General features: G+C 61.8%; 54 protein-coding genes (2 of these 54 cut by a window edge). 35 read left to right on the top strand and 19 right to left on the bottom strand.

The annotated features are described in order from the left end of the window. A protein-coding gene (cydB, locus tag I6E56_RS09645) for a cytochrome d ubiquinol oxidase subunit II (protein WP_197137672.1) crosses the window boundary here: on the bottom strand, window positions 1-1,051 show its 5' portion. The gene continues 14 nt to the left of window position 1, outside the view; the window shows 1,051 of its 1,065 coding nt (coding positions 1-1,051); its start codon is at window positions 1,049-1,051; its stop codon lies off the left edge, out of view. Window positions 1,052-1,069: 18 nt separating this feature from the next. Further along, window positions 1,070-2,659, bottom strand: coding sequence for a cytochrome ubiquinol oxidase subunit I (locus I6E56_RS09650; RefSeq protein ID WP_197137673.1), 1,590 nt, complete (start codon window positions 2,657-2,659; stop codon window positions 1,070-1,072). A gap of 123 nt (window positions 2,660-2,782) precedes the next feature. Between I6E56_RS09650 and I6E56_RS09655 the strand changes: the two genes are divergently transcribed. From I6E56_RS09655 to I6E56_RS09665, 3 genes are all read left to right on the top strand, one after another. After that, entirely contained in the window at window positions 2,783-3,145 is a 363-nt protein-coding gene (locus tag I6E56_RS09655) for a BlaI/MecI/CopY family transcriptional regulator (RefSeq protein WP_197137674.1), read from the top strand. Window positions 3,146-3,147: 2 nt separating this feature from the next. Beyond that, entirely contained in the window at window positions 3,148-3,984 is an 837-nt protein-coding gene (locus tag I6E56_RS09660) for a M56 family metallopeptidase (protein WP_197137675.1), read from the top strand. Window positions 3,985-4,204: 220 nt separating this feature from the next. After that, entirely contained in the window at window positions 4,205-4,468 is a 264-nt protein-coding gene (locus tag I6E56_RS09665; protein ID WP_197137676.1) for a hypothetical protein, read from the top strand. Between the two features lie 12 nt (window positions 4,469-4,480). On the opposite strand, the gene I6E56_RS09670 is transcribed toward I6E56_RS09665, so the two are convergent. Further along, window positions 4,481-5,707: an MFS transporter gene (locus tag I6E56_RS09670; protein WP_307842819.1), complete on the bottom strand. Its 1,227-nt coding sequence runs from the start codon at window positions 5,705-5,707 to the stop codon at window positions 4,481-4,483. Between the two features lie 203 nt (window positions 5,708-5,910). On the opposite strand from I6E56_RS09670, the gene I6E56_RS09675 reads away from it, so the two are divergent. Further along, entirely contained in the window at window positions 5,911-7,026 is a 1,116-nt protein-coding gene (locus I6E56_RS09675; protein WP_197137677.1) for an enolase C-terminal domain-like protein, read from the top strand. 29 nt (window positions 7,027-7,055) lie between these two features. Here the strand turns inward: I6E56_RS09675 and I6E56_RS09680 are convergent, their stop codons facing one another. Continuing rightward, complete coding sequence (locus I6E56_RS09680) at window positions 7,056-8,366, bottom strand: alpha-L-fucosidase (RefSeq protein ID WP_197137678.1); 1,311 nt, start codon at window positions 8,364-8,366, stop codon at window positions 7,056-7,058. 96 nt (window positions 8,367-8,462) lie between these two features. Between I6E56_RS09680 and I6E56_RS09685 the strand changes: the two genes are divergently transcribed. The 4 genes from I6E56_RS09685 (at window position 8,463) to I6E56_RS09700 (ending at window position 12,636) form a co-directional block, all read left to right on the top strand. Next, entirely contained in the window at window positions 8,463-9,479 is a 1,017-nt protein-coding gene (locus I6E56_RS09685) for a LacI family DNA-binding transcriptional regulator (protein WP_197137679.1), read from the top strand. A gap of 66 nt (window positions 9,480-9,545) precedes the next feature. Beyond that, window positions 9,546-10,850: an ABC transporter substrate-binding protein gene (locus I6E56_RS09690; RefSeq protein WP_197137681.1), complete on the top strand. Its 1,305-nt coding sequence runs from the start codon at window positions 9,546-9,548 to the stop codon at window positions 10,848-10,850. Then, window positions 10,847-11,794 (top strand): carbohydrate ABC transporter permease, encoded by a 948-nt coding sequence (locus I6E56_RS15030; protein ID WP_197137682.1) that lies wholly within the window; start codon window positions 10,847-10,849, stop codon window positions 11,792-11,794. The genes I6E56_RS09690 and I6E56_RS15030 overlap by 4 nt, the downstream gene beginning before the upstream one ends. A 2-nt stretch (window positions 11,795-11,796) precedes the next feature. Next, the gene (locus tag I6E56_RS09700) at window positions 11,797-12,636 is read left to right on the top strand and encodes a carbohydrate ABC transporter permease (RefSeq protein WP_197137683.1); all 840 of its coding nucleotides are present in this window, start codon (window positions 11,797-11,799) and stop codon (window positions 12,634-12,636) included. A 10-nt stretch (window positions 12,637-12,646) separates the two neighbouring features. Here the strand turns inward: I6E56_RS09700 and I6E56_RS09705 are convergent, their stop codons facing one another. From I6E56_RS09705 to I6E56_RS09715, 3 genes are all read right to left on the bottom strand, one after another. Beyond that, a complete protein-coding gene (locus I6E56_RS09705) occupies window positions 12,647-13,648 on the bottom strand; it encodes a LacI family DNA-binding transcriptional regulator (RefSeq protein WP_197137684.1) in 1,002 nt (333 codons plus the stop codon). 207 nt (window positions 13,649-13,855) lie between these two features. Continuing rightward, window positions 13,856-15,172, bottom strand: coding sequence for an alpha-hydroxy acid oxidase (locus I6E56_RS09710; protein WP_197137685.1), 1,317 nt, complete (start codon window positions 15,170-15,172; stop codon window positions 13,856-13,858). 9 nt (window positions 15,173-15,181) lie between these two features. Then, complete coding sequence (locus tag I6E56_RS09715) at window positions 15,182-15,814, bottom strand: GntR family transcriptional regulator (RefSeq protein WP_197137686.1); 633 nt, start codon at window positions 15,812-15,814, stop codon at window positions 15,182-15,184. A gap of 115 nt (window positions 15,815-15,929) precedes the next feature. Between I6E56_RS09715 and I6E56_RS09720 the strand changes: the two genes are divergently transcribed. Beyond that, a complete protein-coding gene (locus tag I6E56_RS09720) occupies window positions 15,930-16,922 on the top strand; it encodes a Gfo/Idh/MocA family protein (RefSeq protein WP_197137687.1) in 993 nt (330 codons plus the stop codon). A gap of 16 nt (window positions 16,923-16,938) precedes the next feature. On the opposite strand, the gene leuC is transcribed toward I6E56_RS09720, so the two are convergent. Next, window positions 16,939-18,360, bottom strand: a complete 1,422-nt coding sequence (leuC, locus tag I6E56_RS09725; protein WP_197137689.1) for a 3-isopropylmalate dehydratase large subunit — start codon at window positions 18,358-18,360, stop codon at window positions 16,939-16,941. Between the two features lie 387 nt (window positions 18,361-18,747). On the opposite strand from leuC, the gene I6E56_RS09730 reads away from it, so the two are divergent. The 13 genes from I6E56_RS09730 (at window position 18,748) to I6E56_RS09790 (ending at window position 30,506) form a co-directional block, all read left to right on the top strand. Beyond that, entirely contained in the window at window positions 18,748-20,478 is a 1,731-nt protein-coding gene (locus I6E56_RS09730; RefSeq protein WP_197137691.1) for a carbon-nitrogen hydrolase family protein, read from the top strand. After that, window positions 20,475-21,344, top strand: coding sequence for a branched-chain amino acid ABC transporter permease (locus I6E56_RS09735; protein WP_197137692.1), 870 nt, complete (start codon window positions 20,475-20,477; stop codon window positions 21,342-21,344). The genes I6E56_RS09730 and I6E56_RS09735 overlap by 4 nt, the downstream gene beginning before the upstream one ends. After that, window positions 21,341-22,384 (top strand): branched-chain amino acid ABC transporter permease, encoded by a 1,044-nt coding sequence (locus tag I6E56_RS09740; protein ID WP_197137693.1) that lies wholly within the window; start codon window positions 21,341-21,343, stop codon window positions 22,382-22,384. Before I6E56_RS09735 ends, I6E56_RS09740 begins: the two co-directional genes overlap by 4 nt. Next, the gene (locus I6E56_RS09745; RefSeq protein WP_197137694.1) at window positions 22,381-23,154 is read left to right on the top strand and encodes an ABC transporter ATP-binding protein; all 774 of its coding nucleotides are present in this window, start codon (window positions 22,381-22,383) and stop codon (window positions 23,152-23,154) included. Before I6E56_RS09740 ends, I6E56_RS09745 begins: the two co-directional genes overlap by 4 nt. After that, the gene (locus I6E56_RS09750) at window positions 23,151-23,870 is read left to right on the top strand and encodes an ABC transporter ATP-binding protein (protein WP_231606303.1); all 720 of its coding nucleotides are present in this window, start codon (window positions 23,151-23,153) and stop codon (window positions 23,868-23,870) included. Before I6E56_RS09745 ends, I6E56_RS09750 begins: the two co-directional genes overlap by 4 nt. Window positions 23,871-24,021: 151 nt before the next feature. Further along, window positions 24,022-25,173: an ABC transporter substrate-binding protein gene (locus tag I6E56_RS09755; protein ID WP_197137695.1), complete on the top strand. Its 1,152-nt coding sequence runs from the start codon at window positions 24,022-24,024 to the stop codon at window positions 25,171-25,173. Then, window positions 25,170-25,967 carry an SDR family NAD(P)-dependent oxidoreductase gene (locus I6E56_RS09760; protein ID WP_197137696.1) on the top strand — a complete coding sequence of 266 codons (798 nt, stop codon included), beginning with the start codon at window positions 25,170-25,172 and terminating at the stop codon, window positions 25,965-25,967. Before I6E56_RS09755 ends, I6E56_RS09760 begins: the two co-directional genes overlap by 4 nt. Further along, window positions 25,964-26,824 carry an SDR family NAD(P)-dependent oxidoreductase gene (locus I6E56_RS09765; RefSeq protein WP_197137697.1) on the top strand — a complete coding sequence of 287 codons (861 nt, stop codon included), beginning with the start codon at window positions 25,964-25,966 and terminating at the stop codon, window positions 26,822-26,824. The genes I6E56_RS09760 and I6E56_RS09765 overlap by 4 nt, the downstream gene beginning before the upstream one ends. Beyond that, entirely contained in the window at window positions 26,821-28,101 is a 1,281-nt protein-coding gene (locus I6E56_RS09770; RefSeq protein WP_197137698.1) for an NAD(P)/FAD-dependent oxidoreductase, read from the top strand. Before I6E56_RS09765 ends, I6E56_RS09770 begins: the two co-directional genes overlap by 4 nt. Continuing rightward, complete coding sequence (locus I6E56_RS09775) at window positions 28,098-28,844, top strand: aspartate/glutamate racemase family protein (RefSeq protein ID WP_197137699.1); 747 nt, start codon at window positions 28,098-28,100, stop codon at window positions 28,842-28,844. Before I6E56_RS09770 ends, I6E56_RS09775 begins: the two co-directional genes overlap by 4 nt. 32 nt (window positions 28,845-28,876) lie before the next feature. Next, complete coding sequence (locus I6E56_RS09780; protein WP_197137707.1) at window positions 28,877-29,188, top strand: Dabb family protein; 312 nt, start codon at window positions 28,877-28,879, stop codon at window positions 29,186-29,188. Continuing rightward, a complete protein-coding gene (locus I6E56_RS09785; protein ID WP_197137709.1) occupies window positions 29,185-29,811 on the top strand; it encodes an isochorismatase family protein in 627 nt (208 codons plus the stop codon). The genes I6E56_RS09780 and I6E56_RS09785 overlap by 4 nt, the downstream gene beginning before the upstream one ends. Further along, on the top strand, window positions 29,808-30,506 hold the full coding sequence (locus I6E56_RS09790) for an SDR family NAD(P)-dependent oxidoreductase (protein ID WP_197137711.1): 699 nt from the start codon (window positions 29,808-29,810) through the stop codon (window positions 30,504-30,506). Before I6E56_RS09785 ends, I6E56_RS09790 begins: the two co-directional genes overlap by 4 nt. Before the next feature lie 8 nt (window positions 30,507-30,514). Here the strand turns inward: I6E56_RS09790 and I6E56_RS09795 are convergent, their stop codons facing one another. After that, window positions 30,515-31,291: an IclR family transcriptional regulator gene (locus I6E56_RS09795; RefSeq protein WP_197137713.1), complete on the bottom strand. Its 777-nt coding sequence runs from the start codon at window positions 31,289-31,291 to the stop codon at window positions 30,515-30,517. 58 nt (window positions 31,292-31,349) lie between these two features. Here I6E56_RS09795 and I6E56_RS09800 point away from each other — a divergent pair, with 58 nt between their 5' ends. Beyond that, on the top strand, window positions 31,350-32,237 hold the full coding sequence (locus I6E56_RS09800) for an oxaloacetate decarboxylase (RefSeq protein ID WP_197137715.1): 888 nt from the start codon (window positions 31,350-31,352) through the stop codon (window positions 32,235-32,237). A gap of 33 nt (window positions 32,238-32,270) precedes the next feature. On the opposite strand, the gene I6E56_RS09805 is transcribed toward I6E56_RS09800, so the two are convergent. The 3 genes from I6E56_RS09805 to rhaI all read right to left on the bottom strand — a co-directional run bounded on the left by I6E56_RS09805 (window position 32,271) and on the right by rhaI (window position 36,936). Then, the gene (locus tag I6E56_RS09805) at window positions 32,271-33,668 is read right to left on the bottom strand and encodes a rhamnulokinase family protein (protein ID WP_197137716.1); all 1,398 of its coding nucleotides are present in this window, start codon (window positions 33,666-33,668) and stop codon (window positions 32,271-32,273) included. Further along, entirely contained in the window at window positions 33,665-35,701 is a 2,037-nt protein-coding gene (locus tag I6E56_RS09810) for a bifunctional aldolase/short-chain dehydrogenase (protein ID WP_197137718.1), read from the bottom strand. The genes I6E56_RS09805 and I6E56_RS09810 overlap by 4 nt, the downstream gene beginning before the upstream one ends. 68 nt (window positions 35,702-35,769) lie before the next feature. Further along, window positions 35,770-36,936, bottom strand: a complete 1,167-nt coding sequence (rhaI, locus tag I6E56_RS09815) for an L-rhamnose isomerase (RefSeq protein ID WP_197137719.1) — start codon at window positions 36,934-36,936, stop codon at window positions 35,770-35,772. A 209-nt stretch (window positions 36,937-37,145) separates the two neighbouring features. On the opposite strand from rhaI, the gene I6E56_RS09820 reads away from it, so the two are divergent. Next, window positions 37,146-38,168 carry a LacI family DNA-binding transcriptional regulator gene (locus tag I6E56_RS09820; RefSeq protein ID WP_197137721.1) on the top strand — a complete coding sequence of 341 codons (1,023 nt, stop codon included), beginning with the start codon at window positions 37,146-37,148 and terminating at the stop codon, window positions 38,166-38,168. Here the strand turns inward: I6E56_RS09820 and I6E56_RS09825 are convergent. Further along, window positions 38,165-38,503 (bottom strand): L-rhamnose mutarotase, encoded by a 339-nt coding sequence (locus I6E56_RS09825; protein ID WP_197137723.1) that lies wholly within the window; start codon window positions 38,501-38,503, stop codon window positions 38,165-38,167. The two genes, I6E56_RS09820 and I6E56_RS09825, sit on opposite strands and share 4 nt — an antisense overlap. A 189-nt stretch (window positions 38,504-38,692) precedes the next feature. On the opposite strand from I6E56_RS09825, the gene I6E56_RS09830 reads away from it, so the two are divergent. The 4 genes from I6E56_RS09830 to rhaS all read left to right on the top strand — a co-directional run bounded on the left by I6E56_RS09830 (window position 38,693) and on the right by rhaS (window position 43,317). Continuing rightward, window positions 38,693-40,210 carry a sugar ABC transporter ATP-binding protein gene (locus I6E56_RS09830; RefSeq protein WP_197137725.1) on the top strand — a complete coding sequence of 506 codons (1,518 nt, stop codon included), beginning with the start codon at window positions 38,693-38,695 and terminating at the stop codon, window positions 40,208-40,210. Then, window positions 40,207-41,196 carry an ABC transporter permease gene (locus I6E56_RS09835; RefSeq protein ID WP_197137727.1) on the top strand — a complete coding sequence of 330 codons (990 nt, stop codon included), beginning with the start codon at window positions 40,207-40,209 and terminating at the stop codon, window positions 41,194-41,196. The genes I6E56_RS09830 and I6E56_RS09835 overlap by 4 nt, the downstream gene beginning before the upstream one ends. After that, window positions 41,193-42,236: an ABC transporter permease gene (locus tag I6E56_RS09840; protein WP_197137729.1), complete on the top strand. Its 1,044-nt coding sequence runs from the start codon at window positions 41,193-41,195 to the stop codon at window positions 42,234-42,236. The genes I6E56_RS09835 and I6E56_RS09840 overlap by 4 nt, the downstream gene beginning before the upstream one ends. Before the next feature lie 61 nt (window positions 42,237-42,297). Beyond that, window positions 42,298-43,317, top strand: coding sequence for a rhamnose ABC transporter substrate-binding protein (gene rhaS, locus I6E56_RS09845; RefSeq protein WP_197137731.1), 1,020 nt, complete (start codon window positions 42,298-42,300; stop codon window positions 43,315-43,317). Between the two features lie 80 nt (window positions 43,318-43,397). Here rhaS and I6E56_RS09850 read toward each other — a convergent pair whose 3' ends face one another. Further along, a complete protein-coding gene (locus tag I6E56_RS09850) occupies window positions 43,398-44,354 on the bottom strand; it encodes an NAD(P)-dependent oxidoreductase (RefSeq protein ID WP_197137733.1) in 957 nt (318 codons plus the stop codon). 90 nt (window positions 44,355-44,444) lie between these two features. On the opposite strand from I6E56_RS09850, the gene I6E56_RS09855 reads away from it, so the two are divergent. Then, window positions 44,445-47,015 (top strand): LuxR C-terminal-related transcriptional regulator, encoded by a 2,571-nt coding sequence (locus I6E56_RS09855; protein ID WP_197137734.1) that lies wholly within the window; start codon window positions 44,445-44,447, stop codon window positions 47,013-47,015. A gap of 30 nt (window positions 47,016-47,045) precedes the next feature. On the opposite strand, the gene I6E56_RS09860 is transcribed toward I6E56_RS09855, so the two are convergent. Continuing rightward, window positions 47,046-47,537: a hypothetical protein gene (locus tag I6E56_RS09860; protein ID WP_197137735.1), complete on the bottom strand. Its 492-nt coding sequence runs from the start codon at window positions 47,535-47,537 to the stop codon at window positions 47,046-47,048. A 95-nt stretch (window positions 47,538-47,632) separates the two neighbouring features. Between I6E56_RS09860 and I6E56_RS09865 the strand changes: the two genes are divergently transcribed. After that, window positions 47,633-48,073 carry a nitroreductase family deazaflavin-dependent oxidoreductase gene (locus I6E56_RS09865; RefSeq protein ID WP_197137738.1) on the top strand — a complete coding sequence of 147 codons (441 nt, stop codon included), beginning with the start codon at window positions 47,633-47,635 and terminating at the stop codon, window positions 48,071-48,073. 31 nt (window positions 48,074-48,104) lie between these two features. Here the strand turns inward: I6E56_RS09865 and I6E56_RS09870 are convergent, their stop codons facing one another. Together I6E56_RS09870 and I6E56_RS09875 are read right to left on the bottom strand one after the other, a co-directional pair. Further along, window positions 48,105-48,479 (bottom strand): CrcB family protein, encoded by a 375-nt coding sequence (locus I6E56_RS09870; protein WP_197137740.1) that lies wholly within the window; start codon window positions 48,477-48,479, stop codon window positions 48,105-48,107. Continuing rightward, on the bottom strand, window positions 48,476-49,078 hold the full coding sequence (locus tag I6E56_RS09875) for a CrcB family protein (RefSeq protein WP_197137742.1): 603 nt from the start codon (window positions 49,076-49,078) through the stop codon (window positions 48,476-48,478). Before I6E56_RS09875 ends, I6E56_RS09870 begins: the two co-directional genes overlap by 4 nt. Window positions 49,079-49,169: 91 nt before the next feature. Here I6E56_RS09875 and I6E56_RS09880 point away from each other — a divergent pair, with 91 nt between their 5' ends. Both I6E56_RS09880 and I6E56_RS09885 read left to right on the top strand, forming a co-directional pair. Beyond that, the gene (locus I6E56_RS09880) at window positions 49,170-50,528 is read left to right on the top strand and encodes a TrkH family potassium uptake protein (RefSeq protein WP_197137744.1); all 1,359 of its coding nucleotides are present in this window, start codon (window positions 49,170-49,172) and stop codon (window positions 50,526-50,528) included. Then, entirely contained in the window at window positions 50,521-51,219 is a 699-nt protein-coding gene (locus I6E56_RS09885; protein ID WP_231606304.1) for a TrkA family potassium uptake protein, read from the top strand. Before I6E56_RS09880 ends, I6E56_RS09885 begins: the two co-directional genes overlap by 8 nt. Window positions 51,220-51,282: 63 nt before the next feature. On the opposite strand, the gene I6E56_RS09890 is transcribed toward I6E56_RS09885, so the two are convergent. Continuing rightward, on the bottom strand, window positions 51,283-51,927 hold the full coding sequence (locus I6E56_RS09890) for an alpha/beta hydrolase (RefSeq protein WP_197137746.1): 645 nt from the start codon (window positions 51,925-51,927) through the stop codon (window positions 51,283-51,285). Between the two features lie 85 nt (window positions 51,928-52,012). Here I6E56_RS09890 and I6E56_RS09895 point away from each other — a divergent pair, with 85 nt between their 5' ends. Genes I6E56_RS09895 through I6E56_RS09905 form a run of 3 tightly spaced genes read left to right on the top strand, consistent with a single transcriptional unit; the run spans window position 52,013 to window position 55,451 of the window. Next, window positions 52,013-53,680 carry a circularly permuted type 2 ATP-grasp protein gene (locus tag I6E56_RS09895; RefSeq protein WP_197137748.1) on the top strand — a complete coding sequence of 556 codons (1,668 nt, stop codon included), beginning with the start codon at window positions 52,013-52,015 and terminating at the stop codon, window positions 53,678-53,680. After that, window positions 53,674-54,606 (top strand): alpha-E domain-containing protein, encoded by a 933-nt coding sequence (locus tag I6E56_RS09900; RefSeq protein WP_197107043.1) that lies wholly within the window; start codon window positions 53,674-53,676, stop codon window positions 54,604-54,606. Before I6E56_RS09895 ends, I6E56_RS09900 begins: the two co-directional genes overlap by 7 nt. Then, on the top strand, window positions 54,603-55,451 hold the full coding sequence (locus I6E56_RS09905; protein WP_197109069.1) for a transglutaminase family protein: 849 nt from the start codon (window positions 54,603-54,605) through the stop codon (window positions 55,449-55,451). Before I6E56_RS09900 ends, I6E56_RS09905 begins: the two co-directional genes overlap by 4 nt. Here I6E56_RS09905 and I6E56_RS09910 read toward each other — a convergent pair. After that, window positions 55,448-56,181, bottom strand: the 3' portion of a protein-coding gene (locus I6E56_RS09910) for an MFS transporter (protein WP_197137750.1). Its footprint extends 604 nt past the window's final position; 734 of the gene's 1,338 nt are visible here — the last part of the coding sequence; its start codon lies beyond the right edge, outside the window; the stop codon is at window positions 55,448-55,450. The genes I6E56_RS09905 and I6E56_RS09910 overlap by 4 nt on opposite strands.

The following is a 56,181-nucleotide window of genomic DNA, read 5'->3' on the forward strand; positions in this document are numbered from 1 at the left end:
AAGCGGGGGGACTAGCTGAAGAGGAGGGGGCAACCGCGGGCTTCACGATGTGCGCCTCAGGGAGGTGGTGATCGCTCAGGCGGTTGCGGAAGACCCAGTAAGTCCAGCCCTGGTAGATGAAGACCAGAGGCAGGCCGAACGCGGTCACCACACTCATAACGCCGAGCGTATATTCGCCGCTCGCCGCGTTAGAGATCGTCAGGTTGAACGCGGGGTCAAGGGTCGAGGGCAATACGACCGGGTAGACGGCGGCGAAGATGGATGACGCACCCGCCACCAAGAATGCTGCGATTCCCACAAACGCCCAACCTTCACGCCCGGCTCGCGCGCTGATCCAGCCGAAGACGACCGCAACTACGGCGATGACGACGAGACCCCACGTGATGACGGTGCCGTTCTGGAACTGAATGATCAGCACCCACGCCACGATGGGCAGCAGTGCTACGGGGCTCCAGCGCACCACGAAGTTGCGGGCGCGAACGCGCACATCGCCATCGGTTTTGAGGCCGAGGAAGACGGAGGCGTGAACAAGAGAGAAGCCAACAACCGCGAGGCCACCGAGGACGGCATACGGAGTGAACCACGCGAAGGCGCCGCCAACGCGGTCACCGTTAGCGTCGATGGGAAGGCCGGTCGTGGTGAGCGCGAGCGCCGCACCGATGCCGAAGGCGGAACCCAGCGAGCCGAGGCCGAGAGCACGGTCCCACCACATGCGCCACTTGTCAGTGGAGCCCTTGCCGCGGTACTCAATTGCGACGGCGCGGAAGATGAGGCTCACGAGCACGATCGTCAGCGGGATGTAGAGCGCCGAGAACAGTGATGCATACCAAAACGGGAATGCGGCGAAGGTGGCGGCTCCGGCCGTGATCAGCCAGACCTCGTTGCCGTCCCAGACCGGGCCGATGGCATTGAGCATGAGGCGACGTTCGCGGTCTTTGCGGGTGCTGAACAGCAGCAGCATCCCGACACCGAGGTCGAAGCCTTCAAGAAGGAGGTAGCCGATCCACAAAGCCGCGATCGCGATAAACCAGATTGTCGGAAGAAGTTCCATGAGTAGTAGCCCTTCTGCTTAGTAGGCGAACGCGAGAACGTCGTCGCGATTGTCTGGTTTATTGGGATCGTCAGGGTCATTGCTATCGCCATCCGGATGCCCGAGCTCAGGCATTGCCGAGGCAACACCACCGCGCACGTACTTGACGAGCAATCTCACTTCGAAGACCATCAGGAAGGCGTAGACCAGAGCGAGGGAGACGAGCGAGAAGATGATCTCTTCGCCACTCACGCCGGGGGAGACGGCTGCCGCAGTGAACATGTAGACACCGTCAATGCCACCGGGCGTCGGGTTGGGCACGACCACGAAAGGTTGGCGGCCCATCTCGGTGAAGACCCAGCCGGCGATGTTGGCACCGAATGGGGCTGCGATGCTGAGCAACGCTGTTCCCATGAGGAACTTCGACTGCGGCACGGTGCCCTTGCGAACGATCCACAGGGTGAGTGCAGCAAACGCGGCTGCGAGCATTCCGAAGCCGATCATGAGGCGGAAGCCCCAGTAGGTGACCTCCATGAGCGGCAGGTAATCGATCTCCTGGCCGGCACGCTCGCCATACAGCGGGTCATCGGGGAGGTTGGTGCCGTACAGCTCTTGGTACTGCGGGATGAGGGTGTTCACGCCCTGAATTTCGGTATCGAAGTCACCATGAGCGAGAAACGAGAGCAGGCCGGGAATTTCAATAATGCCCACGACATCTTCACAGTCTTGGCCTCCGAGCGGCCCAATCGAGAGCACCGAGAAGCTCGTGCCGTCGTGGCACGCGGCCTCAGCGGCGGCCATCTTCAGCGGCTGCTGTTCAAACATGAGCTTGGCCTGAAGGTCACCCGTGATCGAGAGAGCACCAAATCCGAGGATCGCGATAACGGCACCGATGCGGATGCTCTTGATCCAGACGGCGTGATCCTTGCGATCGCGGCCCGGGATGCTGAGGTTCTCGCCGACGACGACACGACCTGTGGCATCCACAGAGTCGATTCCATCGCGACGGCGCTGCCAGAGCTGGTACCAGGAGATGCCGACGACGAAGCCAGCGCCAACGGCAATAGCACCGGTGACCGTGTGGGAGAAGGCGGAGAGGGCGGTGTTGTTGGTGAGCACGGCCCAGATGTCAGTCATGACGGGCCGACCATCGATGAGTTCGACACCCACCGGGTGCTGCATCCATGAGTTGGCAACAATGATGAAGAAGGCGGAGACGATCGAGCCCGCGACAGCGATCCAGAGGGTTGCGAGGTGGATTTTCTTGGGGAGACGGCTCCAGCCGAAGATCCACAGGCCGAGGAAGACGGACTCGAAGAAGAAGGCCAGCAAGCCTTCCATGGCAAGCGGTGCGCCGAAGACGTCACCGACGTAGCGGGAGTATTCGCTCCACGCCATGCCGAACTGGAACTCTTGAACGAGACCGGTGGCCACACCCATGATGAAGTTGATGAGGTACAACTTGCCCCAGAACTTGGTCATGCGCAGCCACTTTTCGTCGCCGGTGCGCACCCACTGGGTTTGCATGAGCGCAACGATAGGGCCGAGACCTAACGTGAGCGGGACCATGATGAAGTGGTAAACGGTAGTGATTCCGAATTGCCATCTGGCGATCTCTAGGGGGTCCACTCCTGGCCTCTCTAATTGTGACGACTGCTCTCTTAACAACAGCCAATGTTTTGGCTGGGTAAGTGCTGTAAGTCATTTCTACACCCTCGTAGAAGTTATTTCTACTTAGGGTAGAATTGGCTCATGAACTCGCTTGGTGAACTCGAACGCAGCGTGATGGACCTGCTGTGGGCGAGCACTGAAAGCCTCTCGGCCTACGACCTGCAGGCTGCTCTGGCATCCCCTGCATCATCCGGGCGCGAGCTCGCCGCCACCACCATTCTCACCGTGCTCTCTCGGCTCGAGAAGAAAAATTTCGTGGTGCGCGAACGCGATGTGCGCCCGCACCGTTACCGCGCCGCATCGGTGCGCGCCGAACACATGGCAGACCTCATGCACGAAGTGCTCGGTGGCGCCAGCGACCGCACCGCAGTGCTCGAACGCTTCGTCGGGCAGGTCACGAACGAAGAAGCCGAGACCCTCCGCCGCATTCTCGACGGACGATAACCGTGGTTGCCGCCGCGATCACACTCGGCTTCGTCGCAGTGCTGCTGGCGTGGCCACTGCCCGCACTGCTCACGGGTGCCACCTGGGCCTACCGTCGTCCGACTCTCGGGCTACTCGTCTGGCAACTCGTCGCCCTTGTGGGCGGCTTCAGCATGATCGGCTCCCTCGTGCTGCTCGGGGCCGCAACCTTCGCCACCGATCTTCCGGATGCCGCAACCGGCATGTGGCGCTTCGTCACCCACAATGAACTCCCCGAAGGTTCCTCGGTGTGGTCGTTACTCGCCCTTTCGGGAGCTCTCTTCCTCACCGCGCACCTGCTGCTCAATCTCCTCGTCACCGTCGTCTACGCGGAGCGTGAGCGTGCGCGCCACTCCCAACTCATCACCCTGCTGAGCGAACCGATGACCGACCGCCCCGGAACTCGGGTCATCAACACCCCCGCGCCCGTCGCCTACTGCCTCCCCGGAGCCCTCACCTCCATCACCGTGCTCAGCGCCGGACTGCTGCAACTACTCGACGAAGAAGAACTCCAAGCCGTAATCGAACACGAACGAGCCCACGTGCGCCTGCGCCACGACATCGTGCTGATCTTCTTCACCGCCTGGAAAGTCTCCCTGCCGTGGCTGCCCACCGCCCGTAACGCCTCCCGCGAAGTCGCCCTCCTGCTCGAAATGCACGCCGACGACAACGCCCTCGCGCACGTCGGCCGCGGCAGCCTCGCCCGCGCCATCACCATCGTCTCCGAAGGCGGCGCGCTACCCCAACGCAGCGAACTCTCCTCAGCAATGCCCGAATCAACGCCCAAGGAACTCCGGGCTCGGCTGCTTCGGTTGGCCTAGAGCCCGACGCGGGCTGCGACGTGCGATGCGGTCCTGAGCGGTCTGTGATCGGTTTTCAGACACCGCCACTGTGCTTATTTAAGGCGAACGAGTCCGCCTTAATGACGACTAGTTTGGCCCCCAATAGGGGTCTAGCGTTCAAGTTAAGAGAAAGTCTCAGGCTTTCTCTCACGCTACACAGTCGCACTTGACCAGGCAGAGCTGAAAGCAGGGGGCAGAAATGAACAAGAAAGTACTCGGGTGGGCCATCGTTCTTCTCGCGAGCCTCACCCTCGCAGCCGCAGCAGCCGTGTGGCTGATTGTGGTTGGAGTCGGTCCTGAGCTCGTTCTTGTCTCGGGTCTCCCGCCACTGCCCACACTCACTCTGGGCGTGTCAGCGCTCACGGCAGTGATCGCGAGCCTCGCACTGCTTCGTGCCGAGACGCCTCCCCGTCGTTCGCACACTCGCTCAACCTTTATCGCGCGTCGGCCAGGCGCCGCGTAGATCCTGGCTGCGCTACTCAGCGACTTTCGGGCCGCGGAGAAACGCGAGAGGCAGGGTCAGCAGCGTGATTGCTGCGGCCGCCAGAATGGCTGGCGAGAAAGCGAACGCCGTGGCGAGGGTTCCGATGAGCACGGAACCGAGAGCCGTGCCGAGGTCGAAGCCAATGTTCCAGACGGCACTGGCTGTGCCGTATTGCTTGCGTGGGACGGCCGCGAGCGAGATCACGAGAGTCAGGTTTTGCAGGCCACCGTAGGCAATACCGACGAGGGTCATGCCGACGAGGAATAACAGGATGCCGGTGGCCGCGGGGTTCTGCACGGCTGCGGCAATCGCGAGCAGGCCGGCGACCGCGATGATGACGAGTGGCCACAGGAAGCGGTTGGCGCCGAATCGGTCGGAGAGCCCGCCAATGGCCCACCGGGTCACAGCGGCGCTCAGGGTGAGCAGCGCGAGAGAGCCTGCGGTTGCCGCTGCCGAGGAGCTCATTTGTGGCGCAAAGGTGATCAGGGCGCCCCCGGCGAGGGTGACGCCGCTCAGCAGAATCATGGGGCGCAGAAGGGTGCTGGCGAGCATCCGCCGGGCAGATTTGCCACCGGGTGGGGGAGTGATTGGCGTCGCGCCGGTCGCCGGCAGGAGTTCGCGCTCGGCTGCTTGCGCGCGCAAAATGCGGGCCAGCCGGGGCGCCGAGCTGATGCCGAGCAGGGGGAGAGCACCCAAGGCGAACACCGCCCAGAAGCCAACAGTGTCGGCAAGAAGTGTCGCGGCTGGCACGAGCAGAATTTGGGGAATCGCGATTGAGGCGCCGTAGATTCCGACCGCGGCACCATGCTGGGTGCGATCGACGAGGTTCGCCACCACGGTCGAACCTGTGACAGTGAGGATGCCGAAGCCGACCCCGCGCACTGCTGAAATCGCGAGAATCCACGCCAGCTGATCAGAGAGAAGCAGCAGCAGTGTCGGAGCTCCGAGCAGCGCGAGCCCTGCGGCCAGCACTCGGCCCGTTCCCAATCGCGCCAGAAGGCGAGGCACAAAGGGTTGCGTCATGACGGTAACGAGCAGGAGGATTCCGTTGACCCAGCCCGAGCCGGCTTCCGTTGCTCCGCCCTGGATCGCCCACAACGGAGCGACAGGAATGAGAACAACGAACCCGCCGAATCCTGCCGCCGTCAACACCAGCAACGCGGGCATCCCGGGTGCGCGCCACACAGGCGGCGGAGTTGCGAGAGAAGGTTGAGTCACGGTGTTCAACCCTATGCCCCGCGCGCGACGAGACTCTCAGCAGCAACATCGCGTTGTCTGCTGACAATGCAGCGCCGCCTCGATACTGTTGACGCAACTTTCGCGTATAGATTCCACCAGATAGCTGTGCGACCGAGCTCAATGCAGAGATGGCGATGGATGCGTGATTCAAGAAGTTCCAAGCCAAACGAAAGGCTATCGCCGTGAACAGCGCTCCCACAGTGACATCGTCAAACATGCCCTCTCGCATCGTCTCCGTCGATGTCGTCTTGGTAGATTCACCGCCCATCACCCCGGCTTACGTGTGGAGAAAAGGGTTGCCCGGTTCAGACGGCGACACCGTCGGTGCGTGGCTAGTCATCACGGTCGAGTCAGGAATCCGGGGGTATGCCTTTACTCCCCGCGGTGTGGTGTTCAAAGACATCGTTGAGCGCCGACTTCGAGCGGAGCTGATCGGGCACGACGCTTTTTCGCGTGAGTTGCTGTGGCAACGGGTGTGGGAGATGGACCGTGTCGAACAGATCCCGCTGCACTTGTTCGGTCTCGTCGATGTCGCACTCTGGGATATCGGAGCGAAGCTCGCCGGGCTTCCGCTGCACAAATTCCTTGGTGGATATCGGGATGCAATCCCCGCCTACGCCTCCACGGTCACTTTTCGAGACATCCCCGAATACATGGATGTGGCCGACCAGTGTCGCGAACTTGGCTACCCGGCCATCAAACTCCATGCCTGGGGCGACGCGCGTCAGGATGCACAACTCATCGCCGCACTGCGCGAGCGCATGGGCGACGAGATGGACCTCATGTACGACGGTTCAGCGGGGTTCGACCTCGCAGATGCAATCTACGTTGGCCGGGCGCTGACGGATAGTGGCTACCTCTGGTACGAAGAGCCGATGCGGGAGTACAGCATCGCTGCGCACAAGGCTCTGGCAGACCGCGTTGATGTGCCGCTGTTGGTCGCCGAGACGAGCGCCGGCGCTCATATGAATGTCGCTGACTTCATCGCCTCCGGCTGTGCCAGCGCCGTGCGCACAAGCGCCGGGCTCAAGGGAGGTGTCACTGGGGCGATGCGCATTGCGCACCTCGCCGACTCGTTCCTGCTCCGTGCCGAGGTGCACACCGGGGGACTGGTCAGTGCACACCTCTGCATGGCGATCCCCAACACGACCTATTACGAGTCGTTGGTGACGAGTAGCGTCGTGACGCGAGAAGACGTTGTTGGCGCAGACGGACTCGTGCGTGCGAGCTCAGCTGTGGGCATCGGGTGGGAAGAACAATGGGCGCGCACAGAAACTCCTGCAGGGTTGCCCGCGTAGCGAACTGAGGTGCCCGCTAGGCGCTCACCTCAGGCATCGCGGATATCGACCGCGATGACGGGCATAAAGCTATCGCCGACGTCTGCCGGCAGAGTGATCTGAACCTCGCCGAGCGGGTCGGTGGCGCCTCGGTGCACTTCAGGGAGGCTTGCTGCTGTCATAAACGGCAACGGCTCATCCGTGCCAACGACGCGCACGTTGTCGACTCTGTTCACGGGAACCCCTGCGAGCGAGAGCGTGTCCCACGGGCGCATAATGCAGTAGATGTACAGCCGTTCGCCGCCGTCGACCTTTTTGTACCCGACCGGAAGCGTGCCGCGGATGTTGTCGGCAGGCCGCGTGATGCCATGAACGGCTTCGCGGTTGCGGGCGATCCATTCTCCGATGGCCTCGAGCCGCTCCGTGGCCTCAAGCGGGAAGGTGCCATCGCCTTGGGGGCCGACGTTGAGCAGCAGATTTCCGCCGGTCGCAATAATTCGCGAAAGTGACGTGAGCAGCTGGGGTGTTGTCTTCCACTGCGTATCGTCGGGCACCCATCCCCACGATTCGTTCATTGTCATGCAGACTTCCCAGGGCACGAGGGGTGACACTTCGGGCAGCTGTTGTTCTGGAGTGGCAAAGTCACCGAAGCCAACGCAGCGATCGTTGACGAGACAGTTCGGCTGAAGCGTGCGAATGTGTTCCCGTATTTGGCCGAAGTCCCACTCTTCGGCCGTGTGGTCGAAAATTCCGTCGAGCCACATGACGTCGATCGTGCCGTACTTGGTGAGAAGTTCGGTGAGCTGGTCGATGAAGAAGCTGCGATACCGCGCCCACTGTTCGGGCGAAGTGCGAACGTAGCCGCCAATCTTGAACGGTTTGGTAGCGGTTTCGTCCGTCATTCGTGGGTACTCGGGATGGTGCCAGTCGGGCAGTGAGAAATACAGGCCGATCTTGATGTCGCGCGCACGCAGCGCGCTCACCAATTCTGCAGTGATGTCTCGGCCGAACGGGGAGGTCTTCACGATCGAGTAGTCGTTGTATTCGGTGTCGAACATCGCAAAGCCGTCATGGTGTTTTGTCGTAAACACTGCGTAGCGGGCGCCTGAATTCGCGATCGCTTCTGCCCAGACATCCGCGTCAAATTCGCTGGGGTTGAATTCGCTGGCATTCGCGAAATACTCCGCACAGGCCACGGGTTTCATGGGCGGAAGTTGTCCTTCGACACCGCCGGTCATTTGCCACGACAGTTCCCAACCTCGGCGCGAGGCGTGACCAAAGTGGACGAAAACGCCAAAACCGGCGTCGGCAAACCAGTCGGTCGGTGCAATTGCAGTTGTGATGGCGACTCCTTTGTCCAATGTGTTGCGCTCTAAAAATGTTACGCGTAACATGATGGCCAATGATACGCGTAACAACCAGTTCGCGTGCAAGTGCGACCGACTCAAGGGAGAGTGATGGCCACGATCCGCGATGTTGCTCATCGTGCTCAAGTCGCTCCCATGACTGTCTCTCGGGTGCTCAACAATCCTGACTCCGTCTCGCTCCCCACCCGGGATCGCGTCGAGGCAGCTATCCGCGAGTTGTCGTACATCCCGAACATGGTCGGCCAAGCGCTCCGCAACAATACGACGGGCGCTATCGGACTCGTCGTCAGCGACATCACCAACCATTTCGCGATCGATGAGATCACCGGAGTCAGCGACGCTGCTCGCGACAAAGGGTTCAGTGTGGTGTTCGCGCACACTGAATCAGACTCTCAAGAAGAGCTCCGGCAGATCAGGTCGATGATCGAACGCCGCGTTGACGGTATCATCCTCTCCCCGGTGCACAACGGGCCAGAGTCGGTCGACTTCGTACAGAAGGCGCAACGTCCCGTCGCCGTCATCGGTTATCCCATGCCGAAAAACGATGTCGATATTGTGCGCTGTGACAGTGTGATTTCCGCGCGCGGCGCTACCGAACACTTGATCGGCCTCGGGCACACACGGATTGTGATGCTGAGCGGGCCAGCGGAGATCGTCACGGCCGCCGAGCGCGCGGAAGGCTACGAAGAGGCGATGTCTGCGGCGGGGCTGCGTGCCATAACGCGTTACGGCGCATTCACTCCGCGCAGCGGTAATGACATGGCGGCTGAAATCCTTGCCCAAGGAATTCGCCCAACGGCTTTTGTTACTGCGAACAACTTCATCGCAATGGGCGCGGCCCACGCGGCTAAGAAATTGGGGCTGTCGATTCCTGGCGACATCTCGATTACGACCTTCGATAACTCCGGCTCCGATCTCGTACTCGACCCCTTCTTCACCGGGGTCGTTCAACCCGTGAGCAGAATGGCCGCTCTCACCACCGAACTTCTCCTCGACCGGGTCGCGCAGCGATACTCCGGCGTCGGTCGGGAGATTGTGTTGCCGACATCTTTTGAAATTCATGGATCGACAGCACCACCACCGGTGTCCGAAGCTAGTAGGTATTAGCGCCAGGACCCACTGACCTCCCAATCGGGAGGCGACCCGCATCACAAGGAAGTGAAGGATAGTCACATGCAATTGAAAAGAATTGGATTGGCAGTTGGGGCGTTTGTCGCAGTCGCGGCACTAGTAGCCGGGTGCTCCCAGGCGCCGGAGTCGAACGACGGTACTACCGAAATCACCTACTGGACGTGGTTCCCGCCACAAAGCACCCTCGATGCGGCGATCGCTGCCTTCGAGGCCGAGAATCCTGACATCACAGTCACCCTCAAGACCTTTGAGGGAGCCGACTATCAAAAGCAGTTGCCGCTGGCATTGAGCGGTGGGCAAGCCGTCGACGTCGCTGGTGTGCAGATCTCGGCAATGACCAACTCGGTAAAGGACTACCTCGACCCTGCCGAGGACTGGGCCGCAGATTTCTTGCCGACGATCAACTCGACCATGGTTGATCAGACCAAGGACATCGCTTCAGACGGAGTGCTGTATTCCGTTCCCATGGGATCTATCGGTAGCCCGGTGATGTACTACAACGCAGACATCCTGGACTCCCTAGATCTCGAAGTTCCGGAAACCGCAACAGAATGGAAAGTCGCGGTCGACGCGATTTCTGAAGCGATGCCCGAGGTCACGCCAGTCGTTTTCCTCGGCGATGTGTATTGGCAAGAAGAGATGCTCTTCGCCATTGCGGAGCAGACTTCCCCCGGCCTCTCCGATGACATCATCGGTGGCGATGGTTCGTGGGATCAGGCCGGGATCGTCGACGGACTCAAGGCCTACAAGTCATTGTTCGATGACGGCATCGTCGGCACCGACGTACTGAGCCTCACCGGAACTCGACCCAACGAGCTCTTCGGTCAAGGACTCGCGGCTTTCTACATCGACGGATCGTGGAACAACTCGTTGCTCTCGGCGTCATACCGTGAAGAAAACGACATAGCGGTAGCGGATGTCGGAGCAACGACAGTGCCACTGGTCGACGGTGGTCAGCCCGCTATCCGTGCACTCGCCGAAGGCGGGCTCGCAATTCCGACAGAGTCAGAGCACAAGGAAGAAGCAGCGCGGTTTATTGAGTTCATGGTGAGCAGCGCTGGCGCAGATGTCTGGGCCAAAGACCTGATTCTCGTTCCGAGCCTTACCGGCTACGAGCTATCGGATTCGGTGCTGGAGAGTGATGCTGCGGTGGCAGGCTTCGCTGCAGCAACCGCGGCCATCTCGGCTCCCACCTCCAACCGCGACAGCCAGCAGGACTTCCTCAACACGGTTGAAGGCAACGCCATCCTCGACGTGCTGCGAGGAACCACCACGGCAGAAGAGGCAGCGGCCACGATGCAATCAGAATGGACCTCCGGTCGCTACCCGCACGGTTCGGACCAGTGACACGAGTAACAACATCGAAGCTCACCAAGCCTCGCGGAGGGAGCAAAGCGCTCCCTCCGCGGGGCGGGGTTTCGCGTGTTGCGCTGAAGGGCGGCTGGTACGCCGTCGGATTTCTCGCACCGTTGGGCATCCTCTACTCGGTGTACTTTCTCTTTAGCTTCGGGATTCTTGGCGTCGTCAGCACGCAGCGCGTCGGGCTGACCTTCCGCAACGCCGTCGACGTCGGCTTTCAAAACTTCGTTCTCGTTGCGGGCGATCCCGCCTTCCAGGGCGCGCTGATGAACACGATCGCGTTCGCGGCGTTCAGCGTTGCCGTCTCGCTTTCGCTCGGCTTCATCTTGGCGATGATGCTGGCCTCCGGCATCCGGATGCGCCGCGCCTTTTACACGATCTTCTTGCTGCCGTCGCTCATTCCGATGTCGCTCTTTGCCACCGTCTTTGGGCGGATGCTGGAAACCCGCGACGGCGCGATCAACGAGTTCTTGAGAGCAATCGGGCTTGGCTTCGCGGCGCAAGACTGGCTCGGAGATCCGACCGCGGCGTACGTCGCCGTTGGCGTGATCATCACGTACGCCATCGGTTTGCCGATCATGTATTACTCGACTGATGTTGCCCAGGTGCAGGCATCGGTCATGGAATCAGCAACCCTCGACGGTGCCAGCGTCTGGCAGATCTATCGCATCATGCTGTTTCCGCTGCTGCGGACCACCCACATCACCGTCATTCTTTCGGTGGTTCTCGGAAGCTTTCGCGCCTTCGACATCATCTACTTCTCGACCGCCGGTCAGCCGGGCGGGCGAACCGACATCACGGGAACCTACATCTACAAGGCGACTCTCGGTCTCGATCGCATCGGTTACGCAGCCGCAGCATCCATTCTCGTGCTCCTTGTTGCCCTTGCTTTCTCGGTAGTTCAGATCATTGTTCGACGGAAGGCGCTCTAACCATGGCAACACGATCCCTTGAGCAGAGTCTTCCCCTCCACTTGCGACGTGGCGAGCGAATTGCGACCTACGCATTCATCGTGATTTTCGCGCTCGCCTTCGCAGCGCCATTGATCAACGCCGTTCAAACGTCTATCGCGGTCGGTGGTTTCGAGAACTACCTCGTGGTCTTAACCCGCAGCTACAACGGGGTATCCATTCCCCTTACCTTCCTTAACAGTGCGATCGTGGCGGTGATGCACGCGACGTTGGTCTGTAGCGTCGGGGCGTTGGCGGCCTATGCATTCTCGTTCATCGACTTCCGTGGTCGTGAAGTGATGTACTACGGCGTTCTTCTCTTTCTCGCTGTGCCCGCTACCGCGCTTCTCGTGCCGGTGTACTTCTTGACGGGCACGCTCGGGTTGTTCAATACGCACCTCGGAGTTGCACTTCCGGAAGCGGTGCTGACGCTTCCGTTCGCAGTCTTGTTGCTGCGCAACCGCATGGATGACATCCCGCGCGAACTGGTCGAAGCAGCCGTGATGGACAAGGCGACTCACATCACGATCTTCCGCCATGTCGCGCTTCCGCTTTCTCGGGGCACGTTGGCCAACTTGGCCGCGTTGAGCGTGATGTGGTCGCTGCAGGACTTTCTCTTTCCGTCGATCGTGCTCAGAGATTCCCAGATGGCGACAGCGGCCCAGGCGGTGCAAACCATTCGAAGCGCTTTCGCTCCGACGCCGGTCGAGTCCGCGCAATACTATGCGGCGCTTGTCTTGCTGGGTGTGCCCGCAGTTCTGATCATCATCTTCGCGTTCAAGTATGTGACCAACGGCATCTCTGCCGGCGGCGTCAAAGAGTAGCCGCGGCGCGCTAGAGGGGTGGTGCGGAGGCAGTGGAGGAGTGAATCTCCAAGGTCGACGGGAGCACGACATCCCTCCCAGCTCCGGTGTACTCTCCGCGAATTCGTTCAATAAGCATGGTGGTTGCGCGCGATGCGATGGCTTCGACGGGCTGAACAACACCAGTAAAGAAGGGGTCGAGCACGCTGTCGGGGCTCAAGCTGTCGAAGGTCGCAATAGAGAGATCGTCGGGAATGGTGAGCCCCAGGTCGATCGCTGCCCGACCTGCTCCAAGGGCGATGAAGTTGTTGGCGGTCACGAGACCTGTGGGCCGAGTGGATGCTGACAGCAGTTCGTGAGCCACCCGATAGCCGCCCTCGGGGCTGTAGTCGCTGAAAACCACGAGTGGTTCGAGCTTGCTCGCTCGCATTGCTTTGGCGTAGCCGTCGGCGCGTTCGCGAGCGGTGACGATTGATTCCGGCCCCGAGATCATTGCGATGCGTGAGTGCCCCAGAGCGAGGAGGTGTTCGGTGAGGCCCCGAGCGGCGCTAATGCTGTCGCAGCGCACGGTATCAACATCGTTCTCGGGCATCGGGTAATCCATGATCGTGACCGGCAAGCCCTGCTTCTGCAGGAAGTCTGTGGTGTCAGGAGTATTGAGCACGGGAGAAAGCACAACGCCATCCACGCGGCGCTCGACCAAGCTGCGAAGCTGCGCTAATTCTTCAGTCGGCGACGCGCTCGTGTGCGCGAAAATGACGTTGAACCCTTGGTCGCGCGCGGCGTTACTTGCGCCGAGAATCTGCTTGATAGCGAACGGATTCGAAATGTCGCTCACGACAAGAGCGATCACCATCGTGCGTTTGAAACGCAGGCCTTGCCCGAGGAGGTTGGGAACATAGTGGAGCGCTTCGATTGAGAGCTCGACCCGCCGTCGCGTCTCGGGCGCAACGGTTTCGGGCTGGTTGATGACGCGAGAGACCGTCATCGGAGCTACCGAAGCGTGTCTCGCTACGTCGCGGATCGTGGTCATCGAAACCTTTCGCCAATACAAAAGTCTCCCACGAGATGCGAGAAACACCACGACGGGGGAACTGGGCGAGGGCGAAGGGCGCGGTGGACGGGGTTTGATTCCTCTATGCCCCGCCGGGTGCTAGCTGACGAACGTCAGAAGCCAGTCCCGGCGGGGACAGAGAACTCGCGCGGCAACCCACCACAACCTGCGGCGCGAGTGGCCTATTTATTTGGCAGCAGGCTTCTTGGCCGCGGGCTTCTTCGGTGCTGCGCGCTTAGCCGGAACCGCGGCGGCCGCACTGGGAGCTACGGCGCGGGGAGCCAGACGCTGCAGCTGGGTGACGTGCTTGGGCTCGAGCTCTTCGATGCTCGTGACTTCGAGCAGCTTCATGGTGCGTACGATCTGGCTGGAAAGAATCTCGATCGTGCGGTCGACGCCCTCGCGGCCTCCGGCCATGAGGCCATAGAGGTAGGCGCGGCCGATGAGCGTGAACTTGGCGCCGAGCGCCATCGAAGCCACGACATCCGCACCGTTCATGATGCCGGTGTCGACCATCACCTCGACGTCGTTGCCGACCTCGCGGGCGACTTCGGGCAGCAGGTGGAACGGGATGGGCGCGCGGTCGAGCTGGCGGCCACCGTGGTTCGAGAGCAGGATGCCGTCAACACCAAGGTCAGCAAGGCGCTTCGAGTCCTCAAGGTTTTGCACTCCCTTGATGACAATCTTGCCTGGCCACATGGCGCGGATAACCTTGAGGTCTTCGTAGTTGATCGACGGATCCATCGCCGAGTTGAGCAGTTCACCGACGGTGCGGCCGCCGGTAGAGGAGAGCGAGGCAAACTCCAGCGGGGGAGTTGTGAGGAAGTCGAACCACCACCACGGGCGGGGGATCGCATTAGCGATCGTGCCGAGCGTCAGCTGCGGCGGGATCGAGAATCCGTTGCGAGTGTCGCGAAGACGGGCACCGGCGATGGGGGTGTCGACCGTGAACATGAGGGTGTCGTAGCCGGCGGCGGCAGCGCGCTCGACGAGGCCATACGAGATCTCGCGCTCGCGCATCACGTACAGCTGGAACCAGTTGCGACCGTTCGGGTTCGCGGCCTTCACATCTTCAATGGATGTCGTGCCGAGCGTCGAGAGAGTGAACGGAATGCCCGCTGCCGCTGCTGCGCCCGCGCCGGCAATCTCGCCCTCGGTTTGCATGAGGCGGGTGAATCCCGTTGGCGCAATACCGAAGGGCATCGCGGAGGTGCCGCCGAGAACCTGGGTCGTGGTCGAGACGTTCGAGGCGTCACGAAGGATCGACGGGTGAAACTCGATGTCTTCGAAAGCTTGGCGCGCACGGCTGAGCGAGATTTCGCCTTCGGCCGAGCCATCTGTGTAGTCGTAGGCGGCCTTGGGGGTGCGGCGCTTGGCGATGGCTTTGAGATCGTAAATCGTGAGGGCGCTATCGAGGCGGCGCTTCTTGCCGTTGAGTTCTGGTGCCTTGAACTTCATGAGCTTGGCAAGCTCGATGGGGTTCGGGAACTGACGCTTAACCATGGGGTTCCTTTAGTTGGAGGTGTCGAGGTGGGTGAGGAGGCGATCGCGCGCCCCCAGAATGTGGTCGCGGGTGAGGCGCTCCGCTGTGACGGCATCCCCGGCAGTGATCGCATCGAGGATGCCCTGGTGTTGCTCGGCTACCTCGTGAGCGGTGATGAGGTGGGCGGATTGAACTTGTCCAATGCACAACTCGACTTCGCCCATGAGCAGTTCGTGCAGGCGAGTGAGGCGCGTGCTGGGCTGACCGGCGACGAGCGCGCGGTGGAATTGGATGTCGTGGTGCGCGAAATCGTCGGTAGCGGTGAGCGCCCGGTGGGCGGCCAACGCTTCTGCCGGAATCGCACCGGCTTCGGCGAGGGCGCCCATCGCGGCAGTTTCCACGATGGAGCGCGTGTCGAACAGGTCAAGCACGTCGTCGTAGCTGAGCTCGGGAACACGCGCGGCCCGGTGGGCTTCGCGTCGCAGGATGCCGTCGGCAACAAGGCGATCGATAGCGATCCGCGCGGTGGGGCGGGCAACGCCGAACCGGAGGGCGACGGCCGACTCGGTGATGGCGGCGCCGGGGGCATCGCGTTGCGCAATGATGTCGGCGCGAAGTTTCTGCGCGACAGTTTCGGGAAGCACTGCGGCATTGTCGATCATGGAGCACGCCTTCCGCCGTCGTTGGATTGTTAGACAATCTAGCAGACTGTCTAACAAAGTGAAATAGCGCCTTGTAGAGTGGGAAAACAGTTTTTCGAACGACAAAGGAGTTGGAATGAGCGATCAGTTGGCATGGGGAATCTTGGGCACCGGGTGGATTGCAACCCTGCAGACCAGCGACCTCCTCGAGCACGGTTTTAAGATCGCCGCGGTGGGATCCCGCACTCAAGAATCGGCCGACAAGTTCGCTGCCGAATACGGCATCCCGACCGCTCACGGCAGCTATGAAGACCTCGTTGCCGACCCCAACGTTGACGCCATCTACGTCGCAACTCCTCACCCGTTCCACGAAGAGCACGCCCTGCTGGCCCTCAACGCCGGCAAGCATGTGCTCGTGGAGAAGGCGTTCACGATGAACGCTGCCCAGGCCGAGAACGTCGTCTCCCGGGCAGCCGAACTGAACCTTGTTGTGCTCGAAGCAATGTGGACGCGCTACCTGCCGCACATGGTGCGCATCCGTGAACTCGTCAAGAGCGGTGCTCTCGGCACTATCCGCAGTGTGATGGCCGACCACAACCAGAACATCTCGATGGATCCGCTACACCGCCTCAACAACCCGCTGCTCGGCGGTGGAGCGCTGCTCGACCTCGGTATCTACCCCGTGTCGTTCACCTACGACATCCTCGGCGCACCCACGAGCATCGTCGCGGTTGCAACCAAAACCGTGACCAACGTCGACCGCCAGACCTCCATGATCTTCAGTTACGGCGACGAAGCCCAAGCCGTTATCCAGACCACCCTCGACCTGCGAGGCCCCACCCGGGCCGTGATCGTTGGCAGCGAAGGCCGCATCGAGATCGACGAGACCTGGTACGCGCCCACGACCTACACGCGTTTCGACGGGGACGGCACGATTGTCGAAGAGTTCGACGGCAGCGTCACCGGCCGCGGCATGCAGTTCCAAGCCGCAGAACTCGAGCGCCTCGTCACCGCAGGCGAGATCGCCAACGACATCCTGTCGCCGAGTGAGAGTGTGGAGATCATGCGCACGCTCGACGAGGTTCGCCGTCAGATCGGGTTGACCTACCCGATGCTCGACGAAAGCTAGCGCGCGCTAACGCGAGCTAACGCGGCGAGAGCTGCGGCAGGTCGCTCGGCTGCGCCAGTCGTCCCACGACCGCGGTTGCGGCAGCGACAACCGGTGACACCAGGTGCGTTTTGGCGTGAGCTCCCTGACGCCCCTCGAAGTTGCGGTTCGACGTCGAGGCGCAGCGTTCGCCGTTCAGAAGTTGGTCGGGATTCATGCCGAGACACATCGAGCAACCGGCAAACCTCCATTCCGCTCCGAAATCGCGGAAGACTTCAGCGAGCCCCTCAGCCTCCGCTTCGATGCGCACGCGAGCGGATCCCGGCACCACAATCATCCGAATGCCCGGTGCCAGGGTGCGCCCGTGGAGCACCGCCGCTGCCGAGCGCAAGTCCTCTAGGCGTGAGTTCGTGCACGACCCGAGGAAGACCACATCAATAGGGATGTCGCGCATCGCTGTGCCGGGTTCGAGCTCCATGTATTCGAGCGCGCGACGGGCCGAGTGCTGAGCATCGGGCGACGCGAAGTCTTGCGGATGCGGAACGGTGCCCGCAAGTGGAACGCCTTGGCCAGGATCTGTTCCCCACGTCACGAATGGGGCTATCTCGCTCGCATCGATACGGACTTCGCGGTCAAAGCGGGCGCCGGGGTCACTGCGAAGAGTCTGCCAATCAGCGACCGCCGCCGCCCACTCCTCGCCCGAGGGAGCATGCGGGCGGCCACGGAGATAGTCGAACGTGGTCGTATCGGGAGCGATGATGCCGGCCCTCGCCCCCGCCTCAGCGGACATATTGCAGATTGTCATTCGGGCATCCATCGACAGCGCTTCGATGGTCGAGCCACGGTATTCCACGATGAATCCTTGAGCACCCGTTGTGCCGATGCGGGCGATGACGCTCAGGATGATGTCTTTTGCCGTGACGCCCGCCGAGAGCTCTCCGTTGATCGTGATGGCCATCGTCGCAAAGCGGGGGAGGCTCAGCGTTTGCGTAGCGAGGATGTGCTCGACCTCGCTGGTTCCAATACCGAACCCGAGGGCACCGAAGGCTCCGTGTGTTGACGTGTGCGAGTCGCCGCAGGCGATAACGAGTCCGGGCATGGTGAGTCCCAATTGCGGGCCGACCACATGCACGATGCCTTGTTCGCGGTCCCCCAGCGAATGAAGGCGGATGCCGAAGTCGGCGCAGTTGCGGCGGAGGGTCTCTATTTGCAGACGACTAGTGAGGTCGGCGATGGGACGATCGATGGCGGTTGTCGGGGTGTTGTGATCTTCGGTTGCGATGGTCAAGTCGGGGCGGCGAACGGGCAGGCCGGCAAGTCGAAGCCCATCGAAGGCTTGAGCGCTCGACACCTCGTGCACAAGGTGGAGGTCAACATAGAGAAGGTCGGGCGCTGCCGTGGTGCCAGCGGTAACAACGTGGCGTTGCCACACTTTCTCCGCGAGAGTTGTCGCGTGCATTGAATTCCTCTTCTGAAAACAAATTTGCATAATGTGAAAACGTTGTTTCACTCGTCTCTATCCCGTGTTTTCGCGACTTTGCTGAGGCGTGATCAACAAGTGCCCGCGGTCGTGTTTCGGGAGTGTTAAGAAATGCCAGATGCGACGCGCTCGGAGGTTCGCAACCCGGCCAATGTCGGGGGCTGGTGCGCTGCGGGGTGGCCGACGATTGGGGGCTATCGGGTCACTTTTCCGCATGAAAAGGGGAGTCAGGGGGTTCATTTCCACTTTGTTTCGAACCCGGCGCGACTCTGCTCTACTAGCTTGACACGCTCTGGTGAACCTGCCTAGGGTTTCGATAATCTTACATAGAACAAATTGCATTCCCACAATATGAAAATGGTTCGAATGTCTTCACTTCCACAGTCTGTGCCGTCCGTTCGCGTTGCGGCTGCGCAGTTCTTCTCTGGGCCTGACGTCGAGGAAAACCTCGAGATCGTCAAGGGCTACATGCGCGAGGCAGCCGCTGCCGGAGTTCAGGTGCTCGTGGTGCCCGAGAATTCCAACCGGGTGCGCGACTACAAAGACCGTGCAGAGTGCTACGACAAGTGCGAGTCACTCGACGGAGCATTTGTCACCGGCATCCAAGCTGCAGCACGAGAGCTCGGAGTCATGATCGCCGTGGGCGTTGACCTCCGGGGCGAGCAATCGCCCGACGTGAACATCGCATCCGTTCTCATCGACACCATGGGCAAGATTCTTCACGTGCACCACAAGACCGTGTTCTGGGACTACGAGTACACCCTCTTCACCCCCGGCACGAAACAAGTCGAAGTAGTCGACACTCAGTTCGGCCGCGTCGGACTGCTGCTCTGCGCTGATGGAATCGTTCCCGAAGTGCCGCGCATCCTCGCCCTCAAAGGCGCAGACATGCTGCTGAATTCCCTCAACTCTCGCGGCCCAGACGAGATGCGAGTGCACGAGCCGCTCCGCGCCATTGAGAACCACGTCTGGCATGTTGCCGCGAATACCGTTGGCGGCCCTGCCAATGGTTTTCCGTGGACCGGAGGATCGCAGGTCGTTTCTCCGCTCGGCGACATCTTGGCCAATGCCGGCGAGACCGAGGAGCGGATGGTGTGGGCCGACATCACCCCATCCACGAGTCATCCGAAACGCTTGAGGGACATCGGCGATTTGACTGCATTCCGTCGCCCTGAACTCTATGGCGAGCTTCGCGCGGACATCGACAGTCACGCTGGAGCCGCGATGTATGGTCCGGTGGCGGATGACGCTGAGCCGCGCATCATCCGCAGCGCAACGCTGCAGACCTCGTGGTATCACTCGACCGAGTGGACCCTGAGCCGTGCCGTGACTCAAGTCGGTTACGCCGCCATCAAGGGCGCGCGTCTCGGTGTCTTTCCTGAGCTGTTCATCCATTCGAAAGGATCCATCGAAGCCGATCCCGGAGCGGCCGCTGCGTTAGCAGAAGAAATGCTCGACGCTCTGTGCACGGCAGCAGCCCAACACTCGGTGTGGATCGTCGCGAACCTTGTCGAGCAAGAGGGCGACCGCTACTACTCCACTGCGTATCTCATCGGCGACGATGGTCACATTTTCTCCACCTATAGAAAGGTGCACCTGAGCGAGACCGAGCGAGCGTGGGCAACACCTGGCGACACCTTCGTGGTCGCTGACACCCCGGTCGGCCGTATCGGTCTCATGATCGGCAATGAAGTCTGGTTGCCCGAGATCACTCGCATCCTGTCGCTCCGTGGTGCCGAGATCATTGCGCATCCGACCAGCTGGGATCGCCTCGAAGCTGCAACGCAAGCAGCGACAGAACGCACCGAAGAGAACCGGGTACACCTCATCTCTACCGCGCGCACCGACAACGCTGCCGGTTACGGAAGCCAGATTGTGGTTGCTGACCGCTTCATCTTCGGTCAGCCTGTCGCTCTCATGCGCTACCCGACCGCCTACACATCACGTACGGGTTTCGAAGAGGACATGTTCATTGACCTCGACCTCACCGACTCCCACAGCAAAATGCAGGGCTACCACCTCGACCCCCTCGCAACACGTCAGCCACACCTCTACGACGTGCTCGTGGACACCACCGAGGAGATCGCACACCCATGATCATCCAATCCCTCGTTAGCGGGCTAGCGATCGGCGGCATCTACGCGCTGCTGGCCGTCGCTTTTCTGCTGACCTATCGGGTCGCCGGCGTGCTGAACTTTGCGCAAGCAGAGTTCGTGATGCTCGGCGCCTTCGTTGCTTCCTCCTTGGCTGCCTATTCCGGAATCCCTCTCTTGGCCGCTGCGCTCCTCGGCATCGGTGCCTCTGCCCTTGTCGGTGTGGGGATGGAGCAGGTGACGTATCGCCCGCTTCGCAACAAGTCGCACGCGTCGATGATCATCTCCACCGTTGCGGTCGGCATCGTGTTGCATCAAGCGGCGCACCTCATTTGGGGTCCCGACCCGCGCACCCTTGATTCGCTCGTGCCCAACGTGTCGATCGACCTGTTCGGTGCGCGGATCTCGAGCGTCTCGCTATTTCTCATCGCCATCTCGCTAGTACTGATCGTCGGGCTCAACCTGCTGCTATCGAAGACGCGCCTCGGCCGCCAAATGCAAGCAACCGCCGTGGATGCTGACACCGCTCAACTGATGGGAATCCGCACCACTCGAATTGTCATCATCGCGTTCGTGATCAGCACAGCGCTCGCCGGAGCGGCCGGCATTCTCGTGGCGCCGATCTTCTCGGTGGCGATCAATGTCGGGATGCTCATTGCGCTCAAGGCTTTCGCCGCCTGTGTCATCGGAGGTTTCGGAAACCTCTCCGGGGCAGCGATCGCCGCGTTCGGCCTGGGGATCGTTGAAAACTTTGCGGGGGCCTTCATTGGCTCCGACAGCAAGGACCTCATTGCGTTCGCACTGATGATCGGATTCTTGCTCATCAGACCACAAGGCATCTTCGGATCGAAAGTCGGTGAAAAGCTGTGAGCGTCACTACTCAGGCTGGGCTCTCCACAACCCCAGCGCACGCACCCCGGTGGAAGTCACTCGTGTCGTGGCTTGTCTGGCCAGCACTGCTCATCGTTGTTATCGCCCTGGGCCTCGGCATCGACAATAACTACTGGCTGCAAGTCACCGTCAACGCCGAGATCATGGTCATCGCTGCGGTTGGTCTCTATGTGACTTTCGGTCTGAACGGCCAGGTGTCGCTTGGCCAAGCCGCCTTCTATGCCATCGGCGGATACACCACCGGCCTGTTGGTCACGAAGTTGTCGATCGACTTCGGGTTGGCACTCATTCTCGCTGTGATCGTGAGTCTCGCAGCAGGACTGCTGATCGGCATTCCGGCACTGCGACTCAAAGGTCACTACCTCGCGCTCGCAACGTTGGGCTTCGGTCAAGTTGTCGCCCTCATCCTGGTGAACTGGAGCTGGCTCTCGGGTGGAGCACTTGGCGTGAGCAACATCGTGGCTCCCCTGATTGGAGAATTCGAACTCACGACCGTCTCCGACTGGGCCGTCTTCATCGGCATCGTCATGGTTGTCGCCATCTTCGTCGTTCAACGAGTGCGGGTGTCATCCTTCGGTCGATCCATGCAGGCGGTGCGCGACAGCGATGTAGCCGCAGCGGCAATGGGAGTCTCGCTCAGCCGCGTCAAGGTGCTCGCGTTCGCCATCGGTGCGGCATTTGCCGGCCTCGCCGGAGCCCTCAACGCTGGCTTCATTACCTACATCAGCCCAGGCACCTATGACCTCGGTCTCTCGGTTTCTATGCTCGCCATGGTCGTTGTTGGTGGCGCGAAGAGCCCGTGGGGTGCCGTCATCGGTGCCGTCTTGCTGACCTTCCTTCCGGAATGGCTCCGCGGAGTGCAGGAGTACTACCTGCTGATCTACGGCCTCGTACTGCTCGTCATGGTTGCGTTCGTACCCGGGGGAATCTGGGGAGTCATCCGCGACGCGATCTCGGGAATCGCTCGACTTGTGCGTCGCCGAACAAACACTACGAACAACGAGGAGGTGACCCGATGACCGCAGCACTGCACGTGACAGGACTCGTACGCCGCTTCGGTGGCGTCACAGCGCTCGCCGGGGTTGACCTGACGGTCGAAACCGGACAAACCCGGGCGCTCATCGGGCCGAATGGTTCGGGAAAATCCACTCTTATCAACTGCGTTTCTGCCGTCGACCTCTGGGATGAGGGCTCGATTGTTGTCGACGGAAAGCCAGTGCACGGTAAGAACTCGGCGGTGGCAGCGCGTCGGGGGATCGCACGCACCTTCCAAACCCTTCGACTGTTTGATGACATGACAGTGCTCGAGAACGTCATGGTCGCCATGCATCACGCCCGTGGTTATGGGCTGTTCTCGGCGATCACTCTTTTGCCCAACTACCGCAAGCAAGAAGCGCGGATGCGAAGCGAAGCCATGGTTTTGCTTGAACGCGTCGGCGTAGCATCCGAGGCCGATCGAACCGCTGGCACACTGCCGTACGGCCATCGTCGACTCGTTGAAATTGCTCGCGCGTTGGCCCTGAAGCCAGCGCTGCTCCTGCTCGATGAGCCCGCTGCCGGTATGAACGAAAGTGAGACGCGACAGCTCGCAGACCTCGTGACATCGCTCGGAGCCGACAACGAACTCGCCATCCTCGTGGTGGAACACAACATGGACTTTGTTGCCTCGGTTGCTGACCAAGTCACCGTGCTCGATAACGGACACATCATCGCCGAGGGCACCCCGGCTGAAGTGCGCGAGCACCCCGACGTGCTCCGTGCCTACCTCGGGAGTGAAGAGACATCATGAGCAACATCCTAGAAATTGACGATCTCGTTCTCAGCTACGGTGCTGCCGCGGCAGTGCGCGGGCTCACCCTTCACATCGCTCAAGGAGAAGTCGTCACCCTGATCGGAGCGAACGGTGCCGGGAAGTCCACGACGCTGAAGGGCATCGTCGGGCTCGTGAAGCCGACATCCGGAAGCATCCGTTTTGAAGGTGCTTCGATCGTGGGTAAGCGCACCGACTGGTTGGCACGCAACGGCCTCGCACTCGTGCCAGAAGGGCGTCGCGTCTTTGCCGGACTCACCGTTCTTGAGAATCTGGATGTCGCCTCGGCCGCCAGTGGACTGCGCGGCGAAGCACTCAAGAAGGCAATCGCTGAAGTGCTCGAGATCTTCCCTCGTTTGGGCGAACGGCGCGACAGCCTGGCGTGGACCCTCTCGGGCGGAGAACAGCAAATGCTCGCGATGGGGCGGGCGATCATTTCCAAGCCCCGACTCCTGCTTCTCGACGAGCCATCGCTCGGACTCTCGCCCAAGCTCGCGATCGAAGTAGTGCAGCTCATCAGCCGCTACAGCCGCGATCACGGGCTCTCTGTTCTGTTGATCGAACAGAACGCTCGACTCGCACTGGCGTCATCCGATCGGGGTTACGTCATGGAGACAGGCCGAATCGTGGCAGAAGGACCAGCAGCCACCCTCGGCGACGAACCAGAAGTTCGAAAAGCCTACTTGGGGTCGTAGCGGCGACGATTCGTCTGCCCGCATGATCCCTCCGGACCGCACCACCGCACTAACTGCTTCACCAGCACTAACTGCTTCACCAGCATCAACCGCTTCACCTGCATCACTGCTCCACCGAAAATCCCGAATCACTACGAGTAAGGAACAGCACATGACACGCACATCAATGAAGTCGGCCGCTATCGCTGTCGCCGCAATCGGAGCGCTTACGCTCTCGGCTTGCAGCGCCGGCGACGAAGCCGTTGACGGTGAGATCGTAATCGGCGTCGCACTGCCCACCACCGGAGGCTCAGCCGTTCTCGGTGAGCCGATGTCGCAGGGCATCGAGATGGCCGTTGCAGAAATTAACGCGGCTGGAGGCATCAACGGTTCAACAGTTCGAGTCGTGCAAGAAGACACCGGTGCGGATGACGCCTCAGCCTTGAACGCCTTCAACCGTATTACCGGTGAGAACCCGGCCGCCGTCATCGGATTCCCCGTCAGCACCCAGGGATTCGCTGTGATGACTCAGGTCGACCGCACCGCTATCCCCGTCATCATGGGTGGCACAAGTGCAACGCTCGCTCTCGGTAGCGAGTGGGCATTCGACATGACGTCGCACGATGGCATCACCTCGACCGCGGCGGCTCAGTTCGCTGCGGAAGATCTCGGCGTCACCAAGGTCGCCCTGCTCCGCGAAAGTGGCGAGCTCGGCACCGGTGCCTCTGAAGTGGTGTACGACGCCGCTGAAGAATTCGGATTCGAGATTGTCGACGAAGAAATCTTCCAGTCGGGCGATGTGGACCTCTCCACTCAGGCAAACAACCTGCGCAGCTCCGATGCCGAAATGCTCTTCGTCTACGGCCAGCAGGCTGACTACATCGTCGCAGCCAACGCGCTCGCCACTGCCGGAGTCGCACTGCCGACCTTCGTCGCCGGCGTTCAGCCAGGCACCTTCGCCCAGCTCAACTACGACGGATTTGAAACTATCTACAACCGCAACCAGTGCGTGCCCTCGGCCGCAACGGAAGGCGACCTGTTCGACTGGTCAGCCGCGTACGAAGAAGAATTCGGCGGAGCCCCGACAGAGTATGCAGCAATTGCATACGACGGAGCGAACCTGTTGTTCGACGCCATCGAGAATGCCGGGTCAACCGACGCTGAAGCAATTCAGACCGCTCTTCTTGAGTTGCCAGCATCGACCGGGATTTGCGGAACGCACTCAGGAAGCGAGAGCGGCCAGTTGTCGTTCAGCGCGACCATTGGGCACTACGAGGGTGACGCTTACGTAACTGACAAGTCAATCGACGTCGACCCTCGATGACTCACATCGTCATAACGGGAGGTGCGGCAGGGATCGGAATGTCCCTGGCGCACCGCCTGGCGGCGCGCGGCGAGCGTGTCTCAGTTCTCGACCGTGCCGAGAGTGACGCCCACCAGTGGTGGGCGGAACTACCGCAAAGTTCGAGAGGTGAATGGCACGTCGTCGACGTCGCTGACACCGCCGCCATGACGAAAGCGATCGAAAGCTCACACCGCTATGCAGCCATCGACGGACTGGCCACCTGCGCCGGCGTCGTCGACCAGAGCACCGTGCTGGATGTGGGAGTCGACACCTTCACTCGCACAATGGAAATCAACGTAGGGGGAACACTGATGGCGGCTCGCGCTGTTGCCCGCCTCCTCGTGGCGGAAGGCCGCCCCGGAAGTATGGTCACGCTCGCGTCCTCCGCCGGGCTCGGTTACGTCGCGGGGCTTGGAGCCGCGTACCACGCCTCGAAAGCGGCAGTGGTGGGAATCACCCGGTCGCTGGCTGGCGATCTGGCTCGCCACGGCATCCGTGTTAATTGTGTTGCCCCTGGTCTGGTGCGTACGCCGATGACTCGTCGTCAGCGCGAAAGCATTGGTGAGGAACTGCTTGCGGCGCGGGCACCAGCTGGGCGTTTGGCGGAACCAGAAGAGGTCGCTGCGGTGGCCGACTGGTTGCTGTCGCCCGCCGCCTCGTTCACGACCGGCCACATTCTTCCCGTCGACGGTGGGCAAACTTCCGTCTCCGTTCCTCCCATCGGAGGGCATCTCGTTTCTTCAATCGACACCCGAACTTCAGGAGCATTGTGAGCCACGTTCTCGTTACCGGTGGTGCCTCAGGCATCGGTGCCGCGACTGCGAAACATCTCGCAGCTCGGGGCACCCGGGTTTCGGTGCTCGATCGCACCGAACCTGATGCAGCGCTGTCGGCGTGGTGGCACGAGCTTGCACCAGAGGTGCGCGGCCAGTGGGTTGTTGTTGATGCCTCGGATGCCGAAGCTCTTGAACTTGCCGTTGATTCCATCGTTGGCGGTGGCGACGACGGCGTCGGCGGCGTCGACGGGCTCGTCACGAGTGCCGGAATTTCTGTCAAGGAACCCTTTCTAGAATCCTCGATCGCCGCGTGGAAAAGCACGCTCGATATCAATCTTCTTGGCACGGCCATCGCTGCCCGCAGTGTTGCGCGTGGGCTTGTCAGCGCCGGCCGTGGTGGCTCCATCGTCACCGTGTCTTCTACCGCGGGCTTCGGTTACGTGAACGGGCTCGGTGCTCACTACCACGCGTCGAAGGGCGCGATCGTTGCCCTCACGCAGGCGCTCGCCACCGAGCTTGGCCCGCACGGCATTCGCGTCAACGCCGTCGCCCCTGGGCTTATCGAGACTCCCATCACTGAGAAGATCCGCGCCACGTATGGCGAACGTGCTCTCACCGCATCGGTTCCGCAGCGTGCTCTTGGTGAGCCAGCGGAAGTCGCGCGAGCGATTGAGTTTTTGCTCTCGGCATCCGCCTCCATGATCACCGGTCACACTCTCCCCGTCGACGGCGGCCAACTCGCCGTCGCAGGTCATCCCGTTGGCGGTTTTGCCGACATCGTGACCGCACGAACTTCAGGCGCGGACCAACGCGTCGACTCCCCGCACAGCACCGAAAAGGAAGCACAGCTATGACAGTTGAAACGCAGCCCACCGTCATCATCGCGGGCATGGGGCCGGTAGGAATGACTGCCGCGCTCGCCCTGGCTCTGAAGGGCATTCCTGTCACGATTCTTGAAACCGGGGATGACCTCGCCACAGAATCGCGAGCGTCGACCTTTCACCCGCCAAGCTTGGAGATTCTCAAAGACTTGGGAGTCGTTGATGAGCTGATGGAGTCTGGACTCAAGGCTCCGGGCTTTCAGTACCGCGGCCACAACCGCGAGCTCATCGCGCACCTCGATATGGCGCTCCTCGAGAATGACACCGAGTTTCCGTTCAGAATTCAGAACGAGCAGGGCACGCTGACCCGCATCATCCGTCGTCATCTTGAGGAGATGCCCCACGTAACCCTGCGCTATGGCGCTCCCGTGGAACGCGTCGAGATGGGGCGCAACTGCGCCTACGTATTCCTTCCGGGGGATGGACGCGAGCCGAGCTACCGCGCCGACTGGCTGATCGGAACGGATGGCGCAGGCTCCGCCGTGCGGCAGTCCTTGGGCATCGCTTTTGAAGGTGTGACCTACCCCGAGCGCTTCCTGGTTGCATCGACCACGCACGACTTCTTGGATGACTTCGACGACCTTGCCTACGTTAGCTATGTCTATGACCCCGACGACTGGGGCGTGCTCTTGCGCACTCCGCAGCACTGGCGTGTTCTTTTTCCGATCGACGAAGATGAATCGGATGAAGCGGCGCAGCATCCTGACCGCATCGAGGAACGGTTGCAGGGCGTTATCGCTCTCGATGAGCCGTACCCGGTAGCCCACAGCACTATCTATAAGGTGCATCAGCGGCTCGCGGCGACATTCGGTCAGGGGCGAGTCTTGCTCGCGGGCGATGCTGCGCACATCAACAACCCGCTCGGCGGCATGGGCATGAACAGCGGAATCCACGACGCCCACGCCGCGGTTGAGGCGATTTCGTTCGCGCTTGCTGGCGGGGACCCGACGCAAGCGGTCGAGACCTACGCCCGCGTTCGCTACGACGCTGCCGCTGTCGATGTTCAAAAGAACACGCAGAAGAATTACGAAGAGATGCGTCAGCAAGACGACAAGGAGCGCTCGGAACGCAAGAACGAGATGGCTGACATTGCGGCTGATCCGGTGCGCGCCCGTGAGTACTTGCTCGGCACCTCGATGATCTCGTCCTTCGAGAAGTCGAGCCGCCGGATGCGCGACGGTCTCGCTCAGGCCAACGAAACATCCCCTCCTGTTCCCTCTCTCCAGCTCGACGCAAGGACAGCATCATGACCAGCATTACTTCGCCCCGCGCCCAGTTCGGGCTCATCCTCCCGTCAACCAACACGGTCGTCGAGGCCGAATTCAACTGGATGCGCGTTGACGGCGTCTCGTGGCACACGGGTCGCATCTACATCCCCGACCCAGAGCTCGACGACGACGCGTCGTTCGTTGCGTTCTTGGAGAGCCTGCGGACCGAGATTGGGGTTGCCGTGCGCAACGTCGTCACCGCCAAGGTCGACTCGCTCGTAATGGGCATGAGTGCCGAAACATTCTGGGGCGGCAAGGATGGCGCGGCGGAGTTCGCGCGCTGGATGGGCGAGCTCTCTGACGGTCTCGACGTGACCACCGGCGCGATGGCCTGCACGATGGCGCTCGACGTTTATGGCGCCAAGAAGATCGGCGTCATCACGCCGTATCAGCCGGTTGGCGACGCTCAAGTGAGGGACTTCTTCGAGCAGATTGGTTACGAAGTTCACGATGTGCACGGGCTCAAGTGCGATTCTGCAACGTCGATCGGCGATGTGACTCCCGAGGAGATCAAGGCCGCGTTCCGGGCCGTTGATGCTCCGGATGTCGATGTGATTATCCAAGCGGGCACGAACCTCCCCGCCGCGAGGGTCGCTGCCGAGATGGAACAAGAACTCGGCAAACCTGTCATCGCGATCAACACCGCGACCGTGTGGGCGGCCTATCGCACCAACGGAATCATGGACAAACTCGACGGCTTCGGTTCGCTTTTCTCCGAACATTGATCACCCCTGCACTGCTACGGAAGGACACACTCATGGTCACCCACATCGGACTCCTCACCCTGAAGGAAGGCACCACCGACGAGAGCCGCGAGGCTATCGGGCAGGGACTGCTCGGGCTTCTTGGTCAGATCAACGGCCTCACGCGCGTGCAGATCGGCAACGATCTCGGCCTCAAAGAGGGAAATGGCAATGTCATCTTTCTGCTCACGTTCGAATCAGAAGAAGCGTGGCGAGCGTATGGCGCGCATCCCGCCCACAAAGCGGTGATCGCTGAGGCGATTGCGCCGGTGATCGCTTCGACCGCGTTCGTGCAGATTGATGGGTATCGCGAGGCCCAGTTGTGAGTGACGCGGCCGATTACGAGGATGCCGGACTTCAGGGGCGCTTGACCCCGGGCACTAGCCCGGCGCTCATCATCGTTGACCCGTGTGAGGCCTACACGAATCCGGAATGTCCGCTGTATGCCGGCGTCGAAGATGTCGCGGTGCAGATGCGCGAGTTGCGTGCTGCGGCGACGGCGGCAGGAGTGCCGGTCATCATCACTCGCGTGCTGCATGAGCCGAATGGGCGCGATGGGGGTGTCTTCGTTCAGAAGGTTCCCGCCCTCAAGTGGTTTGAACCCGGCAGTCCGTTCAGTGGCTACATTGAGGGGCTCGCCCCGGGCCAGGGCGATATTGAAATCGTGAAGCAGTACCCGAGTGCCTTCGCGGGCACGTCGTTGGCGGCAACGCTCGCGGCGCTGCGCATTGACACTCTCGTGATCACCGGACTCACAACGAGTGGGTGCATCCGTGCCACCGCTACGGACTGCATGCAGTCGGGGTTCATCCCGATCGTCGTGGATGGTGCGGTCGGCGATCGCCTGCCGGGCCCGCACGAGGCAAACCTCTTCGATATTCAGGCGAAGATCGGCGAAGTTGTTTCTGTCGATGCCGCGCGTGCGATTCTGGGCGGCGCCGCGCGATGAGCACGATCGTGATTGCTGGCGGCGCAGGTGAAGTGGGCCGTGCGCTCGCGCAGTCCTATGCTGCCGACGGTTTTCACGTGCACGTTGTCGACAAATCGGCGGCGGCCACCGAGATTGCCACAGCTGTGGGTGGCACCGCGCATATTGTGGATGCCGCCGACCCTGCGATCGCGGAGACACTCTCCGAGATTCCGGCGGTCGATGTGCTCATCAACGCGATTGGCGTCTGGCCAACGATGTCGCTCGACGAGCTAACTCCCCAAGCGTGGAAAACCTCCATGGGGATCAACCTCGACTCCGGCTACTTCGCGGTGTGGGGGTGCCGCGAGGCGCTGCGCGCAAGCAAGGGGTCGATCGTGAACATCACCTCTGCGATTGCGCTGAAGGGGCATCCACGCATGATTCAGTACGCGGCGGCGAAAGCCGGCGTGATCGGGATGACCCGTTCGCTGGCCCTAGCCTTGGGTCCAGACGGTGTGCGCGTGAACGCGGTTGCCCCCGGACTTATTGCCACCGAACGCAACGAGAGTCTCTGGACCGAGAGCGAGCGCGCGAAGTTTCGCGACGCCCGAGCGCTTCCGATCGATCTGACAGTTGAGGATGCGGTCGCTGCCGTGCGCTTCTTGGCATCGCCAGCGGCGCGAGCTATCACCGGCCAGACGCTCGTCGTCGACGGCGGCTCAGTGTTGCACTGATGAGAGTGTCAGTGGCGATCTTCGAGCAGTCGCGAGATTTCGGCTGCACCCTCGACAACGAGGTCTCGAATGGCGCGACGCTTCTTCTCGTCGTTGCGGTAGATCGGCGCAGCACAACCGAGGGCTCCGATGGTTTCGCCTCGAACACGGATGGCGGCAGAGATGCCCCAGATTCCCTCGTCGACCTCTTCGAAGCTTTCGGTCCAGCCAGTCTGGCGGACGGTATCAAGGGCTTCTTCGGTGAGGTGACCGTTGCTGCGCACGGAAGGATCGAGCTGCCCGATGTAGGCCTCGCGCTCGTCTTTGGGCATGCCTGCCAGAAGTACGCGGGCGAGGGAGCCGGTGTGCAGCGTCATTGCTTGACCTGGTTCAAATTGCAGCCGAACCGGCTTGCGGGATTCAACGCGGTCGACAGTAAAGACCCGCCAGCCGCCGCGGCGGGCAACGAGCACGGTCTCATCGATTTCATCACGCAGACGGTTGAGCACCGGGCCGGCGGCCTCGGCCAGGGGAAGGCCAGCCGCAGTCGCTGCTCCGGCGAGGGAGGCGGCGCGGTCGGTCACGCGATACGCGTTTCCCGGTGCGGCATCGACGAGGCCCACTTCGCGAAGCAGCGCGATGTAGCGGTAGACCATGGAGCTGCTCATGCTCAATTGGGTCGAAAGCTCAGCGACAGTCCACAGCGGTTTGTTGGGGTTGAAACTCAGCAGCACCGACAGCAAGCGGCGGCCACTTTCGGCTCCCGTGACGCGCGCGCTGGTGGTGGAATTCGTGTTCGTCGGCATCCCTCGATATTACCATTATGCAAAACAATAATTCGCACTATATGAGAAGCGAGGATTAATGTTGTACTCCGACGTGACACCCAAATCAAAGCGCCGCCGTCTTCGAAAGAGCCTCGACGCTGGTGGGCTCAGCATCATGCCCGGAGCTTTCAACGCCCTGAGCGCTCAACTCATCCAACAGGCTGGTGCCGACGGTGTCTATATCTCTGGCCACATGATTGCTGCGGATCTCGGCTTGCCCGACATCGGTCTCACCACCGCCACCGAGGTTGCGCAGCGGGCGCATCAGATCGCCCGCATGGTCGGCATTCCCTCGATCGTGGATGCCGACACCGGCTTCGGCGAACCAGCGAATGCGGCCCGCACGATTCAATCACTCGAGGATGCCGGAGTTGCCGGGTGCCACATCGAGGACCAGATCAACCCCAAACGGTGCGGCCACTCGGCCGGGATCGAGGTTGTAGACGAGGAGGCCAGCATCCGCCGCATCCGTGCCGCCGTCGCCGGCCGTCGTCGTAAGGACTTCGTGATCATTGCGCGCACCGATGCCCGTGCCGCGATCGGGTTGGATGCCGCTATCGAGCGCGCCAACGCCTTTGTCGCTGCTGGCGCCGACGTCGTGTTCCCCGAGGCGCTTCGAGGGCCAGACGAGTACGCGCGCTTTCGGCAGGCGATCGACGTGCCCCTCATGCTCAATCTCAATGAGTTCGGCGGACGGCCGCCCCTCACACAGACCGAAGCGCGCGACCTTGGTTACCAGCTCGCCGTGTACCCGATGACGCTCATGCGTCTAGCAATGGGTGCGACTGCCCGGGGGCTGCGCCACATTCTTGACGAAGGCTCTCAAACCGGCGTGATGGATGACATGCAGACGAAAGACGAACTGTACGACACGCTCGACTACGAGGGTTACGCTCGTTTCGATCAGAGCATTCTCGGCGCGTAGCCGCGAGCGGAAGCGGCCGCGGGCGACGGCTAACTACCGCGAGCGCGGCAAGTAGCGCTTGGGCGAGAACGCTGTCGTCACGAGACGCCGCAAGCTCTCCAGCGAGCCCTCGACAAAGCCTTGAGCCCGCGCCTGAACGAGCACGTTGCCAATCGCCGTGGCTTCCACGGGGCCGGCGAGCACCGGCATTCCACTGCGGTCCGCGATCAGCTGGCAGAGCAACTCGTTCTGCGAGCCACCGCCGACGATATGGATGACCGACACCGACTTTCCGGAGAGGTCTGAGGCCGTGTGAACGGCATCCACGAAAGCAACGCTGAGGCTTTCGATGATGCTGCGCACAAACTCGACGCGCGACTGGGGCGGAGCAACATCGTGTTCGGTGCACCAGGCGGCGATGCGTTCGGGCATGCCGTCGGGCGCGAGAAAACTTGGGTCGTTCGCGTCGAAGATCGGCGCTGCCGTGGTGAGAGCGGATGCCGCAGCCAGCAGGTCGAGAAGGTCGACGCCGGCGTCATCCTTCTGCCAGTCGCGCACGCACTCGCTCAGCAACCACAGGCCCATGACGTTGTGCAGGTAGCGCACCCGCCCGTCGACGCCGCCCTCGTTGGTGAAGTTGGCGGCACGGCTGGCCTCGGTGAGCACGGGGGAGTTCAGCTCGACGCCGACGAGCCCCCACGTGCCGCAGGAGATATACGCGAAGTCGTCGTTCGTTGCCGGAACCGCGACGACAGCGGATGCCGTGTCGTGCGATCCAACAGCGACCACGTCGGCACGAATGCCGAGCTCGTCGCGCACCGGCCCGAGGTGGGTGCCAGGGGTAACCAGCTCGGGGAAGAGGCTGCGGGAGAATCCGAGTTTCTCGATGAGCGCGTCATCCCACTGGCCGGTCGCAATGTTGAGCAGTCCCGTGGTCGATGCATTGGTCTGTTCGGCAACCTGACGCCCGGTCAACCAGTAGTTGATGAGGTCGGGCACGAGCAGGAAGCCGTCCGCGTCGGCAAGGTTCTGCTCAGTCGCGAATTGGTAGAGCGTATTAAAGGGAAGAAACTGGAGCCCGTTCGACGCATACAGCTCAGCGTGATCGGCAATCGCGTGCACCCGCTCCACGCCGGCCGCGGTGCGGTCGTCGCGGTAATGGAACGGGGGCGCAACCATCTGCCCGCCCGCCATCAAAGCGTAGTCGACCGCCCACGAGTCAACGCCGATGCTCGACAACTGCGGCTCTTCACGAACCGCAGCCGCCAAACCGGCGAGAACGCTCGAGTAGAGCGCATCAATGTCCCAGTGCAAGCCATCGGCGCGGCGAACTGGCCCGTTGGGAAAACGTGCCACGGGACGAACCGTGAGCTCGTTGTGACCCACGTGGCCGAGCATGACTCGGCCACTGGTCGCCCCCAGATCGACCGCGGCGACAACTTTCGCGTTCATCGGAGGAAGGCCGCCGCAACGCCGGCATCAACGGGAATGTGAAGACCGGTGGTGTGGCTGAGGTCGGGGCCCGTGAGTACCGACACCGCGTTCGCCACGTTCTCGGGCAGAACCTCACGCTTGAGGATCGTGCGCTGGGCGTAGAACTTGCCCAAGTCTTCTTCTTCAACGCCGTAGGTCTTGGCGCGGTTGGCGCCCCAGCCTGCCGCAAAGATTCCCGAACCGCGCACAACGCCATCGGGGTTGATGCCGTTGACCTTCACGCCGTGCTCGCCCAGCTCGACCGCGAGCAGTCGCACCTGGTGAGCCTGGTCAGCCTTCGTGGCCGAGTAGGCAATATTGTTGGGGCCAGCGAAGACCGAGTTCTTCGACGAGATGTAAATGACGTCGCCGCCCATGGCCTGCTCGATGAGCACCGGCGCGGTGGCCTTCGACACCAAGAACGAACCCTTGGCCATGATGTCGTGCTGGAAGTCCCAATCCTGCTCGGTGGTCTCCAGCAGGGGCTTCGAGAGCGAAACGCCCGCATTGTTTACAACGATGTCGATGCCACCGAAGGCGAGTACGGCATCCTGCACCATGCGCTCGATTGCAGCAGCGTCAGTCACGTTGACCTTGAGCCCGATCGCGACATCCGTGTTGCCAATTTCAGCGGCAGCGGCCTGAGCCTTCTCGAGGTCGAGGTCAGCAATAACGACGCAGGCGCCGTCCGCTGCCAGACGAGTAGCGATGGCCTTGCCGATGCCGGATGCTGCGCCAGTCACGAGAGCGACGCGCGTCGCGTGCGACTTGGGCTTCGGCATCCGCTGCAGTTTGGCTTCTTCGAGTGCCCAGTATTCGATGTTGAACTTCTCGGCATCGCTGATGGGAGCGTAGGTGGAAAGGGCTTCGGCGCCGCGCATCACGTTGATGGCGTTGACGTAGAACTCGCCTGCGACGCGGGCGGTCTGCTTGTTGGCGCCGTAGCTGAACATTCCGACACCGGGAACGAGAACGATGAGCGGGTCAGCGCCGCGGATCTCGGGGGAGTCGTCGGTGGCGTGCTTGTCGTAGTACGTGGTGTAGTCCTTGCGGTACTCCTCGTGGAGTTCCTTCAGGCGCTCGATGCTCTTCTCGATCGAGGCGTTCGCAGGCAGGTCGAGCAGCAGCGGCTTTACCTTGGTGCGCAAGAAGTGGTCGGGGCAGCTCGTGCCGAGAGCCGCAAGCTTCGGGGCGTTAGCGGAAGCCAGGAAGTCGAGAACGACGTCGGCGTCGGTGAAGTGACCGACCATGGGGCGATCGTGGCTAGCGATGCCGCGGATGGTGGCGGCGAGGGCAGCGGCCTTGGTGCGACGTTCCTCTTCGGGCAACGCGGCGTTCTTGGCGACGGTGCGACCGAACGGGGCCTTCTTGCCCTTGGCGGCGATGTACTCTTCGGCAGTCTTAATGATCCAGAGGCTGTTCGCTTCGGCCTCATCGCTCGTGTCGCCCCACGCGGTGATGCCGTGGCCGCCGAGGATGCAGCCGATGGCCTTCGGGTTCTTGGCCTTGATCTCGGCAATGTCGAGTCCGAGCTGGAAGCCAGGGCGACGCCAGTCAACCCAGACAACCTTGTCGCCAAAAGCCTTCTTGGTGAGCTTCTTGCCGTCCTTGGCGGTCGCAATGGCGATACCGGAGTCGGGGTGCAAGTGGTCGACGTGCGCGGCATCGACGAGGCCGTGCATGGCGGTGTCGATGGATGGCGCGGCGCCACCCTTGCCGTGAAGCGTGTAGTCGAACGCGGCAACCATTTCGTCTTCGCGGTCGATGCCCGGGTAGACGTTCGTCATCGAACGCAGGCGGTCGAGGCGCAGCACGGCGAGGCCGGCTTCCTTTAGGGTGCCGAGGTCTCCGCCGGAGCCCTTCACCCACATCAGCTCGATGGGCTCGCCGGTAACGGGATCCGTTTCGGTGCCCTTTGCCGACGTGTTGCCGCCGGCGTAGTTGGTGACGCGCGGATCGGAACCGAGGCGGTTCGAGCGTGCGATGAGTTCAGCTGCAGTGGGGTTTGTCATGAGAGGTCCTTGTCGTCAGAGGCGAGATTGAGCGGGGAGAGGATGAATTCGTGTCTAAACCGCGAGGCTTAGGCACCCCATCCAGCCTGAACGCCACCGACGCGGTCTTCCGCGATCTTCTGCTGGTAACCAGAGGCCGCATAGGCGGCCATCGGGTCGGCAGGAAGGCCGCGCGACTCGCGCCAAGCGGCGAGGTCAGCACGTACGTCGGTGTAGAAGGCATCCATCATGATGGCGTTAGCGCCGAGAACGTCGCCCGCCTCTTGAGCTGCGGTGAGAGCATCCGAGTCGACGAGCAGTGCACGCGCCGTCATCTCTTGCACGTTGAGTACCGAGCGCATCTGACCGGGAATCTTGTCTTCGACGTTGTGGCACTGGTCGAGCATGAAAGCCACTCCGCTGTCGACGCCATAGCCGCCACCGCGCACAACTTCGTAGAGGATGCGGAACAGCTGGAACGGGTCCGCTGCGCCCACAATGAGGTCGTCATCGGCGTAGAAGCGCGAGTTGAAGTCGAACGAACCCAGCTTGCCGAGGCGCAGTAGCTGCATCACGATGAACTCAATGTTGGTGCCGGGAGCGTGGTGGCCGGTGTCGAGGCACACAAGGGCGCGCTCGCCGAGGGCCGCTACTTGGGCGTAGCTGGTTCCCCAGTCCGGAACATCCATGTGGTAAAAAGCGGGTTCGAAGAACTTGTACTCGAGCACCATGCGCTGTTCTTGCCCGAGGCGGGCGTAGATCTTCTCTAGCGAGTCTGCAAGACGATCCTGGCGACCGCGGATGTCGGCCTGGCCGGGGTAGTTGGAGCCGTCAGCGAGCCAAATCTTGAGGTCGCGAGACCCTGCCTGGTCCATGACGTCGATGCACTCGAAGTGGTGATCGATGGCCTTCTGGCGAATCGTGGGGTCGACGTTGGTAAGCGAGCCGAACTTGTAGTCGTCCTCTTGGAACGTGTTCGAGTTCACCGTTCCGAGGTCAACGCCGTGGTCTTGCGCGAAGGAGCGCAGGGCGCTGTAGTCGTCGACCTTGTCCCAGGGGATGTGGAGGGCGACGGTCGGAGACAGTGCCGTGTACTTGTTGACCTGGGCGGCATCCGCGATCTTCTCTTCCGGAGTGCGGGGAGTGCCGGGGGTTCCGAAGACTTTGAATCGAGTGCCGGAGTTTCCGAAGGCCCATGAGGGGAGTTCGATGGCCTGCTCTTCGAGGCGGGCTGCGATTGAGCTGAAGCTGGTCACTGCTGGTCCTTTGTTCTTGCGAAGCGATGACGGGCACACTCAGGCAGTGAGTGGCTGTGTCTCACTCATCAACTCTTCATTGAATCGTTTTAACTGTTCGGATCGAGAATAAGGTCTTCTGTGGGTTTTCGTCAAGGTGGCGAGATTCCGTGCCACTATTGAACGATTCAAAAAACGAGTCAGCGATGCGGCTGAGGAAGCGGGATTGCATGAGCGGGGTCAGTGTCAAGGATGTCGCCCGGCACGCGGGAGTGTCTGTCGGCACCGTCTCCAATGTGATGAATCACCCCGCGAAAGTTGCACCGGCCACGGTCACGAAAGTTCAGCAGGCGATTGAAGAGCTCGGCTTCGTTCGCAACGACGCCGCCCGCCAGCTGCGGGACGGCCACAGCAAAACCATCGGCCTCGTCGTTCTCGACGTGCGCAACCCGTTCTTCACGGATGTCGCCCGCGGCGCAGAAACCCGGGCCAGCCAAGAAGGCCTTTCGGTCATCCTCGGCAACAGTGACGAAGACCCGGCACGCGAACAGGCCTATCTCGAACTCTTTGAACAGCAGCGCTCTCATGGTGTGCTGATCTCGCCGATTGGTGACATCAGCGTGCGCCTCAGGGCGTTGCGGGCGCGCGGCATCCCCGCGGTGCTCGTCGACCGGGCAAGTCCCGATCGAACCTTTAGTTCAGTCACAGTGGATGACGTAGCCGGTGGGCGCCTGGCGGTCGAGCACTTGATCGCCGAGGGGCGCACGCGCATTGTGTTTGTCGGCGGGCCGCTCTCGATTCGCCAAGTCGCAGACAGACTCGAAGGGGCGCAACTCGCAGCGCAGGCACAGGCGGGGGTTTCGCTAGAGGTTGTCACCCTCGACTCGCTCAGCGTCATCGCCGGGCGCAAGGCCGGCACAGCCATTGCGGCACGTTCTGAACTGCCCGATGCCATCTTTGCGGCGAACGACTTGGTCGCCATGGGAGTGCTGCAGGCGCTCATGCTTCAGGGCTCAAACGTTCGAGTTCCCGAGGACATCGCGCTCATTGGCTATGACGACATCGATTTCGCCTCGGCAGCGGTCGTCCCGTTGTCGTCGATCCGTCAGCCGGCTGGTTTGATCGGGCATACTGCGCTTGAGATCCTGCTTGAAGAGGTCGCTGACCCTGAGGCCGCGCCCCGCCACGTCGAGTTTCAACCGGAACTCGTCGTGCGTCGCTCTACTTCGGCCAGCGCCGTCGATGCGGTCTAGCGAGCGGCAGCGAGCTGGTCTTCGAGGTTGAAGACCTCGGGGAGCGTCATCGCTGCCTGATCTGGTCGACCGTCGAGGGAAACAAAGAATTCGGCCATCTCGGCCTCCCACTCGGCGGCGACCTCGCTGCGATCGAGGTACTGCTGCGATGCTTCCACTGAGTCGGTTTCGTAGTAGCCGATGAGCATTCCGTCTGGCCGAACGAAGAGCGAGTAGTTGCGGCGTCCGGATGCGGCGATGACCTCGAGCATTCGCGGCCAGACCGCAGTGTGGCGCTCGAGATACTCGTCGAGGCGTTCTGGCCGGACCTGCAATTGGAAGCACACGCGAGTCATTTCGCTCCTGAGTTAAGTGGTTGGGGTCGGGTGGTGCGGTCGGAATGGCAGCAGTTTGCACGTTTCTGGTCACAGAGTATGCCCAATTCGAGGGCTGGACTTGACGGGGACCATAATCGCCACCTATCGTTTCTGAACAGCAGTGAATCGTTTCACTTAAGCTCATCAATTACAACGAGGTAGACAACGATGTCGATAAACACGACACCAGGCGCACCGACGCTTGAGCTCTCACACATCGCCAAGACTTTTGGTTCTGTGGTCGCGCTGACCGACGGCACCCTCGCGCTGCACCCCGGTTCGATTCACGCTCTCGTTGGCGAGAACGGCGCGGGCAAGTCCACTCTCGTGAAAATCATCGCTGGTCTCTACCAGCGCGATGGTGGCGACTTCACCCTCGAAGGTGCGACCGTCGACTTCAGCTCAACCGCGCAGTCCAAGAGCGCCGGTATCGCCGTTATCTACCAAGAGCCAACGCTCTTTCCTGATCTCTCGGTCACCGAAAACATCTTCATGGGCCGCCAGCCCGTCAAATCACTCGGGCGCATCGATCGCAAGAAGATGCACACCGAGGCCCTTGGCCTCTTCGAACGACTTGGCGTGCGCATCGATCCCGATCGCCCGACTCAGGGCCTTTCCATCGCCGACCAGCAAATCATCGAGATCGCTAAGGCTATTTCGCTCGATGCCAAGGTGCTCGTGATGGATGAACCAACCGCGGCCCTCAGCGGCGTCGAGGTTGAACGGCTCTTCGCCGTTGCCCGCAGCCTGCGCGACGAAGGCCGCGCGCTGCTCTTCATCTCGCATCGCTTCGAGGAAGTTTTCGACCTGTGCGACACGGTTACGGTCATGCGCGACGGTGCCTACATCTCTACAAGCCCCATCTCAGACACCACGGTTGATGAAATTGTTCATCAAATGGTCGGCCGAGACGTGGAGTCGCTGTTTCCAAAAATCGATGCGCCCATTGGCGACGAAGTCCTTGTAGTGGAAGGTCTCACCGAACCTGGCGAATTCCACGACATCAGCTTCTCGGTTCGCTCCGGCGAGATCGTCGCGCTGGCTGGGCTCGTCGGCGCTGGCCGCAGTGAGATCGCGCGAGCCATCTTCGGGGTTGACCCGTATAAGACGGGTACCGTCACGATCAACGGTGTGCGGATTCCGAAACGCAATCCGGCAGCGGCCATGAACCTCGGGCTCGCTTTGGTGCCGGAGGACCGTCGTCGCCAAGGGCTCGTTCTCGAATCATCCGTTGCGAAGAATGCAACGCTCGCTATTCGTTCGGCCCTCGCCAAGTTCGGGTTCATCACGAGCGCTGTCGAAAACGCGAGTGCCCGCACGTGGGCCCAAAAACTTGAAGTGAAGACCTCGGCGCTCGACACCGAAGTCGGAACCCTCAGTGGGGGAAACCAGCAGAAGGTGGTGCTCGCCAAGTGGCTTGCCACCAACCCGAGCTTGCTCATTGTCGATGAACCGACTCGTGGAATTGACGTCGGTACGAAAGCCGAAGTGCACCGCTTGCTTTCAGAGCTTGCGGTTGAAGGCCTCGCGATCATCATGATCTCCAGCGAATTGCCCGAAGTGTTGGGCATGGCCGACCGAGTTCTTGTCGTGCACGAAGGCCGCATCACAGCAGAAATTGATCGAGCGGATGCCACGGCCGAGTCCGTCATGTTCGCCGCAACCCACGCGGAGGTGGCCTCATGAGAGTCCTCAGCAAACTGATCAAAGCGCGCGAGACTGGAATCATGATCGCGCTCGTGCTCGTCGTTGTTGTCGCGACCGCGCGGAACCCTACGTTCCTCTTTAGTCCCGACGGCTTCCGCGACCTACTCCTGACGCCGTCGATCCTGCTGCTGCTCGCAGTCGGTCAGGCGATTGTCATCATCACGCGCAGCGTCGACCTGTCGGTTGGTTCAGTGTTGGGGCTCACCGCGTACCTGACCGGTCGCCTTTTTATCGACCTTCCCGGCATCCCGATCATTGCCGTCTTTCTGATCGGAATCGTATTCGGCGGGCTCCTCGGGCTGATCAATGGTGCGCTCGTTGCTTTCGCCAAGGTTCCGGCGCTCGTCATTACTCTGGGAACGCTATATGCCTACCGCGGCATCAACGTGTTGTGGACCGGCAGCGACCGCATCAACGGCTCTGACCTTCCCACGGCATTCTTGAGCCTCGGCACGAGTTCGCTGTTCGGAATTCCCTGGCTCACCATCATTGCTCTCGTCGTGCTGGTGGCAGCCGGATGGTTCCTGCGCACGCAGCGCGCCGGCCGCGAGCTGTACGCCATCGGCTCCGATCCTGAAGCCGCGAACCTCTATGGGCTCAAGGTCACGCAGCGCGTTCTCGTTGCCTTCATTTTCTCGGGAGCTCTTGCCGGTCTCGCCGGTGTTCTCTACGCCGCCCGCTACGGAACAGTGAGTTCCCAAGCCGGCGTGAACCTCGAACTGCAGGCTGTCGGCGCTGCCGTTATCGGTGGTGTCGCCATCTTCGGTGGTAGCGGAACGGTCTGGGGCGCCGCAATTGGTGCGTTCCTCTTGCTCACCATCAACCGGGCGCTGCCGATCCTGGGGGTTCAGGACTTCTGGCAGCGGGCCGTGGTTGGCGTGCTCATCATCGGAGCGATCGTGCTTGACCGCGTCCTCGCGCTTCGACAATCTCGCAAACTACTGGAAATGAGGGACGAGTCATGACCGGCACGATAGCGGCACGCACGTACCGCGACTACTCTCAGCCCCTCTGGCGCCGCCTCCTCATTTCGCGTGAGGCCGCCGTCATCGCCGCCCTTGCGGCCGTGATCATTGTGTCGATGATTTCGGTGCGTGCCTTCGCGCAGCCGATCACCATCACCTACCTGTTCCTCGACATTGCGCCCATCCTGTTGATCGCCCTCCCGATGACGCTCGTCATCATCACGGGTGAGATCGACCTCTCGGTTGCCAGCATCGTGGGGCTCTCGAGTGTCACCGTCGGCGTACTGCACCAGAACGGGATGCCGATTCCGGCTGCTGCGCTTGTGGCACTGCTCGTGGGACTCATCGCCGGTGCTATCAACGGCGCGCTCATCACCATGGTCGGTTTGCCCTCACTCGCCGTCACGATCGGCACGCTCGCGCTCTATCGCGGACTGGCTGTTGGGCTCCTGGGCACGACCGCGGTAACCGAATTCAACAAGTTCTGGACTGATCTCGCGAAGTCGAAGATCGGTGACACCGCCATCCCGAGTGTGGTGATCTTGATTGTGGTGCTGGCGCTCGTGTTCGGCATCCTGCTTCACTTCACGACTTTCGGCCGCGGAGTCTTCGCGATCGGGCTCAGCCCAGAAGCCGCTCGCTTCTCGGGCGTGAACGTCGAACGCACCAAGTTCATCCTCTTCATGCTGAGCGGTGTCGTGTCAGCGCTCGCTGGCATCTACTACACCCTGCGATTTGGCAGCGCTCGTGGCGACAACGCGACGGGCCTTGAGCTCTCGGTTATCGCCGCCGTGCTTCTCGGCGGGGTTTCGATCTTCGGTGGCCGTGGTGCTCTTCCCGGTGTACTCGCCGGTGTGCTGCTCATCGGAACCCTCGCGAGTGCACTCCGGCTCGCCAACGTCACCTCTGACGTCATCAACGTCATCACAGGAACGCTGCTTATCGCGTCTGTGGTGGGAACAAGCTTCTTGGCCTGGGTGCGCAGCAAGCGCGCTCGTCCCGGAGGAACCAAGGGAACTTCACCGACCGCGACCGGCTGAATTTCTTGCACCAGTGTCGGTGTCACAGTCATCGACTCACATCCCCAAAAGGAGAACGACGATGTTTAACTCTTCAAAGCGCGCCGGAGCATTCGCTGCACTCGCAGTGAGCTTCGCGCTCGTGGCTACCGGTTGTGCTGCAACCGGTGGCGACAGCGACGGCGATGGCGACCTGTCCATCACCTTCCTGCCCAAGAACCTCGGAAACGCTTACTTCGATACGTCGGATGCCGGTGGCGAAGAAGCCATCGCCGAGTTCGGCGGAACCTACGCCGAAGTTGGCCCCGCCACGGGAAGCCCCGACGGACAGGTCAGCTACATCAACACGCTTACCCAGCAGGGTGTTGGAGCGATTGCTCTCTCGGCAAACGACCCCTCGGCTCTGTGCGACGCCATCGGCGAGGCACGGGATGCTGGCGTGAAGGTCGTCACGTTCGATGCTGACACCAGCGCTGACTGCCGCGACCTCTTCATCAACCAGGCCGACTCCGAAGGAATCGCTAAGGTTCAGGTTGACCTGATCGCTGAGCAGATCGGTGACGCGGGACAGATCGCTATCCTTTCGGCTACCGCCAACGCCACGAACCAGAACGCGTGGATCGAACTCATGAAGACTGAGCTCGCCGCCAACCACCCCGACATCGAACTCGTTGAGGTCGTTTACGGTGACGACGACGACCAGACGTCCTTCGACAAGACTGCAGCACTGCTGCAGACCTACCCGGAGCTCAAGGGCATCGTTTCGCCCACGACAGTCGGAATCTCCGCTGCAGCACGCTACCTGCAGGACTCCTCGTTCAAGGGTGAAGTTCAGCTGACCGGTCTCGGAACCCCGAACCAGATGCGTGACTTCGTCAACGACGGTACCGTCACGGCATTCGCTCTCTGGAATCCAGGTGACCTCGGTTACCTCGCTGCTTACGGTGCCAAGGCACTGATCGAGGGCGACATCACCGGTGCAGAAGGCGACGAGTTCGACGCTGGCAAGCTCGGAAGCTACACGGTTGGTGCTGATGGCGTCGTGCTCTTGGGCGACCCGTACACCTTCAACATCGACAACATCGCGGACTTCGACTTCTAAGTCCTCCGCAACGAACGAATGGCCCACCGGTTGAGAAACCGGTGGGCCATTCGTATCTCTGAGGGCTAGTTTCTGAGCGCCTAGCGCCCGTCAATCACCACGTTAGCGAGGGGTTCGCCGGCGACGAGACGACGCGTTTGGTCTCGCATCACGGCATCCACTCGGGCGTGCATGGCTGAGGTTGCTCCGCCGATGTGCGGGGTGATCGTCACGCCGGGCGTCGACCAGAGCGGGTGGTCGCTTGGCAGCGGTTCGGGGTCGGTCACGTCGAGTGCTGCCCGAACGTGGCCAGCGGATGCCGCAGCCACGAGCGCGTCGGTGTCGACGATCTTGCCGCGAGACACATTCACGAGCAGCGCGCCGGGCTTCATCGACTCCAGGAAGGCCGCGTCGACGAGTTTGGTCGTCTCGTCGCTGAGCGGCACGGCGATGACCGCGATGTCGGCTCGTCCAAGCAACGCGGGCAGGGCATCCATTGATTGGATGGCGCCGCGGGCGTCAGAGCGGTTGGTGCGAGCAACCCGCACCACGTTGGCGTCGAACGGTGCAAGCTTGTCGGCAATCTGGTTGCCGACGCCACCGGCTCCCACAATAACGACCGTCTTGCCGGCAACACCGGGCTGTTCGTGCTGGTCCCACGTGCCGGTCTGTTGGTTGGCGAAGTGTTGCGGAAAGCCGCGCTGCTCAGAGATGATCATGCCGACTGCGAGCTCGGCTGTGGAGGCTTCGTGCACACCGATGGCGTTGCAGTAGGTGATTCCGGCAGGCAGTCGGTCTTCGACGCCGTCGTAGCCGAGCGATTGCGACTGGAGGGCTGCGACATCCATGCCGGCAAAAGCTTTAAGCCCACCACTCGCGCCAAGGTACCCCAACAGTGCAAGGTGGATGTGAACCGGGGGAGCGCCATCGGCTGGGCCCCACACGATCACATTTGCTCCGGTGAGTTGCTGGGCAAGCCGGTCATGGATCTGCTGGGTGGGAAGAGCGATGGTGATCATGGCGCAGGTCTCCTGAGGGGGATAGCGGGCGGCGGTCATTCCAGCATGCCTTATAGATGGGTATTCAGCTTGTAACGCCCGGCCACTATGCTGGCGGCCACATCATCGGTTGAGGCGGGGAGGGGCATCATGGTGCGATGGCCCGTTCTTCCGCGCGAAAATGAGCGGGATGCTGTGCTCGCGGCCTTGCGTGGCCCTCGACCGCGTTCGGTCATGTTGCGCGGCCCGAGCGGCGTCGGCAAGACAACATTGGGCGCCCACATCTCGCACGCTCTGCGCGCCGACGGACGCACTGTGGTGCCGGTCATCGGTCTTGCTGAGCTCGTGGATGTTCCCCTCGGTGCGCTCGCGCCGGTTCTGGCCAGTGCGGGCAGAAACGATCTCGAAAGCGTGAGTGATCGGGTTCAGGCTCTCGTCGGGGTAGTCGGTGAGAACCCCCAGAAGTTCGTACTCGTGATCGACGACGCCCCACTTTTGGATGCCGTCTCCGCGAGCGTGCTCTATCAACTCGTGCGCGTCTTTGGCGTCACGACGCTGCTCACCGCCCGCGACTCCGACGATGTCTCTGGCCCGCTCGCCCGTCTACTGCACGAAAACCTCATCGACATTGTCGAGCTCGAAGGGTTGAGCCTCGAACACAGTCAGTCGATCCTCCAACAGTATTTGGGCGGAACACTGCGCCCCGAAAGCCTTCGCGCCCTGTTCGAGGCGAGCCGCGGCAACCCACTGATGCTGCGCGAACTGATCTTCGCGGCGGGGCGGGCTGGCGGCATCCGTACGGGCGATTTCGGTGTTGAGGTGTCGGTCGCAACCTTGCCCAAGCATGTTCGCGCGACGATTGCCGAGCGTGTTCAGCAGTTGGCTCCGACAGAGCGTCGCTTGGCTCAACTGATTGCGATCGCGCAGCCGATCCCGCGGGCGGCGATGCTGGCCGACGAGGCCGATGCGCTTGCCTTTCTTGCGAGCGATGGCATCGCAGAAGACACCGGCGACGAGGCAACCCCGCTTGTGCGACTCGCGCACCCGCTGTTCGCGGAGGCGCTTACGATCGACCTGCCGCAGGCCGAACGCACGGCGCTCGTGAAAGACATCGCGGGCCGGTTGATTCCGATGGGTGATCAGCAGCTGCGCTTCACTGCGACAGTGCTGCTCACCTCCACCGACGCGACGATGAGCAATGACGATCTGGATTGGGCAGCCAGCTATGCCCATGCGGCCGGCGACCATGCTGTTGCCGCTTCGCTCGCGGAACGCGCTCAGCTCACTGAGCGACGTTTCGCGCCCGAGCTGGTGCTGGCGAGTGCGCTCTCGGCTCTAGCCCAGTCCGACCGGGCCTCCGCAGTGTTCGAGTCGGCGATTAGCTTGGCGAACGACAACGAACAACGCGCCATGGCCCTCGCCCGCTGGGGGCAGCACATGGTTTATCGCCTCTCCCGTCCCTCCGATGCGGTCGACCGGGTGACGTGCGAATTGTCACGAATGGATGCTCGCGGCCAATCCGTGTTGCGGCCAGAGCTCGCCAAGTGGCAGCTCATGACCGGAGACGCTCACGCTCTCGCCGAGGTCGCCGACCCGGTAACTCCCGAGGGCGGGCTCGGCGCCGTGAACGCGGGACTTACCGCGGCGATGATCGCGACGATGGCGGGCAATCCCACCGACGCGTTTGCCGCCATTCTGCAGACCCGGCCTCTCGCCAACGCGTTCCGCTTCGAAGCGCCGTTCGCGAGTTCGCTTCTTGATCTCTCCGAGTTCTTAGCGCTCGTTGCGTCCGCTGAAATCGTGCGGGCTCGTGATTTTGCTACTCAGCGCCGCCTCGACAGGTTCGCAGATTCCGCTGGGGTGTGGTCATACGCTCTCGCCACTGTGCGCCTGCACGAAGGGCGACTGAGCGATGCCCAATCGCTTGCCACTCTGGCCGTTGAGCAGTTGAAGTGGCGCGACTTCACGGGGCTGCTTGGCACCGCGATCGCCTTGCACGCGGCCATCGACGCCCAACTAGGAGAGCCAGAAACAGCCAGAGAGTTGCTCTCTGAAATCACGCCAGAACATGCCGGCGACGCCAAAGTGATTCTGCAGCGCGCCGAGTGCGAAGCGTGGCTGCTCGCGGCAGAAGGGAACACCGAGCATGCGGCCGACGTGATCGTTGCCGCTGCAGCCGAGGGCATCATCCTCGGCCACTTCTTGCTGAGTGCCCTCACTCTCACGGTGGCGATTCGTGTCGGGCATCCCGCTGTCGCGCTCGAACAACTGCAACTGCTGACGCACCTCTCGCCTTCGCCACTGGTGGCCAGCATCCGTGAATGGGCAGAGGTATTAGCCGAAGCGGATGTCGCCCGCCTCTGTGAACTCGCCCCCGCTCTTGCCTCCTCGGGAGTGGCCGCGCTCGCGGTCGATGGTCTTCTCGAGGGTGCGCGCATCGCGGCCAAGGCCGACCGGCGCGAGTTGGAGCGCAAAGCAACGTTGCTCGCCCGCCGCCTCGCTGCTGACATGGATCAGGTGCCGGGGGAGTCGCACGCCGCCGAGCTCACTGAACGAGAGTGGACGATCGCTCGGGCTGCTGCTGGCCGCAAACGCAGTCGCGAAATTGGCGAGCAGCTCGGCTTGTCTGTGCGCACCGTTGACAACCATTTGGCTCGCATCTATCGCAAGCTGGGGGTCAAGGGTCGGGTTGAGCTTGAAGAGGTTCTCGCCGAGCTGTAGCTGTAGCTGCGGCGAGAACGCGGCGGGTCGTTATCCCTCGTTTGCAGACACGATCATGTTCACGATTGTGCCGTCTTCTTCGGTCGTGCCCCACGAGTACTGAATGATCCAGTTGTCGTTCTGCAGACCGTAGAGAAAGCCCTCGTCGCCGAGAGAGATTTCGGACACCATTTCAAAGCCGCTGGAAACGAGCTCGTCGTAGCCGGCTTGCGCGCCCGCTTCATCCCCGACGCTAATGGTGGCGCTGTAGCCATCATCGATGCCGAGCGAGAAGAGAATGTCGCCGTCTGGCGCGGGCACTTCTGCTGGCCACGACTTCGGCAGCGAGCCGCCCGTGCCGTCGCCCGCAACATCCACGTCGACGCCGGTGGCACCCTCAATCGCGTTCTCAACAGTGTTCTCGACCAGGTTGTCGGTGAAGTCCTTGATGGGGTTACCGAAGCAGCCGGAGAGTGAGACCGTGAGGCCAGCTGCGATGGCGAGGGCAATGGTGCTTTTCAGCGCGCGCTGTGAAGTGATCATGCGCCAAGTAAACCGCTCGCCACGGCGCGAGCGCGTGAGTAATAACTACCTATCTCTGAGGCGCAAGCTCAGAAACCGGGAGGTAACGTTGAGCCATGCCACTTACAGGAGAGTACGAACCCAGCACGTCAGAGTGGGCCCGCAACCAGGCCGACGTTTTTGAGAACAGCAACGGCCACGAGGGCAACCTCATGCGCGGGATGCCGATCATCGTGCTGACAACGGTGGGTGCTAAATCTGGCAAGCTGCGCAAGACCGCGCTCATGCGAGTGGAACACGACGGCAACTATGCCGTTGTTGCCTCGCTGGGTGGGGCGCCGAAGCATCCGGTCTGGTACTACAACATCGTCGCTCAGCCGCACGTTGAGCTGCACGATGTGGGGGTCAAGGGCGACTTTATGGCCCGCGAGGTAACCGGTGACGAGAAGGCTCTCTGGTGGGAGCGTTCGGTCGCTGCCTACCCCGATTATGCGGACTACCAGGCCAAGACCGAGCGCGAGATTCCGGTCTTCGTGTTGGAGCCGATCAGCGCCTAAGTGCGCCGTCGGGACCGAGCGAACGGTCGGGTCACAGCGCCCGGCCGATCATAAGTCCGAGCGCTGCCACCATCACGGCGACAGCAAGCATGCCGAAGGAGTTCGCAATCGCGAGCCACACCCGGTTTTCTTGCAAGAGCCGCACAGTCTGAAAGCTTGTCGTGCTGAAGGCCGTAAAGCCGCCGACCATCCCGACTCCGGCATACAGGCCGAGTTCTACGGGCACAAAGTGACCGGCGGTCATCCCGGTGATCAGGCCGAACAGGAATGATCCGGTGATGTTGATAATCGACATCGCTACCGGATAGTTGGTGCGGATGCGGCGGTGCACGAACGCGTTCACAGCCAGTCGCAGAGCGGCGCCGAGCCCGCCCGCGACGGTGATGAAGAGCGCCCCGATGATCATCGGACCAACCGTTCGTGTTGGCGCACGATGCGGAACCAGCTCTTCGACGTAAAGACGCCAAGCCATACCGCTCCCGCTCCGGCGATGAGGGTCGCGCTGCCGTAGGCAACAGCGAGCAGCACGTGGTGGCGTTCCGAGACGATCACGATGTCGACCGCAAGCTGCGCGTAGCTCGTCAGGGCGCCCAAGAATCCGACGGCGGTGAGCAGGCGGATCACGCGCATCCGCCTAGATTCTTGACGTTCGGCCAGACTCTGCAGCAGCAGCCCGAGCAGAAAGGGCCCAACGACATTGACGATCACGGTGCCGAGAGACAGCGTCTCCCAGATCGGAGTAGTCTGCGCGATGATAAATCGCACCGCAGCACCAAGCCCACCACCGAGAGCGGCGAGTGCAAGATGACGGGGGCGGATGCGGATCATCTCCGGCATCCCCACAACGGTGCGAGTGATCTCGATGTCGCTGTTCATCGGCAGCCGGGCCCGCAGGCGCCGTCTCCAGCGCGGGAAATACCACGGCCGTCGGAGGGGTGCGCGAAGTTCGTCGGCGTCGGACTGCGTGCGGTCAGCCTGCGTCCGGTCGTCCGGGGCGTGGGGCACGGGGAAGTCTCCGGTCGTTGCTGTGGTTGTTGTTAAGAATAGCGAATGACAAGTCGTTACGTTTGGCCCCAAACAGGCGTATCGTGTCCCGGTGCACAACATCCTTCGCGGGACGGGTAATAAGCGAAAACTGGTTCATCCAGCGCAGCTCACCCTTCTCGGGTTTCTGATCGGCATCACAGCAGGCACGGCCCTGCTGGCGTTGCCCATTTCGCGTACCGGTCCCGGCGGCGCCACTCTCGTCGAGGCATTCTTCACCGCGGTCTCTGCGATGTGCGTAACCGGCCACGTGATTGTCGATACGTCTACCTATTGGACGGGCTTCGGCCAGGTCGTCATCATGGTGCTCATCCAGGTGGGCGGCTTTGGCGTGATGACGTTCGCCTCCATCATCGGCATCGCGGTGGTTCGCCGCCTCTCGCTGCGCTCTCGCATCACGGCCGCGGCAGAGACGAAGAATGTTGGTTTCGGTGACGTGCGGTCGCTGGTTCTCGGTGTGCTCAAGATCTCGCTCATCATCGAAGGCGCTGGTGCGCTCATCCTCTTCTTCTGGTTCCTGCTTCGCTACGGCTACAGCGTGGGGGAGGCGGCGTGGTTTGCTCTCTTCCACGCGGTGTCGTCGTTCAACAACGCTGGCTTCGCGCTGTACAGCAACAACATGATGTCTTTCGTCGATGATCCGGTGGTCTCGCTCACCCTGTGTGCCGAAATCATCCTCGGTGGTCTCGGATTCCCGGTGATTATTCAATTGCTGCGTTATGGCGGCAACCGCCTCAAGTGGAGCATGAACACGCGCATCGTCGTTGCCGCGACTCCGCTGCTGCTCGTTGCCGGTGCCGTCTACATCACGCTCATCGAGTGGAACAATCCCGCCACCCTCGGCCCGCTCGACTGGCACACCAAGATCCTCGCCGGGTTCTTCCAATCCGTGCAGACCCGCACCGCCGGCTTCAACAGCATCGATATCGGCGCCATGAGCGAAGCGACCCAGTTCGGGATGACCGCTCTTATGTTCATCGGAGGCGGCCCGGCCGGCACTGCCGGTGGTATCAAGGTCACGACTTTCGCGGTGCTGTTCTTCATCCTCCTCGCGGAGGTGCGCGGAGACGGCGTCGTGAACGTTTTCGGCAAGCGACTGTCGCGCGCGGTGCATCGCCAAGCTATCGCGGTGGTCTTGCTGTCGGGGGGAGTCGTGGCGACATCCACGGTGACCATCATGCTGCTCTCGGGGCTGCCGCTAGGGCCCGTGCTCTTCGAGACGGTCTCGGCCTTCGGCACGGTAGGGCTCTCCGAGGGCATCACGCCTGAGCTGCCGGTGGCGGCGCAACTGATTCTTGCGGTGCTGATGTTTGTTGGCCGCCTTGGCCCGATTGGTTTCGCTACCGCGCTCGCTCTACGTGAGCGCGCTGTCCTGTATGAACTTCCCAAAGAAAGGCCGATCATTGGCTAAATTGCGCATGTTCTCTGGTTCGGATGCTTCGAGTGTGGCTGCCGCAGATTCGGTGGCGGTCATCGGGTTGGGCCGTTTCGGTCGCGCCCTCGCGCTGGAGCTGATGGCCAACGGCACTGAGGTGCTCGGCATCGACATGGATGAGTCGATCGTGCAAGAACTCAACGGCCAGCTCACCCATGTTGTTGCGGCCGACTCCACCCGCGAAGAGGTGCTTCAACAGTTGGCGGTGCCCGAGTTTGACCGCGTGGTTGTCGCGATCGGAAGTGACATTCAGGCGAGCATCCTCACCACCTCACTGCTGTTGCGGTTCAACGTTGCCCACGTGTGGGCGAAAGCGGTGAGCGATGCGCACGGCACAATTCTGGAGCAGCTCGGCGTGAGTCACGTGGTTTACCCGGAAAAGGAAATGGGTCGCCGGGTCGCGCACCTCGTACGGGGTTCGATGCAGGATTACTTGGAGATCGGTGACGGCTTTTCGCTTGTGAAGATGGCGCCGCCGGCCAGCATTGTCGGTAAAACTCTGGGCGAATCGCGCGTGCGCGCCACAGCGGGCGTGACGATTACCGCGGTGCGCCCGCAAAACGGTGCGTGGACCTACACCGACCAAGACACTCTGATCGCGGCCGATGACACCATCCTTGTCTCGGGTTCGACCGACCGGGCAGAAGCCTTCAGCCTTCGTCGCTAATCGGCGCAACTGGGCGACACCGCTGGCTCACGTGAATAGCAGCAAGAGGCTAGCGGCTAGCAGCTAACGCAGCGAGCTCAACCAGATTTCGCAGAGCGCCTGCCACGCTTCTGCTGGTGTGCCTTCTGCAAGGCCCAAGCCGTGCTTGCCGTCAGCGAAAACGTGCAGTTCGTGGCGCACTCCGGCCGCAGCCAGTGCCGCCGCGAGCGGGTAGGAGTGCTCCCCGACCGGAACGGGCTCGTCGGTGGCGGTGTGCCAGATGAACATGGGTGGGGTTTCGGGCGTCACCAGCAGCTCGACCGAGGTGTCTTCGCGAAGGTAGTGGTTGGCATCCAACCCGATGAGCTGTTCGCGAGACCCGGCGTGCGTCGGCGTCACCATGCTGACAACGGGGTAGCTGAGCACTGCAAAATCGGGGCGTTCCTCGGGCTTAGCGACGGGCGCGACGGCGGCGTGACCAGCCAAATGGCCGCCAGCGGAGAAGCCCAAAACGCCCACGAGAGGGGCCCCTAGCGCACGTTCCTTTGCAATTTCAGACTGAATTGCCAGCAAAGGGGCTGGATGCTTCGTGCTAACGGGGTATTCGACGACGCGAGCATTCCAGCCAATCGATCGCAACCAGGCAGCAACGGGCTCGCCTTCGTGGGGTGCAAGTCGCGAGTACCCTCCGCCGGGGAGAACAAGAATTGTGGGGAGGTTGGAAGCCATTACTTAACTGTAAATTGTGCGAGACATTTCGGCTGAATCAACGCACGTACGAGCGAAACTGTTTCAATCGGCCTAGTGTCTGTACATGGCAGATTTGTTTGACGGATACACATCAAGCGCCTCCAAACGCACCGGACCAGCCGCGTGGGATGAGATGTTCTCTGCCGATAGCGAGATACGTCGCCCCTACCGCGAGATTCATGACGCGCTGGCGCAAATGACGCAAGAAGAGTTGCGCGGACGTACTGAAGCACTCGCCGACAGTTACCTCGCCCAGGGCGTTACCTTCGACTTTGCTGGCGAAGAGAGACCCTTTCCTCTGGATGCAGTTCCCAGAGTTATTGACCTCTCCGAGTGGAAACAGGTGGAGTCAGGAGTCAAGCAGCGCGTTCGAGCGCTCGAAGCATTCCTGGCCGACATTTACGGGCCGCAGAATGCCATCAAAGATGGTGTGATTCCTGCTCGCATGATCACGTCATCCAGCCACTTCCATCGGCAGGCGGCCGGTATTGAGCCGGCTAATGGCGTGCGGATTCAGGTCAGCGGTATCGACCTCATCCGTGACGAAGTTGGTGCGTGGCGCGTTCTCGAAGACAACGTGCGCGTGCCCAGTGGCGTGAGTTACGTCATCTCGAACCGTCGAGTTATGGCACAGACGCTGCCCGAACTATTCGTCTCGATGCGGGTTCGCCCCGTCGGCGACTACCCCCACAAGCTGCTGCAGGCACTGCGAGCAAGTGCGCCAGGCGGCGTGGATGAACCCAACGTCGTTGTGCTCACTCCGGGTGTCTACAACTCCGCGTACTTCGAGCACACACTGCTCGCCCGCCTCATGGGCGTCGAGCTCGTGGAGGGGCGTGACCTCTTCTGCTCCGGTGGCCGGGTCTGGATGCGCACTACCGCGGGTCCCACCCGCGTCGACGTGATTTATCGCCGGGTTGACGACGAGTTCCTCGACCCGCTGCAGTTCCGTGCCGACTCGATGTTGGGCAGCCCGGGCATGATGCTCGCGGCTCGCCTCGGAAACGTCACGATCGCCAATGCGGTCGGAAACGGTGTTGCCGACGACAAGCTTGTGTACACCTACCTGCCCGATCTCACCGAGTACTACCTCGGTGAGAAGTCGATCATCCCGAACGTTGATACGTGGCGCCTCGAAGATCCGGGTGCACTTGAAGAAGTGCTCGACCGTCTTGATGAGCTCGTGATCAAGCCCGTTGATGGTTCTGGCGGTAAGGGTCTCGTGATTGGCCCGGCGGCATCCAAAGCTGAATTGGAGACGCTCAAGAAGCAGCTCCTCAAGGATCCCCGAGGCTGGATTGCGCAGCCGGTAGTGCAGCTATCGACGATTCCGACTGTCGTGGATGACGGCATGCGACCGCGTCACGCCGACCTTCGCCCGTTCGCGGTCAACGACGGAAACGATGTCTGGGTGTTGCCGGGTGGCCTCACTCGCGTCGCCCTGCCCGAGGGGCAACTGGTGGTCAACAGCTCGCAGGGTGGTGGCTCGAAAGACACCTGGGTCGTCGGTCGCGAGAAGGTCGAAGTGTCCGAGAGCACGCTTCAGGGTCTGGTCGAACGTCAGGCCGATACTGAAGCGATCACGGTCATCACGCCCGAAATGCTTCTCGAAGCAGCCGAGCACGCTGACCATGTTGAAGATCAGGACAGCACACGAACGCTCACTCAGCGTCAACGTCAAGAAGAGCAGCAACAGCAGAGTGCCGACACCGAGGGAGGTCAATCATGCTGAGCCGCATTGCAGAATCACTGTTCTGGATCGGGCGCTACATTGAGCGTGCTGACGGAACCGCCCGCATCCTCGACGTTCACCTTCAGCTGTTGCTCGAAGACCCGTGGATTGAAGAAGACGACGCCTGCCGTGCGCTCTTGAGCGTGATGGGCAGCGAGGCTCCGGCCGATGCTGTTCTTACTCGCGGAGACGTGCTCTCGATCCTCGCGGTTGACCGCACCGAACCGGCCTCGATTGCCTATTCCTTGGGCGCTGCTCGCGAAAACGCTCGTCGTGCTCGCGAGATCGTGTCGACCGAACTATGGGAGTGCCTCAACACGACCCAGGCTCGGATGCCGCGCCGCATTTCCGGAGACAAAGTCAGCGACTTCTTCGCGTGGGTTCGCGAACGCTCCGCTCTTGCCGTGGGAATCATCGAGTCCGCGACGAGCCGGGACGAAGCGTGGCAGTTCTTCACGCTCGGTCGCAGCCTCGAACGCGCAGACATGACGGCGCGACTGCTGGCCACCCGCAGTCTCACAGAGGCAAGTGGTCCGTCGTGGACGACCATCCTTCGTTCGTGTGGCGCCTATGAGCCCTACTTGCGCACCTACCGCGGTGTGCCGAGTGCCAGCAATGCGGCAGAATTCTTGCTGCTTGACCGGTTATTCCCGCGCAGCATCCTGTTCTCGGTGTCGCGGGCAGAGGATTGCATGCGCGAGCTTGAGCCGCGCCGCATGAACCGGGTGGGGGTCGGCGACGATGCTCAGCGACTGTTGGGCAAGATCCGCAGTGAGCTCGAATATCGACCGATTGCCGAAATTTTGGATGACCTGCCGCACCACATGGATCGTGTGCAGGCAGCAACGAGTGCGGCTTCGGAGGCAGTGCGTCAGCGCTACTTCCCCACGAATGCTGCTCCCGAGTGGGTTGGAGAGATCTCATGAAGCGTCTCAGGATCGTTCACTCCACAGGGTTTAGCTACGGCGGAGAAGTCACGGCCTCTTATAACGAGGCGCGGATGCTTCCTGCCAGTGTTGAGGGTCAACTCGTGTTGTTCTCCAACTTGGATATCTTGCCGCTCTCGAGCCAGAGCAACTATGTCGACTATTGGGGAACCCGCGTTGCCTCGTTCGAGGTGCTGACGGGTCACAAGGAGTTGTCGCTCACTGCGACGAGTCTGGTCGAGGTTCACGAGCGCACCCACGAATCCGAATCCATTGGCTGGGCGGAGATGGCAGCCACGGCCGAGCTCTCGATGGAAGCTGTAGAGAACTTGAGCCAGACGTTGCGCACCGAACCTCCGGCAGAAGTCATTGCGCTCGCGAAAGACATCGCAGCAAAGTCAGATGATGCGTGTGCTGGTGCCCTCGAAATTTCGATGGCCATCGGTAACGCGATTCAGTACATGAGCGGCGTCACTGGGGTAGCGACGACGGCGACAGAGGCCTGGACCGGAGGCAAGGGTGTCTGCCAAGACATCGCGCATCTCGCTTTGGGCGCGCTGCGTTCCGTCGGCGTTCCTGCCCGCTATGTGTCTGGTTACCTGCACCCGAAACCGGATGCCGCGATTGGTGAAACGGTCGTCGGGGAATCCCACGCGTGGATCGAATGGTTCTGCAACGGGCAGTGGCGTGGCTACGACCCCACCAACCTCATCGACATCGGTGACCGGCACGTGCTCGTGGGTCGCGGCCGCGACTACAACGACGTGCCGCCGCTGCGCGGTGTGTATGCGGGCCCCTTCGGCTCAAAGCTGTTCGTGAGTGTGGAGATTACCCGCGAGGCCTAACTGGTGCGTCGGGTCGTGGTTTCCACGATCGCGATCTCTTGCGTCGCGAGCTCACGCTCTTCATCGGGCGTGGGCTCGGGTGGGAAGCGCAAGCGCAGACGGAAGCGGCTTTCGGGCACGCGGCCCACGCGCATCCCGCGACTGTAGACGAGCCAGATGATGGCGGCAGCAGCGGCGAGCAAACCGGAGAGGGCACCGATGCCGAGTGCCCAGCGGGGTCCGAGTTCGTTGGCTGCCCAGCCGACGATGGGGGCGCCGATCGGTGTGCCGCCCGCGAAGATCGCGAGATAGAGCGCCATGACCCTACCGCGCATGATGGGCGTGGTTGAGGTCTGCACGTAGGCGTTGGCGGTGGTCATCATGGTCAGCGAGAAGACGCCGATGATCGTGAGGGCGGCGCCGAACGTCCAGTAGCTGGGGGCGAAAGCTGCGAGTAGACAGGCGAGCCCGAAGAAGGCAGAACCCACGATGACCACTCCGAAGCGGGCGCGCTCGCGGCGGGCCGCAAGCAGGGAGCCGACGACTGCCCCGACCGCCATCATCGACGACAGCAGCCCAAACTCGGCCGCTCCCTTGCCAAAGACTCCGGTGGACATGGTCGCGATAAAGACCGGAAAGTTGAAGCCGAAGGTGCCGACGAGAAAGACCATGACGAGCACAATCAGGATGTCTGGCCGTCCGCGAACATAGCGCAGCCCATCCCGAATCTGGCCCTTCGCTCGGCCAAGCT

The sequence above is a fragment of the Salinibacterium sp. NK8237 genome (genome assembly GCF_015864955.1).
Taxonomy (GTDB): Bacteria; Actinomycetota; Actinomycetes; order Actinomycetales; family Microbacteriaceae; genus Rhodoglobus.

Excerpts from the sequence above, each read along its gene's own strand:
- I6E56_RS09655 (WP_197137674.1), top strand. The coding sequence starts at position 2,783 with ATGAACTCGCTTGGTGAACTCGAACGCAGCGTGATGGACCTGCTGTGG.
- I6E56_RS09665 (WP_197137676.1), top strand. The coding sequence starts at position 4,205 with ATGAACAAGAAAGTACTCGGGTGGGCCATCGTTCTTCTCGCGAGCCTC.
- I6E56_RS09685 (WP_197137679.1), top strand. The coding sequence starts at position 8,463 with ATGGCCACGATCCGCGATGTTGCTCATCGTGCTCAAGTCGCTCCCATG.
- I6E56_RS09690 (WP_197137681.1), top strand. The coding sequence starts at position 9,546 with ATGCAATTGAAAAGAATTGGATTGGCAGTTGGGGCGTTTGTCGCAGTC.
- I6E56_RS09700 (WP_197137683.1), top strand. The coding sequence starts at position 11,797 with ATGGCAACACGATCCCTTGAGCAGAGTCTTCCCCTCCACTTGCGACGT.
- I6E56_RS09705 (WP_197137684.1), bottom strand. The coding sequence starts at position 13,648 with ATGACCACGATCCGCGACGTAGCGAGACACGCTTCGGTAGCTCCGATG.
- I6E56_RS09710 (WP_197137685.1), bottom strand. The coding sequence starts at position 15,172 with ATGGTTAAGCGTCAGTTCCCGAACCCCATCGAGCTTGCCAAGCTCATG.
- I6E56_RS09715 (WP_197137686.1), bottom strand. The coding sequence starts at position 15,814 with ATGATCGACAATGCCGCAGTGCTTCCCGAAACTGTCGCGCAGAAACTT.
- I6E56_RS09720 (WP_197137687.1), top strand. The coding sequence starts at position 15,930 with ATGAGCGATCAGTTGGCATGGGGAATCTTGGGCACCGGGTGGATTGCA.
- leuC (WP_197137689.1), bottom strand. The coding sequence starts at position 18,360 with ATGCACGCGACAACTCTCGCGGAGAAAGTGTGGCAACGCCACGTTGTT.
- I6E56_RS09730 (WP_197137691.1), top strand. The coding sequence starts at position 18,748 with ATGTCTTCACTTCCACAGTCTGTGCCGTCCGTTCGCGTTGCGGCTGCG.
- I6E56_RS09735 (WP_197137692.1), top strand. The coding sequence starts at position 20,475 with ATGATCATCCAATCCCTCGTTAGCGGGCTAGCGATCGGCGGCATCTAC.
- I6E56_RS09745 (WP_197137694.1), top strand. The coding sequence starts at position 22,381 with ATGACCGCAGCACTGCACGTGACAGGACTCGTACGCCGCTTCGGTGGC.
- I6E56_RS09750 (WP_231606303.1), top strand. The coding sequence starts at position 23,151 with ATGAGCAACATCCTAGAAATTGACGATCTCGTTCTCAGCTACGGTGCT.
- I6E56_RS09755 (WP_197137695.1), top strand. The coding sequence starts at position 24,022 with ATGACACGCACATCAATGAAGTCGGCCGCTATCGCTGTCGCCGCAATC.
- I6E56_RS09760 (WP_197137696.1), top strand. The coding sequence starts at position 25,170 with ATGACTCACATCGTCATAACGGGAGGTGCGGCAGGGATCGGAATGTCC.
- I6E56_RS09770 (WP_197137698.1), top strand. The coding sequence starts at position 26,821 with ATGACAGTTGAAACGCAGCCCACCGTCATCATCGCGGGCATGGGGCCG.
- I6E56_RS09775 (WP_197137699.1), top strand. The coding sequence starts at position 28,098 with ATGACCAGCATTACTTCGCCCCGCGCCCAGTTCGGGCTCATCCTCCCG.
- I6E56_RS09780 (WP_197137707.1), top strand. The coding sequence starts at position 28,877 with ATGGTCACCCACATCGGACTCCTCACCCTGAAGGAAGGCACCACCGAC.
- I6E56_RS09790 (WP_197137711.1), top strand. The coding sequence starts at position 29,808 with ATGAGCACGATCGTGATTGCTGGCGGCGCAGGTGAAGTGGGCCGTGCG.
- I6E56_RS09795 (WP_197137713.1), bottom strand. The coding sequence starts at position 31,291 with ATGCCGACGAACACGAATTCCACCACCAGCGCGCGCGTCACGGGAGCC.
- I6E56_RS09800 (WP_197137715.1), top strand. The coding sequence starts at position 31,350 with ATGTTGTACTCCGACGTGACACCCAAATCAAAGCGCCGCCGTCTTCGA.
- I6E56_RS09805 (WP_197137716.1), bottom strand. The coding sequence starts at position 33,668 with ATGAACGCGAAAGTTGTCGCCGCGGTCGATCTGGGGGCGACCAGTGGC.
- I6E56_RS09810 (WP_197137718.1), bottom strand. The coding sequence starts at position 35,701 with ATGACAAACCCCACTGCAGCTGAACTCATCGCACGCTCGAACCGCCTC.
- I6E56_RS09820 (WP_197137721.1), top strand. The coding sequence starts at position 37,146 with ATGAGCGGGGTCAGTGTCAAGGATGTCGCCCGGCACGCGGGAGTGTCT.
- I6E56_RS09825 (WP_197137723.1), bottom strand. The coding sequence starts at position 38,503 with ATGACTCGCGTGTGCTTCCAATTGCAGGTCCGGCCAGAACGCCTCGAC.
- I6E56_RS09830 (WP_197137725.1), top strand. The coding sequence starts at position 38,693 with ATGTCGATAAACACGACACCAGGCGCACCGACGCTTGAGCTCTCACAC.
- I6E56_RS09835 (WP_197137727.1), top strand. The coding sequence starts at position 40,207 with ATGAGAGTCCTCAGCAAACTGATCAAAGCGCGCGAGACTGGAATCATG.
- I6E56_RS09840 (WP_197137729.1), top strand. The coding sequence starts at position 41,193 with ATGACCGGCACGATAGCGGCACGCACGTACCGCGACTACTCTCAGCCC.
- rhaS (WP_197137731.1), top strand. The coding sequence starts at position 42,298 with ATGTTTAACTCTTCAAAGCGCGCCGGAGCATTCGCTGCACTCGCAGTG.
- I6E56_RS09850 (WP_197137733.1), bottom strand. The coding sequence starts at position 44,354 with ATGACCGCCGCCCGCTATCCCCCTCAGGAGACCTGCGCCATGATCACC.
- I6E56_RS09855 (WP_197137734.1), top strand. The coding sequence starts at position 44,445 with ATGGTGCGATGGCCCGTTCTTCCGCGCGAAAATGAGCGGGATGCTGTG.
- I6E56_RS09860 (WP_197137735.1), bottom strand. The coding sequence starts at position 47,537 with ATGATCACTTCACAGCGCGCGCTGAAAAGCACCATTGCCCTCGCCATC.
- I6E56_RS09865 (WP_197137738.1), top strand. The coding sequence starts at position 47,633 with ATGCCACTTACAGGAGAGTACGAACCCAGCACGTCAGAGTGGGCCCGC.
- I6E56_RS09870 (WP_197137740.1), bottom strand. The coding sequence starts at position 48,479 with ATGATCATCGGGGCGCTCTTCATCACCGTCGCGGGCGGGCTCGGCGCC.
- I6E56_RS09890 (WP_197137746.1), bottom strand. The coding sequence starts at position 51,927 with ATGGCTTCCAACCTCCCCACAATTCTTGTTCTCCCCGGCGGAGGGTAC.
- I6E56_RS09895 (WP_197137748.1), top strand. The coding sequence starts at position 52,013 with ATGGCAGATTTGTTTGACGGATACACATCAAGCGCCTCCAAACGCACC.
- I6E56_RS09900 (WP_197107043.1), top strand. The coding sequence starts at position 53,674 with ATGCTGAGCCGCATTGCAGAATCACTGTTCTGGATCGGGCGCTACATT.
- I6E56_RS09905 (WP_197109069.1), top strand. The coding sequence starts at position 54,603 with ATGAAGCGTCTCAGGATCGTTCACTCCACAGGGTTTAGCTACGGCGGA.